Source organism: Chlorobium sp. KB01, from assembly GCF_001975465.1.
GTDB lineage: Bacteria > Bacteroidota > Chlorobiia > Chlorobiales > Chlorobiaceae > Chlorobium.
Genome location: NZ_MPJE01000023.1, coordinates 1 through 57671, shown reverse-complemented (window position 1 = coordinate 57671; position 57671 = coordinate 1). Strand labels below are relative to the sequence as shown.

Genomic DNA, 57671 nt, shown 5'->3' with positions numbered 1-57671 from the left:
AACCGCTCTTTGGCAGGAAAGGTTCCGGTACTTTTCCTCTGTCATGGTCCACAGAAAAGTTTGGGTGCCGCTCAAGAAACGCTTCAATCTGCAGGCCGTTCTCTTCGGGCTCGATGGAGCATGTGGCATAGACAAGCACGCCGTTTTCCTCAAGCAGCTCTGCGGCATGGTCGAGAAGCTCCTTTTGCAGGGTGATCAGTTCCTGAATGGTTTCAGGCGTCAGTTTCCAGCGCAGTTCAGTTCGCCTGCCAACAACGCCGCTCCCTGAGCAGGGGGCGTCAAGCAGGATTGCATCGGGGCGATTTTCCGGTTTGAAGCTCCTTGCGTCGGCGGCCACTGTTCTAATGATGGTAATGCCGAGAGCTTGAGCGTGCGTGGCGATTTTTAGGAGTTTTTGTTCATAGAGATCAAGTGAGGTGACGCTTCCGTTATTCTCCATCAATTCAGCCATAAAGGTTGATTTTCCACCCGGTGCTGCACAGAGGTCGAGAACAGCACTTCCCGGCACCGGATTCAGCAGAAGGCAGGTGAGAGCCTGTGTCGGATTCTGGACGGTGAGCCTGCCATCGCTGACCGCAGGCTCGAAGGTGCTGAACTCTTTCGAAATGAAGAGGTTTTCAATACCGCACGCTTCATACGCTGCGGAGGAAAACAGGGGATCGGAAAAAAGCTGCTCTTCTGAAGTTTTCAGCCGGTTGACTCTGAATCCGAAGAGCGGGGACCGGTTGTTATAGGTCAGAAGGGCTTCGGTTTTTTTAAGGCCATAGGCAGCTATCCATCGTTCAACCAGCCACCTCGGGTGGGAGTGTTTTATGGCCAGCTGTTCTGCGGGCTCTCTCTCCTTGAGCCACTCATCAAGGGTTATGTTTTGCGGGGTGATTTTTCTCAACACACCGTTGACCAGTTTTGACATCCGGTCCCCTTTATATTTTTTTGCGAGTTTTACACACTCATTGACTGCCGCCCAGTCGGGAACCTTGTCAAGGAAGAGAATCTGATAGAGGCCGAGTCGAAGAATATTTTTCAGTACCGGTGCGGCTTTTTCCAGTTTGTGGTGGTAGTAGCGACTGATGATAAAATCAAGCTGAAGCCGGTAGCGAAGTACTCCGTTGACCAGTCCGGTTGCAAGCGCCCGGTCAATGCGGTTCAGTGCACTCTGTTCCAGAGTCCGGTGCAGTATCCGGTCGGATCGTTTTTTTCCTGTTTCAAGGGCCTGCAGAACATTCAGTGCTGTTTCTCTTGCTGTAATCATCGGGAGCTGTGGATTTTAGAGTATTGTACCCATTCGGGTGATTTGTAAAATACTATTCCCTGTTGTAGATTAACCGAACTAAATGTTCTTTTCAAGATTTTACGCTATCATCGAGAAAGGTGGAGGGACTGGCCCTGAGAAACCTTGGCAACCGTCAATTCATAATGAAGTATGAACGGTGCCAATTCCATCCCGGTATAAAGGTCGGGAAAGATGATGGTATGCATGCCCTATGTATGCTTATACCTCATTGCAGTCATTTTCCGCACGATTTGTTCCTCTCAGGATTACCCCCTCACTCATCGGGTGTTAGCGGCATTTTCAACAGCTATACAGATGACAGAGCGATCGCATCCTCAATACAAGTTTGAAACGCTGCAGGTTCATGCCGGTCAGAGGCCTGATCCCACGACAAAGTCGAGAGCAGTGCCTATCTATCAGACCACCTCCTATGTTTTTGACAGTGCCCGTCACGGTGCTGACCTTTTTGCCCTGAAGGAGTTCGGTAATATCTATACCCGGCTCATGAATCCGACGACCGATGTTCTTGAGCAGCGAGTTGCTGCACTTGAAGGGGGCAAGGCTGCCCTGGCGGTGGCAAGCGGTCATTCGGCACAGTTTATTGCTATTGCCACTCTCTGCCAGGCAGGTGACAATATCGTCTCCTCAAGTTATCTCTACGGAGGTACCTATAATCAGTTCAAGGTCTCTTTCCGTCGGCTCGGTATCGGTGTGAAGTTTGTTGACGGGTGTAACCCGGATGCATTCCGCAGTGCAATCGACAGCAGTACCAAGGCGCTCTATCTGGAATCGATCGGCAATCCGGCTTTTCATGTGCCTGATTTTGAGGCGATTTCGGCCATTGCGGCTGAACATGGCATCCCCCTGATTGTTGATAATACATTCGGCTGTTCCGGCTATCTTTGCCGTCCGCTTGAGTACGGAGCTTCGATTGTGGTGGAGTCTGCGACCAAATGGATCGGAGGACATGGAACCTCCATGGGTGGTATAATTGTTGACGGCGGAACCTTCAACTGGGGAAACGGAAAGTTTCCTCTGATCAGTGAGCCTTCAGAGGGCTATCACGGGTTGAAATTTCATGAAACGTTCGGGGATCTTGCTTTTATCATCAAGGCCCGGGTTGAGGGGCTGCGTGATATCGGCCCGGCGATCAGCCCGTTCAACTCTTTTATGCTCCTGCAGGGTCTGGAGACGCTCTCGCTCCGTGTTCAGCGGCATGCTGACAACTCAATGGAGCTTGCCCGCTGGCTTGAGGCGCACCCGGCGGTTGAGTGGGTGAACTATCCCGGTCTTGAAGGTCATCCTACCCATGAACTGGCAAAAAAATATCTGCAAAACGGATTCGGCGGCGTGTTGACCTTCGGTATCAGGGGCGGATACGAGCAGGCGGTCGGTTTTATCGACAGTGTGCAGCTTGCAAGCCATCTGGCCAATGTGGGTGATGCCAAAACGCTGGTGATTCATCCAGCCTCAACCACCCACCAGCAGCTTTCCAGAGAGGAGCAGGAGTCTGCGGGCGTATTTGCCGATATGGTCAGGGTCTCTCCGGGAATTGAACATATTGATGATATCAAGGCTGATTTTGAACAGGCATTTGCACAATTGAGAGGTGACGTATGAGAGCATATACCGATGTTATTTCCGGAAAAACGCATTTTTTCGATTCAAGTGAACCATATATCACCGAATTTGGAGCGGTGCTGCCTTCCCTGCGTGTGGCCTACAGGACATGGGGCACCCTCAATGCAGAGAGAGATAATGTGATCCTTGTCTGCCATGCTCTTACCGGTTCGGCTGATGCTGACGGATGGTGGGAGGGGATGTTTTCAAGAGGGGGCGCGTTTGATGAAACAACCGATTTTATTATTTGCAGCAATGTGCTCGGAAGTTGTTACGGTTCGACAGGTCCTGTTTCACTGAATCCGCTGACCGGTAAAAACTACGGGCCTGATTTCCCCCTGATTACGATCAGGGATATGGTGCATGTTCAGCGCCGGCTGCTTGCTGGACTCGGCATTGACCGGGTAAAACTTGCGGTTGGGGCCTCTCTTGGCGGGATGCAGGTGCTTGAGTGGGGGGTGCTCTATCCTGATGTTGTTCAGTCGCTGATGGCAATGGGGGCTTCAGGTCGACACTCAGCATGGTGTATTGCGCAGAGTGAAGCGCAGAGGCAGGCAATACGGGCTGACGGTGACTGGAATGACGGGTGGTACTCCAGGGAGCAGCCGCCTGCGGCAGGACTTGCTGCAGCAAGAATGATGGCTATGTGCACCTACCGCAGCTTCGAAAACTTTCAGACCCGGTTTGGTCGTGAACTGCAGAAGGGCACCACTTTCAAGGCTGAAAGCTATCTGCGCCATCAGGGACGCAAACTGGTAGAGCGATTTGATGCCAATACCTATATCACGCTCACCAGGGCGATGGATATGCATGATATTGGAAGGGGCCGGGGAGTCTATGAAGAGGTGCTCGGTTCAATGCCGATGCCGGTCGAGATTCTCTCGATCAATTCCGATGTTCTCTACCCGAAAGAGGAGCAGGAAGAGCTTGCCCGGTTTATTCCGAAATCAAGCATTCTCTACCTTGACGAACCCTATGGGCATGACGCTTTTCTGATTGATGTTGAAAAGGTGAGCCGCATGGTCAGGGAGTTTCTTGACGGAAGGGCAGTGGAGGAGCACTCCGCCGCCTGAGAAGGGGCGTATCGCAATACACCCCTGTGGAATATTTACGGTGCCGTGATCTCGTCAAAGCGGGTATAGTGCCTTAAAACCTCGGGGACTCTGATATTGCCTTCCGCTGTCTGGTAGTGCTCAAGGAGTGATACCATGAGGCGGGATGTTGCCAGCCCCGAACCGTTCAGGGTGTGCACGAACTCCGGTTTTGATTTGCCATTGGGTTTGAAACGGATGTTGGCGCGTCGAGCCTGGTAATCTTCGAAGTTTGAGCAGCTTGATGCTTCAAGGTATTTCTGTTCCGCCGGTGACCAGACCTCGATGTCATAGCATTTGGCGGCATTGGCGCTGATGTCCCCGCTGCAGAGGAGGAGAACCCGGTAGGGTATTTTCAGTGCAATGAGAATGGCTTCAGCGTTTCTGCGAATCTGTTCAAGTGCTTCATAGGACTCTTCAGGCCGGGTAAACTTTACCATCTCCACCTTGTTGAACTGGTGTACTCTCAGGAAGCCACGGGTATCCTTGCCGTAGCTGCCCGCTTCACGACGGAAACAGGCGGAGTAGGCGGCATAGGAGATCGGCAGAGCTCCGTTGTCAAGCATTTCCCCCCGGTGCAGGTTGGTGACCGGCACTTCGGCGGTGGGGATGGCGTAGAGGTCGTCCTCCTGCATATGATAGACCTGATCGGCGAACTTCGGCCACTGACCGGTTCCCCTCAGTGACTCCCTGTTGACAAAAAAAGGCGGAAAGACCTCGGTATAGCCGTGATTTTCCGTGTGCATGTCGAGCATAAAGTTGATCAGTGCCCGCTCAAGGCGTGCGCCTTTGCCGATGTAGGCGGGAAATCCTGCACCGCTCACCTTTGCACCCCGCTCAAAATCAAGGATGCCGAGTGCTTTGCCGAGCTCAAGGTGATTTTTTACCGGAAAATCAAGATTGTGTTCGAACGTTACCGGTTTACCAAAAACCTGGTTGTCCGCAGCGCTTTTTCCTTCGGGAACCGACGAATCGAGTTTGTTGGGTAGTGCAAGAAGAGTACTCTCGATCTCTTCCTCGAGCTGGCCGAGCCGGTTGTCCATCAGGGCAATCTCTTCTGAAACGGATTTCATCCGCACGATCAGCTCTTCTGCAGAGCCCTGCCCGCTTTTTTTTATGTCGGCCACCTCTTTTGAAACCTTGTTGCGCAGGGCTTTCTGATCGTCCGACCGCTGAACCAGCTCCTTGCGCTCTTTGTCAAGATCAAGAAGCTCCTGGAGTCTGGGCACTTCAACAGCCAGCTGGCGCTGGTGCAGCATATTCATGACTTCCACCTGATTCAGGCGGATATAGTTGATATCAAGCATGATGGTGAAAAGAGTGGGTTATGCTGAAAGCAGTGATTTTACGATCTGCTGAACCTTGGTGCCGTCAGCCTTGCCTTTGAGCGCTTTCATCGATTCGCCCATTACCCGGCCGATATCTTTCATGGATGAGGCTCCGGTTTTTGCGACGATCTCTTTAATGATGCTTTCTATTTCATCATCCGAAACCGGTTCGGGCAGATACTCTTCGATTACCTTGAGTTCTGACTGCTCTGTTTCTGCAAGATCGGGGCGGTTTCCTGCGGTAAACTGCTCAATGGCATCCCTCCGTTTTTTTGCCAGACTTACCAGTACTTCAATCTCCTGCTCATCGGTCAGTACACCCTTTCCTCCAACGCGGATTGATACCTCTTTTTCCAGCAGGGCAGCGCGAATGGAACGGATGGCGTTGAGGCGGTCTTTTGCACCGCTTTTAAGGGACTCCTTCAGGTCCCGATCTATAGTCTCTTTCAGGCTCATGGTGGTTTTCAATGGGTTGTATTCAACAAGAAGAATCTGAAAATACAGGAAAAAATGGTGCTTTCCCACTCAATCATTGATGTCTCCGCCGACGGGACGGATTACCAGCTCTTCTACCGATGTCCTGCCGGGAAGAAAGTAGGCATTGAGCAGGGCTGACGAGATCTCATCAGGTCGCATCATGACAGATTGCATCTCCTCCGGCAGCTCGCCCCACATTGGAGTATAGACTGCACCCGGCATGACATTGGTAATTCTGACGTTACACTCCCTGGCGTAAAGACGCAGCGTCTCAATCAGCCCTTTTTGACCGAACTTCGACATGCAGTAGATCGCTGAGCTTTTGAATGCTGTTTCGGCTGCAATGGAGGTTATAAAGAAAATATGGCCCGACCTGTTTTTCTCCATCGCAGCAAAGACCTTTTGTGTCAGGAAAAAAGTTCCTTTGAGGTTCGTCGATATGGTGTAGTCAAAATCCTCTTCGTGAAGCTCACCGAGAGGCTTGAATCGTCCGACACCGGCATTATTGATCAGGCAGTCAATGGTTCCGTATCGCTTGATTGTTGTTTCAACGAGCCGGTCTGTTTGTGATTTGTCTGCAATATCTATGGTGAAGAGTTCAGCAACGGCTCCATTTGCCCGGCATTCAGTTGCAACAGATTCAAGATCTGAAGCTGTCCTTGATACAAGAACAAGAATTGGCTCAAAACCGCTCTTCTCTATTGCTGTACGTGAAAAGTCCAGTGCGATTGCTTTCCCAATCCCTTTTCCTGCTCCGGTTATCATGATGATTTTTTTCATATATGAATTGTTTTGGTGATTATATATCTGTCATGTAATTATAGTGTAATATTGATTATATATAGCGGTAACTGCGGGTTTGAAGCGGCTAAATAAGTTGCTGTATATATAAAAAACGGAATAAATATAGTTATATTAACTACTAGCTATATATCCTTATAACGCCTGGGATGGTAGCAAGGTAGTGCTTTTATTCATAAAGATTTTGAGCTTTGCCAATCATCTGGTTTTTGAAGACTTTAACAGCGGATTATGATGGTTGTAGAGTGCAACTTCGGGATTTTCTTGCCTTCAAAAATGGTTTATAAAAGAAGGGTAGTCTTTTCTTCTGTGGCAAGATGGATAGAGCAATATCATAGCCTGTTATTTAGGGAATATCCGATTCGCGATTTTGCAAAGGATCGCATTGACGCATACTTAGACAATACCTTTTAATAATTGATACATCCCGGCTACCCGGGAGTGTCGACTTGACTAAAAACAAACGCCGTGCCGAATACTACTGATCTACCAAATGCGATAATTACCGGGACGAGTACAGCCAGCCTGACTGAGACGAATGCGGTACTGAAAGCAACTGGTGATTTGAATGTCTATGATATAGATAGTTCAGAGACTTTTGTTACCCAGTATAATGTGCCGGGTGATCATGCTTATGGTACATTTACCATCCGCAGGAACGGTGGTTGGACCTATACTTTGACTATTTGAATGCGGGTGATACACTTGTAGAAAGTTTTACGGTATCCACGGTAGACGGCACAACGGAGATCGTAACGGTTACGATAACGGGTACAAATGATGCCTTGACCACGAGTCAGATTATTACGCAACTTACCACGTCATGGGGTAGCGGACTTACCGGTTATACCTTTACCTGGCCGGCTGATTTATCTTCAATTTCCTACGCAATCAATGAGGGGACACCGACCAATGTGGCCGGTTTTACCCCTTCTGAAGGAGGTTCCAGTCTGGTTCAGATGTCAGCGCTCCAGGTTGCAACCGCCCGGCTCTCTTTTCAACTGCTTGATGATATCATGGCCAAATCATCAGGAGCTGACCATCGGCTGGTTCAAATCGCAGACCCATCAGCCAATATTACACTGAACTATTCGAGTAACACCGGGGGGGGGACCTATGCCATAAGTTTTGGAACCGTGGATACGGTCACCCGAAGCTTTTCCATAACAGCAGAACAGATCTGGTTAAACTCTGCCTGGAGCTCCAATAGTGATATCGGTATGAGTCTGGGCAGTTATGGCTTGTTTACCATGATCCATGAGATCGGACATGCTCTTGGTCTCTCCCACCCTGGCGTTTACGATGCAGGAAATGGCGGTACTATTACCTATCAGAATAACGCGGTGTTCGCGGAGGATAATCGTAAATATACGGTTATGTCCTATTTCGGGGGATATCTGCCAGGGTATGGCTGGTATCCGGATGGTACCTATTCCTCGTTTATATTTCCCCAGACCCCGATGCTCTATGATATTGCTGCCATTCAGGCTCTTCATGGTGCTGATACGGTAACCCGGGCCGGGGATACCATATATGGATTCAACTGCAATCTCGCTTCAACTGATGCCGAACGGCCGATTTATGACTTCACCTCCAATGCGACGCCAATTTTTACCATCTGGGATGCAGGCGGCATGGATACCATTGATTGCTCAGGCTATACAACACAACAGATTATCAATCTTAATCCCGGCACCTACTCCTCTTTAGGCGGTATGACTGAGAATGTTGCCATTGCTTTTGACTGCACGATTGAAAGAGCGGTTGGTGGTTCCGGTAATGATGTGCTTATCGGCAGCGCAGCACTGAATTATCTGAATGGCGGAAATGCCGGGGATTTCTATATCGTCAATAGGGCAGGAGATCATTTAGCCGCCGAATTTGCAGATACCGGAACCACAGGTTCTGATGAAGTCCGCTTTGCCTCAACAATTGAACATGATACCCTGACGCTCTTTGCCGGGGATACAGGCATAGAGCGTGTTGTGATCGGTACGGGAATCGGGATTAGCGGAGTGACTACCGGTACTACCGCTCTGGATGTGGATGTATCAGCAGTTTTGAATCCGATTGTTATTACCGGAAATGCCGGAGCCAATAAATTGACCGGTACAAACTATAACGATGTTCTTTATGGAGGAAAAGGGACAGATCTGCTCAACGGCGGAAATGGCTCGGATATCTATCACATCTTCTCTTCTGACGAACATACTTCTGCCGAATTTTCCGATACGGGAACAACAGGCAATGATAATGTGTTGTTTAGCTCAACAACAGCAAATGATACCCTGACTCTCTATGCCGGTGACACGGGGATTGAACGCGTGACAGCTAACGGTACATCGGCACTGAATATTGATGCATCCGGAGTGTTGAACGGCCTTCTCATTACCGGAAATGCGGCAAACAATATGTTGACCGGGACCTTCTACAGCGATTCCTATACTGGTGGATCAGGTGCAGATACCTTTATTTTTAATTATCAGCTACAACCGGTAATCAATAAAGATACCATTTTGGATTTCCAGTCGGGTTCAGATGTTCTTGCATTCAGCAAAGGGAGTTTTTCCGCGATAACCAGCTCTGCGGGTGGTTTGCTCAGCTCTGCAGAATTCTGGTCAGAAGCCGGAGCAACGGCTGGTCATGACAGTGACGACAGAATCATTTACGATTCGACCACAGGCAACCTGTATTATGATGATGATGGTAATGGAAGCGCAAGCGCACGACTTGTTGCGCTTATCGGCACAACAGCGCATCCACCAATGCTCTATACGGATATTTCGATAATCTCCTGAGCCAGGTCTGGTTTTCTGGGCCTTGTTTATATGTTTTATGTGAAATATTTTTGTTATATAAGTATATTGATGTAATATTGTGGTGATTGCTGTGGGTTTGTGAGGGTTTGGTGTGGGATGTGTGTATATTCTCTTTGTAAAGCAAAGTGTATGGTGGACGAAAAAACGGAATGGATTTTTCCTCATAATGATAAAGCACACTATTTATCATGGCAATCAGTAAGGTGAAATGGTTTGACGGCAAAAAGGGCTATGGCTTTATTTTGAATCCGGATGGCGGTGAGGATATTTTCGTTCATTTTTCAGCCATTCTTTCAGAACAGAGTTTCAAGGTGCTGAACCAGGATGCCGAAGTGGATTTCGAGCTTGATACAACCCGGAAAGGATTACAGGCAAAGAATGTTCGCGATATTTCCGGTATCAGTCAGTCAGAGGAACAGCATCCGCAGATTCAGTCATATGGCTAACGTGCTCCTGTTTTATACAAGCAGGGAGTTCTCCCGGAAGCTGAACCAGCCTGTATTGCCAATGATGATGTGATCAAGGAGATCGATCTGGATAAGTGCGCTTGCCTCTTTGAGAAGAGAGGTGACCTGCCGGTCTGCATTGCTTGGTTCAACATCTCCTGACGGGTGGTTATGTACTACAATGATTGCATGGGCACTCTCCCTTATTGCTGCTTTAAACACCTCTCTGGGGTGAATGAGTGATGCATTCAATGTCCCGATTGAGACAAGCTCGCTTTTGATGATCTGGTTTTTGGTGTTCAGGTGTAGCACAAAGAGGTGCTCTTTTTTCTCGTCCGGAATCCTTCCTGCCATATACTCAAAGACATCCCGTGCGGCCTGAATTTTTTTGTTCTGGTTGCGGCTGTAATGCAGCCGTTTGTTCAACTCAAAGATTGCTACAATCTGCATCGCCTTTGCCTCTCCGATTCCCCTTGTTTTCTGCAGCTCACTGATGGTTAAATCGCTCAGTTTTTCAAGCCCGACCCGCGCAATCAGCTCATTACAGGTGTCGACAATGTTATGATTTTTTGTGCCTGATCGCAGGATTATCGCCAGAAGCTCAGCGGGACTGAGTGAGGCCGGCCCGGTAGTAAGAAAGCGCTCTCTTGGCCTGTTCTCCGGGTCCAGATCGTGGATTCGCATAGTTCAGGTATTATGACTGGCTTGTGGTAAATAGATGGTTTACATGTAATATAAGCGTAATGATCTGCAACGCAAAAAGGAGACCCCATTTATCATCACATGCCAAAGCACGCACATCCGGGTTTCCGTAGAAAGATCAGAATCCTGGATGTGTGCTATTGTCAGGTTGCTTCTATGTGAGAACTGTTTTTTAAGCCTCGGGGAGAGCAGCTTTGACGGTGAAGAGGTGGTAGTTCATGCTGTCCTGAAGAGCCAGAAGGCTTGCTTCAATAATGTTGGTGGAAACACCGACCGTGCCCCAGGTGTTGCGGCCATTGCTGCTTTCGATCAGCACCCTCACCTTGGCGCTGGTGCCCCGCTTCTCTTCAAGCACACGGACCTTGTAGTCGATCAGCCTGATGGCCTTTATTTCAGGATAAAAATGAATAAGTGCCTTGCGCAGCGCCTTGTCGAGAGCGTTGACCGGACCGTCACCATCAGCGGCAATATGTTCTATCTCACCGCCCACCATCACCTTGAGAACGGCCTGATCGACATTTTTGGCACCCTTGCCGGATTCAATATGCACTTTGGTTTCAACTACCTCAAAGAACGGCTGGAAGCTGCCAAGCTCTTTCTGAAGGATCAGTTCAAACGAGGCTTCAGCGCCGTCAAACTGGTACCCTTTGTGTTCGAGTTCCTTGACATGGTTGACAATGTTCTTGATAACATCGCTTTTTTCGGGAATAGCTATGCCGAGCTCCTGGGCCTTGTAGCGGATGTTGCTCTGACCGGCAAGCTCCGAAACCAGAACCCTTTGGCGGTTACCGACCAGTGCAGGGTCGATATGCTCGTAGAGCGAACTCTCCTTCATGACCGCACTGACGTGGATGCCTCCCTTATGGGCAAATGCGGACTTTCCTACAAAGGGGGCCCTTGTGTTGGAAGGCATATTGAGAATCTCGTAGACAAACTTGGAGAGCTGAGTGAGCTTGCCGAGATTGTTTACTGAAGTGGAGGTGCCCTCAAGTTTCAGCATGATGTTCGGAATGATGCTGATGAGGTTGGCATTGCCGCATCGCTCACCGATACCGTTAATGGTGCCCTGCACATGGGTTGCACCCGCCTGGAGAGCCGCGATGGTATTTGCTACGGCAAGATCTCCGTCATTGTGGCTGTGGATCCCGACAGGGATGCCGGTAACCTGGAGAACATGGCGAACCATCTCGGTTACTTCATGCGGAAGTGAGCCTCCGTTGGTGTCGCAAAGGATGATTCTTGATGCACCGCCCTGAACTGCCGAGAGCAGCATTTTCAGCGCAAACGGCGGGTTATTTTTGTAACCGTCAAAAAAGTGTTCAGCATCAAAAAAAATCTCCCGACCTTCACTCTTGAGGAAAGAGACCGAGCGATAGATCAACTCGGCATTCTCCTCGTCTGAAATACCGAGACTTTTTTCGGAGTGGGCCTGCCAGGTTTTGCCGAATATGGTGATGACCGGAGTTTCTGACTGGAGGAGCCCCAGGAGATTGGGGTCGGTTTCAACACTTTTTGCAAAACGGGCGGTCGAACCGAACGAGCAGAGCTTTGCCTGTTTGAACTCCAGCTTGCGGGCTTTGATGAAAAACTCCTCATCCTTGGGATTACTGCTTGGCCATCCGCCCTCTATGTAATCCATGCCGAACTCATCAAGCCTCTCGGCAATAAGCAGCTTGTCCTGAACCGAAAGATTGATATGCTCACCCTGCGTTCCGTCGCGCAGGGTGGTGTCGTAAAGTTCTATTTTTCTTGATTGAACACTCATAAATCAGCTTTGCGCCATTAAATTTTCCTGTCGGGCATAAGCGAAAATTCCGCCGGCCTCAATGATGCTGAATACATCACCCAGAGCACTGAGTTTGTAGGTGACCTGGCGGTTCAGGTTTTCGATGGTGTTGGCTTTTACATCGATTTTCAGCTCATCACCGGTTTTGATAAGCTGGTTGAGCTGCTCAGCCGTCTCATAGGGGATAACAAAGCCCCCGTCTACACAGTTGCGATAAAAAATCCGCGCGTACGATTCCGCGATAATGGCTTTTGCACCGGCAACCTTCAGGGCGAACGGAGCGTGCTCCCTTGATGAGCCACAGCCGAAATTCGGGCCTGCAATGATGATGGTGTAGTCGGAGCTGAACTCTCCTTCACGGATGAAGGGGATATTCCCTTCCGGCAGTCCACCCTGTTCGGGAGGAACGCCTGAAAGGGCATATTTGCCGTAGAGCTTTACCTCTTCCGGATCGGAGAGGCTGTAGACAAGATGTTCGGCCGGAATAATCTGGTCGGTATCAATATTTTTGCCTAAAATATAGGCTTTGCCCTGAATGATGGTCTCCATAGTGGTAGTTGTTTCCTTACAAGTTCATAGTTGCCTGTTCCGCCGTTCAGAGAAAATCTCTAGGATCGGTGAGTTTGCCCGTAACTGCTGATGCTGCCGCTGTGAGCGGGGATGCCAGGTAGACTTCTGCATGTTTGCTGCCCATGCGTCCGGGGAAGTTGCGGTTGGTGGTTGAGACCACAAGGTCGTTATCTACCGACCGTCCGACCGTATCGGAAGGTCCGCCAAGGCACGCGGCGCATGAAGGCAGGGCGATGCTGCATCCTGCATCCTCAAAAATCTGCTTCAGGGTCACTCCCTCAAAGCGTTCGGTTTCAAGCGCTCTGGCAACAAGAACCGTAGCAGGTACAATGTTGGTGGTTACCGAAACCTTTTTTCCCTTCAGGATCTTTGCCGCCATCACAAAGTCGGTCAGTTTTCCACCTGTACACGATCCGATATAGGACTTGGTTATTTTCGTGCCCTGGACGCTTCTGACGGTGGCGCGGTTATCAGGGCTGTGCGGCTGTGCCACAACCGGCTCCAGTTCGCGGACATTGTAGTGATACTTGCTGTGATATTTTGCATCCGGATCGCTCCGGAAGATTTCGTATGGCTTCTGGCTTCTTGCCCTGACATAGCTTTCGGCGACACTGTCGGCAGCGATAATGCCGTTCATCCCTCCGGCTTCAATTGCCATATTGGTGAGGGTCATTCTCTCCTCCATAGGCAGTGAAAAAATTGCCTCTCCATCGAACTCCATTGCCTTGTAGGTAGCTCCATCGGTAGTGATATCGCCGAGAATCTGGAGAATCAAATCCTTTGCCGTGAGATATTCGGGCATAACGCCATCGAAGGTGAATTTGATGGATTCAGGGACTTTTTCCCAGAGCTTGCCGGTGCCGAGAATGAATGCGGCATCAGTGTTGCCGATACCGGTACCGAACATGCCGAATGCTCCTGACGTACAGGTGTGCGAATCGGTTCCGAAGAGCACGGTGCCGGGAATATTGAATCCCTCTTCGGCCAGGGCAACATGGCAGACGCCCTTGTAGCGATCGGAGCCGACATCATAGTAGTGGGGAAGATGCTGTTCGGCGGCAAACTGGCGCAACAAGTCGATGTTGCGGTGTGCATGCTCGTTGGCTGTGAAAATATAGTGGTCGGGCAGCACGACAACTTTTTGCGGATCCCACACTTTGGCGTCCGGTCCGAACTCCTGCTTGAAAATATCAAAAGTCGGAGGGCCGCAGACATCATGGGTAAGCAGGATGTCGACATTCAGCCATACGCTCTCTCCCGCATCGACAAATTTACGGTTGGCTGCCCTCGAAAGGATCTTCTGGGTTATGGTTTGTTGCATGGTTTCTTAAACCCCGTTATCTATGGTTTCTGTAGAGTTGTTTTCAAAATGATGCTGGCGCAGGCCGAGAGCCTGGAGATAGGCTTTGGCACTTGCCTCAATAATATCGGTCGAAACCCCTCTCCCGTTAAAGGATACATTGCGGTCCCTGATGCGTACCAGTGCCTCTCCGAGAGCCTGGCGGCCGGCAGTGGTTGAACGGACCGAGTAGGAGGTGACCATCGATTCAATGCCCAGTGCACGCTCAATGGCCCTGAAACAGGCATCGACAGGGCCGTCACCGGTAGCTGACTCTTCAAACACCTGTTCATTGTGTTTTATTCGCACGGTTGCCGTCGGAATCGAAGCGGTACCGCTGTTGATATGCAAATAGTCCAGTTCAAAAGCGCTTCCGGGTCTGGTCAGTTCGTCACCCATCAGCACCCTGAGATCGTCATCGTAGACCTCTTTCTTTTTGTCGGCTATATCGACAAACCGCCGGTATACCGCTTCAAGTTCAGCATCCTGCAGTTTGTAACCGAGAGCAAGAAGACGTGACTGCAATCCGTGCTTTCCGGAGTGACGGCCCAGCACAATACTTGTACGGGGTACGCCAACTGATTCGGGCGTCATCACCTCATAGGTCTCACGGTTTTTAAGCATGCCGTCCTGATGAATGCCCGACTCGTGAGAGAATGCGTTGTCGCCGACAATTGCCTTGTTTGGCTGGATAATGATGCCGGTAAAGGTCGAGACCATGCGGCTGGTGTTGTAAAGCTCTTCGGTGACGACACCGGTACAGAAGTTATGCAGGTCACTGCGCACTTTCAGCGCCATGACAATCTCCTCAAGCGATGCATTTCCCGCCCGTTCGCCGATACCGTTCATGGAACACTCCACCTGACGGGCACCGTGCTGGAGGGCGCTGAGGGTGTTGGCAACGGCAAGACCGAGGTCGTTATGGCAGTGGACGCTGATGACGGCATGTCCGATGTTGGGTACACTGTTCCGGAGACGCTCGATTTTCTCTCCGAACTCCGAGGGCCAGGTGTAGCCGGTCGTATCGGGAATGTTGACGGTTGTGGCACCGGCCGTTATAACCGCTTCAATAATCTCTGCCAGGTAACCTGGATCGGTGCGTCCCGCATCTTCAGCGGAAAATTCAATATCGCCGGTAAAGGTTTTGGCAAAGGCTACGGCATCAGCCGCCATTCTGAGAATGGTTTTGCGCTTCTCCTGCAGGGTAAGACCGTAGCGTTCGCTGCCGAATTTCCCTGAAATATGGATATCGGAGGTGCCGATAAAGGTATGGATTCGGGGCTTTCGCGCCTGCTGCAGGGCCTTCCATGCAGCAGTTATGTCGCCCTCAACAGCTCTTGCAAGGGCCGCTACTACCGCTTTCGATTCTGCCCCGACACGCTGTACGGCTTCAAGCTGCAGGGGAGAGGAGGCGGGAAAACCGGCCTCTATGACGTCAACGCCAAGCTTTTCAAGCTGCCGGGCAATCTCCACCTTCTCCTGCACATTCAGCGATGCGCCGGGTGATTGCTCCCCGTCGCGCAGTGTTGTGTCAAATACCAGAATCTTCTCTTTCACCGAATTCTCTCCGCCTACAGGTTGTTCAGGCGCCAAGATGGCGGACAATTGCCTCTGTCATCGCTGTTGTCGAAACTGTTTTCTCTCCCGGAGCGGCAATATCAGCCGTCCGCAGTCCCGATGCAAGTGTTGCCTCAATAGCCGCTTCAATCTCGCGGGCAATTGCCGGTTTGTTCAGCGAATGTTCAAACATCATCGCAACGGAAGCAATGGTGGCAATCGGGTTGGCAATATTACGGCCGGCAATATCGGGTGCGCTGCCGTGAATAGGCTCGTAGAGGGCATAGGTTGTGCCGATACTTGCCGAAGGGAGCATGCCGAGACTTCCGGTAATCATGCCCGCGATGTCACTCAGAATATCTCCAAAGAGATTGCCGGTAACAATAACATCAAACTGTTTCGGGTTACGAACAATCTGCATGGCTGCGTTATCGACATACATATCGCTCAGCTCCACATCAGCGTACTCCCTGTGGATTTCATGCACGACATCTCTCCAGAACTGGGAGACTTCAAGCACATTGGCCTTGTCGATGGAGATCACTTTCCCCTTGCGTTTCCTGGCGGCTTCAAAAGAGAGTCGGGCAATACGTTCCACCTCATAGCGCTCATAGACCATGGTGTTCCAGCCCCGGTTCTCATCGAATCCGCGAGGCTGACCGAAATAGATACCGCCGGTAAGCTCTCTGAAGACAAGAAAATCTGTGCCCTGAACCACTTCAGCCTTGAGCGATGATGCGTCAATAAGTGCATCGTAGACTTTTGCCGGTCTGAGATTGGCAAAGAGCTCGAGCTCCTTGCGGATTTTAAGCAGTGCAGCTTCCGGTTTGTGCTCGTGCGGCAGCTTCTCCCATTTCGGGCCGCCGACAGCGCCGAGCAGCACGGCATCACATTTTTTACAAGCCTCAAGCGTGGCACTCGTGAGCATCTCGCCATGCAGGTCATAGGAGGCTCCGCCGAACGGATGCTCCTCTATCACTACGTCAAAGCCATGTTTTTTCGAGAGCTGCTTCAATACAGCGACAGCTCCGGCAACTACCTCCGGGCCTATACCATCACCCGGTATGGATACGATCTTGTGCATGCTTCAGTCGGATTCTGTTATTTTTTAATCAGCCAGCTCATCATTTCGCGCAGTTTGGCGCCGACCTTCTCGATCGAATGGCCGCTGTTTTCCGCTCTGAGCTTGTTGAGATTTTTGTAGCCGCCGTTGCACTCGTCAATAAACTCCCTGGCGAAACGGCCATCCTGTACCTCCTCAAGAATCTTTTTCATCTCGGCCTTGACCGCAGGGGTGATAAGGCGGGGTCCGCGGGTCATGCCGCCGTACTCGGCTGTATCGCTTACGGAGTAGTTCATTCTCGACAGGCCACCTTCATAATAGAGATCCACAATCAGTTTCAGCTCGTGCATGCACTCAAAGTAGGCAAGCTCTTCAGGGTATCCGGCTTCAACAAGGGTTTCAAATCCGGCCTTGATCAGTTCGGCTGAACCGCCGCAGAGTACTGCCTGCTCACCGAAAAGATCGGTCTCGGTTTCATTCTTGATGGAGGTTTCAATGACGCCTGCTTTCGTGCCGCCAAGAGCTTTTGCCCATGCAAGTGCCTGCTGTTTGGCCTCACCGGTATAGTCCTGATGAACCGCAATAAGACAGGGAACACCGTTACCCTGGGTAAAGGTCCGACGAACAAGATGGCCCGGGCTTTTCGGCGCAATCATGATGACGTTGATGGTCTCTGCCGGAACAATCTGTTTGTAGTGAATATTGAATCCATGAGCAAAAGCAAGGGTGTTGCCCGCTACAAGGTTTGGCAGAATCTCACTCTCATAGATCGCCTTCTGGGTCTGGTCGGGAAGCAGTACCATGACAATGTCAGCCCACTTGACCGCTTCAGCCACGGTATTGACCTGCAGGCCGGCTTCGCGTGCTTTGGCCGCCGAAGAGCTGTCGCTGCGAAGACCGACGCAGACGTTCAGTCCGCTCTCCTTGAGGTTCAGGGCATGAGCATGGCCCTGGCTGCCGTAACCGAGAATTGCAATATTTTTTCCCTGCAGATAACCGAGATCGGCATCCTGGTCATAATAAACGTTCATCTCTGAAATAGTTTTGATTGATAATTACAGTAAAAATGGTTTCACTCTCCCCGCTGGATCGCAACAGCCCCGGAACGGGCAAGTTCCCTGATGCCGTACGGCCTGAAGATATCAATAGTTGTGTTGATCTTGTCGGGAGTGCCGATGACCTCAATAGTAATTGATTTTTGTTTTATATCCACGACTTTTCCCTTAAAAACATTGATCAGCTCAAAAATCTCATGCTGCACGCTTTTGCCGAGTTTCAGGGTCATCAGAAGCAGCTCCCGTTCAACATGAGGCTGTTTTGTCAGATCGGTAACCTTGATCGTATCAATCAGCCGGTTGAGCTGTTTGACTACCTGGCTGATGATCTGGTCGTCACCCCGTGTTACAATGGTCATGCGTGAGATTTCGCTGTCCTCGGTCTCTCCGATGGATATACTTTCGAGGTTGAAGCCGCGTGCGCTGAACATGGCGGCAACCCTGTTGAGGGTGCCGAACTTGTTTTCAACCAGTACAGAAATAAGATGTTTCATAGTCCGATTCAAACCATTGTTTTTGGATTTAACCTTGCCAGGAGCATATCTGAAATGGAGCCTCCTGCAGGGACCATAGGGAAGACCATATCTTTTTTGACAACCCTGAACTCAACAAGCACCGGCCCGTCATTCCATGCAAGGGCTTCACTGACTGCGGCCCTGGCGGCAGCAGGGGTTTCAGCAAGGAGTGCTTTGCAACCGAATGCCTCGGCAACCTTGACAAAGTCGGGGTTGCTGTCACCCAGATCGGTAAAAGAGTATTTCTCCTTATGGAACAGCTCCTGCCACTGGCGTACCATTCCGAGATAGCTGTTGTTGATAAGGAAGATCTTGACCGGAAGTTTATGGTGAACAGCGGTCACAAGCTCCTGCACATTCATCATGAATCCTCCGTCTCCGCAGAAGAGCACAACGGGCCGGTCCTTGATGCCGAAAGCTGCACCGATGGCCGCCGGCAGGCCGTAACCCATCGTGCCGAGTCCTCCGCTGGTGATGATGGATCGCGGATTGATGAATTTGAAATACTGCGATGTCCACATCTGATGCTGGCCGACATCGGTAACAACAACCGCATTGCCGGCGGTCTGTTTTGAGACCTCTTCAATAACAAACTCGGTTCTGAGTGTCTGCTCATCGTAACTGTAGCTTAACGGGCAGCTCTCCCTCCATGAGTTGATCTGCTCAAGCCAGGGTTCGCGGTTCGCCGACTTCTCCGGCATAACCTCACGCAGTGAAGCGAGAAAGTGTCTGGCATCGCCGACAATCGGCAGATCAACCTTGACATTTTTATCGACATTGGTAGGATCAATGTCATTATGAATCTTGTAAGCCTGGGGCGCGAACGTCTCGATTTTTCCGGTTACCCGGTCATCAAAGCGGGCGCCGACGGCAATCAGAAGATCGCAGTTGTTGACAGCCTGATTGGCCCAGTAGGTACCGTGCATACCGAGCATCCCCATGCTGAGCGGATGGTTTGCAGGGAATGCGCCCAGTCCCTGAAGGGTCATGGTGACCGGTATGTTCTGTTCTATAGCAAAAGCCCGAAGCTCTTCCGATGCCTCTGCGCTGATCACTCCGCCACCGATATAGAGAAGCGGACGTTTTGCCTGCGCGATTTTCTGGGCAGCTTTCTCGACCTGGTTCAAATGACAAATGAGCGTTGGCTTGAAGCCCCGGATATCAACGGTTTCAGGCCAGTGGAACGGGCATGAGGCATTCAGCACATCTTTCGGCATATCGATAAGAACCGGACCCGGTCTGCCGGTAGTAGCAAGGAAAAACGCCTTGCGGATGGTCAGGGCAAGCTCCCTGACATCCTTTACAAGGAAGTTGTGTTTCGTTATCGAACGGGTAATGCCGACAATATCGGCCTCCTGAAAGGCATCGTTGCCGATCAGTGAGCTTGGGACCTGCCCGGTAAAGACCACCATCGGAGATGAGTCCATATAGGCATTGGCAATACCGGTAACGGTGTTTGTTGCGCCGGGTCCGGAGGTGACAAGTACAACACCCGGTTTGCCGGTGGCACGGGCATAACCCTCAGCCATGTGGGTAGCACCCTGTTCATGGCGTACAAGGATGTGCTCTATATCTTTAACGTCATGGAGCGTTTCATAGACTTTCAGCAGCGATCCGCCTGGATAGCCGAAAATATATTCAACGTGTTCGCGCCGCAGACATTCAAAAAATATCTCTGAACCATTAAGTGTTTGGTCTGAAGAGTGCATAGCTCGATTATTTTGATTCACAAGGTTCACAGGATCCCGGGTTTTTCAGTATGGCGCCGGTATTGGCTGATGTGACCATCTGGGAGTAGCGCGCCAGATACCCTTTTTTTATTTTCGGTTCAAACGGCTTCAGTTTTGCCAGCCGTTCTTTGATAACGTCATCGGTCAGCTCCATCGAGATGGTTCTTTCCGCAATATCTATGGTGATCAGGTCACCGTTTTCCAGCGCGGCAATAGGCCCTTTTTCTGCTGCTTCAGGCGATACGTGACCGATGCAGGCTCCCCGTGATCCACCGGAGAATCGCCCATCGGTTATGAGTGCCACCGACTCTCCGAGTCCGCGTCCCATGATGGCGCTGGTGGGGGAGAGCATCTCCGGCATTCCAGGGCCTCCTTTCGGTCCCTCATAGCGGATAACAACGACATCGCCCGGTTTGATATCGTCTCCCATAATACCTTTGATCGCATCATCCTGGGAGTCATAGACCTTTGCCGGACCGGTATGTTTCAGCATGGACGGGCTCACCGCTCCGGTTTTCACTACAGCACCCTGCGGGGCAAGATTTCCGTATAGTACTGCCAGGCCGCCGGTTGCGGAGTAGGGATCCTGAACACTTCTTATGACGGTTCTCTCCTTTACTTCCGAATGAGCAATATTCTCTCCAAGAGTTTTTCCTGTTACCGTCAACGCCGAGAGGTCAAGAAGCCCATCAATCCGGCTGAGCTCATGCAGGATTGCCGATACACCACCAGCCCGGTCTACATCCTCGATATGGACCTCCATGGTAGCAGGGCTGACTTTGCAGATATAGGGTGTTTTTGCCGAAAGAGTGTTCAGCTCCGAAAAGTCAAAATCAAGCTCTGCTTCATTGGCAATGGCCAGGGTGTGCAGAATGGTGTTGGTGCTCCCTCCCATTGCAAAATCAAGGGCAAATGCGTTTAAAAGCGCACGTCTTGTAAGAATATCCCTCGGTCTGATATTGCGGTTTACCAGATCAATGATGCGGCGTGAGGCCTCTTTAACCAGCTCATTTCGCCGTGGATCAACGGCCAGAATCGTTCCGTTTCCCGGCAGGGCAAAACCGAGAGCCTCACTCAGGCAGTTCATTGAGTTTGCCGTGAACATTCCGGAGCAGGATCCGCATCCGGGGCACGCGCTATCCTCTATGGTCTCCAGTTCACCTTCACTGATTTTACCGCTGCTGAACTGGCCGACAGCTTCAAAAACCGAAATCAGGTCAACCGTTTTACCGGCAGGAGTATGGCCTGCTTTCATGGGCCCGCCGGAAACAAAAATAACGGGAATGTTGATGCGCAGAGCGGCCATCATCATGCCGGGGGTGATCTTGTCGCAGTTCGGAATGCAGACAAGCCCGTCGAGACGATGGGCTTCGGCAACAGTCTCTACACTGTCGGCAATGAGTTCACGGCTTGCAAGCGAGTAGCGCATACCGATATGGCCCATGGCGATACCGTCACATACACCGATGGTATTGAACTCAAAAGGGACTCCGCCGGCTTTTCGCACCTCTTCCTTTGCTATTCTGCCCAGCTCCTGCAGGTGTGCATGACCGGGTATCAGTTCATTAAAGGAGTTACAGATCCCTATAAATGGCTTTTTAAAGTCACTGTTGGATGTTATTGAGCCTGTGGCTTTCAGCAGGCTGCGGTGCGGTGCTTTTTCAAATCCGCTCTTTATCGTATCAGATCTCATGGCAGGGAAAGATTGGTTTTTTTGCCAATTATAAAAAAATCTCCTGGACTGCCGTTCCCGAAGCCACTGAAAGTAAAAGGTCTGAAAAGAGAGTGATGGACTTGGGACCGGTTGCTGGTTTAGAGCACAACAGTGCTCACCTGCGGAATCACCACAGTGGACACTATTTCGATCCTGGAATGGAAGGAGTTCAGCAAAATCGCGACCATACTACCGCCAGCAGCATTATTTCCGGAGGCCGGTTTTTCGTATCCGTTGCTTGTGCGGAATAGATGTCGATTACATGCGGACATTGATGGGTACAGGTTTCTTCGAAAGAAAACGAAAACTGGAGTTAATTTACGTTTAATGTTCTACTAATACAAACAATAAAAATATTAAACGAGAGTGAATATTTGCTGTTTAATCTGTAGAGTTAAAATGATATTTTTTAAGCAGTCGCATTCTTTTTTCAGTGCTGATATTTGCGCAATAAACAACAAACAACAGAATCATGCTGAACCTTCAGTCTCCGTTGTCTCAGGACATCCCGGTCTTTTTTCTGACTCTTTGTCTTGTGCTCCTTTTTGTTCTTCTTGCGGAACTGCTTACAAGAAAATTTGGAATCTCTCCTCTGGTGGTCAGAAAAGTCATTCACCTCTCTATGGGTGTTGTGCTGTTTTTTATACCAACCTATTTTCAATCAAACTTTTATCCCGTGCTTGCAGCTCTTTTGCTGCTGTTGCTTAATGCACTGAACATGCGATTTAGCTGGTTCCGGGCCTTGCTTGCCGAGAGCGGTGATCTTCAGCCGACCGCGACCGTTACAAGCTATGGTTCGCTTCTTTTTCCTCTGGTCTTTCTCTTTCTTGCTCTTTTTCTCTGGGAATCGCATAAATGGATACTCCAGATCTCCGTGCTGGTCATGGGGGTTGGTGACTCGCTTGCGGCTCTTGTAGGGAGTTCCGTCGGCAAAAAACATATCGAGCATCTGACCAAAAACCCTAAAACAGTCGAGGGATCGCTCACGATGTTTTTCAGCAGCCTGCTCTTGCTCGGTACAACCATGATGCTTTTCCGTCATGAATTCAGCGGAGGCCTTGCGGGCACATCAACCATCTCTCTTTTTGCTCTTGTGCTGCTTCTCGCGCTTGTTGCCACGGCGGTTGAAGCGCTGCTCTCCTATGGTCTGGATAACTTTTTTATACCGGTTTCCATTGCCTATATCCTCTATGTGCTTGAGATGAATCATACTATTCTTCTTGAGAATTTTCTCCTCGGAGGATTTTTTGCTTTTCTCCTTGCGTTATTCTCGATCAAGGTTAAATTCCTCAATAACAGCGGAGCGACAGCCACATTTCTTCTGGGAACAACGATATTCGGCATAGGCGGGATGGCCTGGACTGTTCCTCTCCTGACCTTTTATCTTCTCTCATCGGTATTGTCCAAACTTGGCAAGAAACGGAAGGCGAAATTTGATCTGGTCTTTGAAAAAGGTTCACAGCGTGATGCCGGACAGGTGTACGCCAACGGGGGAATTGCCTGGATGATGATGGTGGTGTTTTCCCTGACCAACGATCCGGCAATCTTTTTTGCCTATCTTGGTACGCTTGCGGCCGTACAGGCCGATACCTGGGCAACAGAGATAGGAACCATGTGGCCAAACCCGAAGGCGAGACTGATCACTACCTTCAGGGAGGTTCCTGTAGGTACTTCCGGTGGTGTTTCTGTTCCCGGTACATCAGGGGCATTTCTCGGTTCCCTTTTTATCTGTGCAAGTGCAATGATCGTTGACGTGCAGTGGCTGGCCGATTTTGGCGTTCTCCAGTCCTTTCTTCTCATCGGCTTTTCCGGACTTCTGGCAAGTCTTGTTGACAGCTTTTTCGGAGCAACAGTGCAGGCCCAGTATTTTGATCCGATCCGGGAAAAGGTTACAGAACGGACCCACAGCCTCGCTCCTGACGGGTTGATGGTTGAAAACAGGCTGCTCAAGGGTGTTCCGTTTGTCAATAATGATCTGGTCAACACACTCTGTGCGCTTTCCGGTTCAGCGCTGGCATACATGGTGATTGAGAATATGAATTTGTTTTAATGAACCTTTAATTAGTTACCCTTCTGATGCTTGATTCTAAACTCGGGATTTTCGGACTGGTTTCGGATGCCGGACCTGTCGTCTTGTTTGTTCTTTTTGTACTCCTCTCTTTCTCTGTGGTATCCTGGGCAATCATTGCCTACAAGTTCGGATATGTCCGTAAATCACTCGGCGAGTCGAAAGTGTTCCTTGACTTTTTTTTCGATGTCTATAATGTCGACAAGGCTTTCACCGAGAGTGAACAGTACCGGCATGGCTCCCTGCCCAGGGTGTTTCGTGCAGGCTATATCGAGTATCGGGCACTTGGAGACAAAAGCGATATCCGCCAGGCGCGTGCCCGGATTGCCAGAGCAATCAAACGTGAGGCAAATCTTGAGGGCAAAAGACTTTCGTCACTCATCTCTTTTCTTGCAACTGTCGGTAATACCGCACCCTTCATCGGGCTTTTCGGCACCGTTTGGGGTATTATGACCTCTTTTCAGAATATAGGCCAGTCTCAGTCAGCCTCTCTTGCTATTGTCGCTCCGGGTATTTCTGAAGCCCTGATTGCAACTGCCGCCGGTCTTGCTGCGGCAATTCCGGCAGTTATCGGCTATAACTATTTTTCGCAGCAGATCGGTAGTATCGAACATGACCTCGAGGAGTTTTCTCCGGAATTTGCTGCGGCATTCTTTATTGAACCCTCTTCTCAGCAGGGGATATGATGACTTCCGGAAAAGGTCGTTTGATGAGCGACATCAATGTGACGCCATTTGTTGATGTCATGCTTGTGCTTCTTATCATTTTTATGGTAACCGCACCCATGATGACGCATGGTGTCAAAGTCGAGACCCCGCAAACAACCCACGAAAAGATGGACGTCTCGGAGAAAGCGCTGGTGATCAGCATTGACGCTTCAAGGCGGGTCTATATCAATGAATATCAGTTGAACGCCAGTGAAGTTCGCCAGAAACTGCCGACGATCCTCGATGTCAAGCGGACAGGGGAGGTCTACCTGAAAGCCGATAAATCACTCCCGTACGGATTGGTAATGGATGTTATGGCACAGATCAGGGATGCCGGAATTGAAAAGATCGGAATGGTGACGGAACCGGTGGCTGTTATCGGTAAAGAGGGGAGATAAGTGGGGAGTATGAAAACAGCTCAGAAGAGAGTTCCTGCTGAAAAAAAGTTTTTTTTCTGGCTTGCCGCTGCAGCAGCCATGCATCTCCTGCTCTTTATATTCGCGTTGTATCTCCAGATCCTGGATGCAAAGCGGCATGCCAAACCACCCAGGCTGATAAGCGTCACGCTTGTATCGCTCTCCGGTCCCGGAGGCCCTGCCGGTTTTTCAGAAGCACCGGGCGAAGGATCCTCACTTCCGGCAGCTCAAACCGTGTCAGAACCGCCAGCTCCGGTCGAATCAAAAGCCCCGCAGCCGGCCGCACAGCCCGTGCCGACCCCTGTACAACCAAAGGTAAAGACTATTTCCGATGTTGTAGCCAAGCCGGTCAGCAAGCAGGATCAGATCAACAAGGCCCTTGAGCGCCTCAAGCAGGTCGTTGCAAAGAGTTCGCCAGCGCCGCCCAAACCATCTCCGGCAGGGAGTATGGGTAATCTGAATAAAGCGCTGGCGCAGCTTCAGCAGAGAGTGAATGCTGAAGGAAATCCTGGAGGACGGGGAGGCTCTGCAGGGGGTGGAAACGGAACCGGCGGCAGCGGCAGAGGGGGTGGTCCCTATAAAGCCGTCATAGCCTCAATTATTCAGAAAAACTGGGAGTTTTCGGGGAAGATGATCAGTAGCAGTATGGAGGTCTATGTTCGTATCCACATCCTTGCCGATGGAACAATCAATCAGATTGTTTTCGACAGGAGGGCTCCAAGTGAATACCTGAACAACTCGGTGAAACGGGCACTTGAGAAATCCTCCCCACTGCCTGTTATTCCGAAAGAGGAACTTGCGAGTGAGCGTGAGCTTTGGGTCGGTTTTGTATTTACTCCTCAAGGTATTCAAAAGTAGAGAAGGCCGGTTTTTGACGGATAGAGAGTGCGGGAAAAATACTTTCCGTATATAGGCTGGTTGATGTATATTTGTTGAGCAATACCGAATAGATGTTTTGTGTACATTTGCGATGAAAGAGCCTGGAGTGATGCTCTGTGCTATGGTAAATACATAAGGGCATGGCCGGTTTTCCGGCGATCTTTTACAAATTATAACGGTGACTATATATGCTAAAAATCCGATCATTTTTTTCCGGTACTCTTGTTCTCTTCTCCTGCCTCTTTGCTTCTCCTCACCATCTCACAGCTGCTGAGTCAGGTGAGTACATCGCCATCCGCAAGGAGGGTGCCAGTAAAATTGCACTTGTTCTCGACAGGCCGGATGCAAAGGGCAGAAAAGAGAGTGAGTGGGCAGGAAATATTGACGCCGTTATTCATGAAGGGCTCGATTTTACCAATTATTTCTCGGTGATTGCTCCTCCCCTTAATGTCAAAGAGATCGTTGATAAAGAGACGGTGCGTGTTAATTTCAGTGCCCTGAATTCAGTTGGAGCGGAAGTCTATGCCGGTGGCAGGGTTTTCGAAAAATCCGGGAAGGTCACGCTTGATATGGAGGTCTTTGAGAGCGCAGGAGGAAAGTCGCTGCTCAAAAAATCCTATACAGGCCGAAAAGATGAGCTTCGTTCCATCGGTCATGCATTCTGTGCCGATCTTGTTGAACTTCTGACCGGAAAAAAGTCGGTTTTCGGCAGCAAGATTGTTTTTGTCAGCAATAAAACCGGTTTCAAGGAGATCTATGAGTGCGATTTTGACGGGTATGGTCTTGAGCAGCTCACCAACTCCAAATCCATCACCCTTACCCCTGCGCTCTCTCCGGATGGGAAATACCTTGCCTATACTGATTTCACAGCAGGTCGCCCCTCCCTCTATATCAGGAACCTCTCCGACAGAAAAACCAGTTTTGTGAGCAAAAACGGTATCAGCATTGATCCCGGATGGAGAGGCGGCAGTGAAGTTGCGACAACCCTCTCCTATGAAGGTGATCAGGAGATCTATCTTGTCAGACCTGATGGCACCGTCTCCCGGCGTGTTACCAACAGCAAGGGAATAGACGTCTCACCGACATTTTCTCCCGATGGAAGTAAAATGGCCTTTGTCTCTTCGCGAAACGGTTTGCCCCAGATTTTTATCCAGGATATTCAATCCGGAGAGGTCAAGAGACTCACTTTCAGCGGTCGCTATAACACGCAGCCTTCATGGTCTCCATCGGGGGATAAAATTGCCTACACGACATGGGAAAAGAATGGCGAAATCAATATATTTGTGATAAATGCAGACGGTTCAAGCTTACGACAGCTGACAAGAAATGCCCAGGAAAACGAAGCGCCTTCATGGTCTCCTGATGGAGAGATGATTGTTTTTTCATCCAATCGCCAGGGGGCAAAAAAATTGTACGTCATGAGTGCATCCGGAGAAAACCAGAGGCGTTTATTGCAGGTTGATGGCGAGCAGATGCAGCCATTCTGGTCAGTATTTCGATAGTGTACCGCAGTTGAAAAAACAATAAAAAGGAGGATTGACCCATGCTAAACCAGAAAATTTTATTTCGAAACCTGCTGATTCCTTCAATGCTCTTTCTCGGAGCATGCTGCTGCGAAAAGGATGTCGTTGTCGCTCCGGAACCGCCGCCACCGCCCCCGGTAGCACCACCGGTAGTTCAGGGGCCTCTCCTTGGTGATGTCTTTTATGATTTCGACAAATCACTTGTACGTGCTGATGCTGTTGAACAGCTTAAAACCAATGCCTCATGGCTGCAGGCGAATGGAACACGGAGTGTTGTTATTGAGGGCCATTGCGACGAACGCGGGACCAACGAATACAATCTTGCTCTTGGTGAGCGTCGTGCGGTCAGTGCCAGGGACAATCTCGTGAACCTCGGTATTTCGGCCAATCGCCTGAAAACGGTCAGTTATGGTGAAGAGCGGCCATTTGCTGTCGGTCATGATGAGGAGTCATGGGCCCAGAACAGAAGAGCACACTTTGTAGCCGAGTAGTATTGCCTTTTCAGGTTGTGATCTATCAGGGGGCAGGCTGAATCGGGCGTGCCCCCGTTTTTTTTATTCATGCTAAAATGATGATTGAACGATGAGAAAAACAGTAAACGGCATCTTTATTCTTGCCTTGATGACGACGGCGGGATGTTCATCAAAAAGTGCAGTGACCTCAACAGAGAGCACTGGCGGCAGCACCTCTTCAGAGAGTTCTGCACTCTCATCTCCGGCACTGCCCTCTACACCGACAGGATATGGATTTGACAAGTATCAGACAGGACCGCTCGGTGATGTGTTTTTTGATTTTGACAGCTCCACACTCGGTACCGAAGCTCAGGGCCAGTTGAAACAGAATTCCGAGTGGCTTGGAAGCAATACAGCCAAAGGTGTTCTGATTGAAGGTCATTGTGATTCGAGAGGTACTGCGGAGTATAATCTTGCACTTGGAGAACGCAGAGCAGCAACAGCGAAGGAGTATCTGGTAAAACTCGGAGTTGCAACCTCCCGCCTTGAATCTGTCAGTTATGGTGAAGAGCGCCCTTTCGATTCTGCCCGGAATGATGAGGCATGGGCAAAAAACAGGCGTGCGCATTTTGTGATAAAATAACAGGGGCGTTCACGCCGTACCCTGGAATAGCTCTGGAGCTGACAAACGGAAACAGGTATTAGTGCAAGTTTTGAATCAATCAATGTTGTCGATATCCATGAATACAAAGATTAAACCGTTTCTACTCTTTCCCTTTTTTCTGCTTTCGGCATGTGCTTCAAAGCAGGAGCTTGTTGTTGTCAAAGACGATCTCCTGAAACTGAAAACAGATTCTGAGACCATTAAAACACAAACGGCAGTCTCCTATTCGGATGTACAGCAGATTCGTGATGAGGTTGCACGCCTGCAGGGCAGTATTGAAGAGGCCAGGTACAATAACAGCAAAACATTCGGGCGTCTTGGTATGGAGGACTCTCTGCTTGTGCACAAGTTTGATGATCTCGATTCACGGCTACAGAAAATCGAGAGTTATCTTGGACTTGAAAAAGAGCAGCGTCTCGCTCCGGCAGTGTCAAAGCCAAAGAGCAGTGCAGTAACTGACACGCTGAAAACGACGGAGATTTCTCCTGAAAAGAAACTGCTGGATGAAGGGGTTGTGCTGTTCGGAAAAAAGAGCTATAGCGCAGCACGGGAAAGTTTTGGCAAACTTATACAGGGCTATCCGAAATCACCCCTTCTCTCTGATGCGCAGTTTTATCTTGCGGAGAGCTATTTTCTGGAGAAATGGTATGAAAAGGCCATTCTGGAATATCAGGTGGTTATTGCCAAATATACCAAAAGCAGCAAGCGTCCGGCAGCGCTCTTCAAGCAGGCAATCTGTTTCGAGAAGATTGGCGATACAGCGAGTGCCAGGGCACGATACAGCAGTCTTGTGAGTGTCTATCCTGCCTCTCCGGAAGCAAAGCTGGCAAAAAAGAAACTCCTGTAGTGATGAGAAAAAAAATGCCATGCAGGAGTGATGCATGGCATTGAAAAGGGGATGTGACCGGCTTGGATAACAAGAGGCATTACCTCTTGTTACTTGAAAAACTTGTCCAGGGTATAGAACTGGCGGTCAATTTCAACGGCGAGCTGTTGGTGCAGTGAGTCATAAAAGACCGGAATATCCCTCATGGTCCACTTGATTCCCCGCTTGTCAAAGTCGATGACATACCGGTTCTCATTGTCAAGAACCTTCTGTTTCAGGTCAATTCCGATATCGGGCTGTGTGGTCAAAACAAACAACTCTATCTCACCTGAAATGATTTTACTGATTATCTCAGGTGTCGGCGACAACTTTCTGCGTCCGGATACAGGGCAGATCTGGATCTGAAGTTTCCCGTAGTTGTCCCGTTTTGCCGTGGTGATATAATATTTCCTGGTTTTATGCGCCGCATTTCCCGACCATGGTCCTGCAGTACTGACCCTGACCTGGTTTGTAGCGGTATTCGGACGGCTGAGCTGAGATCGCATCGTTTGCACGGTTAAAATTTGCAAATAGAACACCTTTTGGTGTTCCGCGTTCAACATTGGTTAAATTAGCAAATCAAGGTTAAATAACAAAGGGATTCATGACGAATCCCTTTGTTACTGATGAGCTTGTGTTGACAAGCTTACTTCTCTTTGTCATCAATCACTTCATACTCGGCATTTTCAACTTCACCATCTCCGCCGCTTTTTCTCTTTTCGCCTTCCGACTGAGGAGCCTGCTCGGAATGAGCAGCTTCAGACTGAGGTGACTGGTAGAGCTGTGAAGCAATCTCGCTCCACTCCTTGTTGACCTCTTCCATAGCGCTCTTGATGGATTCAATAGTGCCGTTTTTGTAGGCCTCCCGGAGTTTATCAAGGGATCCTTCAAGTGCCGGACGTTTCTCTGCCGGTATTTTATCACCCAGCTCCTTCAGCTGTTTTTCCGTGCTGAAAATGAGCGAGTCAGCCACGTTTCTTGTGTCAATCTCCTCCTTGCGTTTCTGGTCCTCGGAAGCATGATCTTTGGCATCCTGCTTCATTTTTTCAATTTCCACATCGCTCAGCTTGCTGCTCGACTCAATTTTAATGCTCTGCTCTTTGCCTGTCGCCTTGTCTTTTGCCGACACGCTCAGAATACCGTTTGAATCGATATCGAAGGTTACTTCAATCTGCGGAACTCCTCTTGGAGATGGAGGAATATCACCAAGATGGAACCGTCCGAGTGTTTTGTTGTCAGTGGCCATCGGGCGCTCTCCCTGAAGGACATGGACCTCAACTGAAGTCTGGTTGTCCCCTGCAGTTGAGAATACCTCCTGCTTTCTGGTCGGAATGGTGGTGTTTGCATCAATGAGCCTGGTCATGACACCGCCAAGGGTCTCTATACCCAGAGAGAGCGGAGTGACATCAAGCAGAAGCACATCGGTTACATCACCTTTAAGCACACCTCCCTGAATGGCTGCGCCGATTGCAACAACCTCATCAGGATTGACGCTTCTGTTCGGCTCTTTTCCGAAGAACTCCTTGACAAGAGCCTGAACCTTTGGTATGCGGGTTGAACCACCGACAAGCACAACTTCATCAATATCCTTCATGTCAACCTTGGAGTTCTTGATTGCACGATGACAGGGATCAAGAATCTTGTCGAACAGCTCAGCGCTCAAAGCCTCAAATTTTGCCCTGGTCAGATTGATGACAAGGTGTTTCGGGCCCTCCTGGGTTGCGGTAATAAAGGGGAGGTTGATCTCTGTATCCGTTCTTGATGAGAGCTCTATTTTTGCTTTTTCAGCAGCCTCTTTCAGACGCTGGAGAGCAATGGCATCATTGCGAAGATCAATACCTTCCTGTTTCTTGAACTCATCTGCCAGATAATCAATAATTTTCTGGTCAAAGTCATCGCCGCCGAGATGGGTGTCGCCATCGGTTGATTTGACTTCAAAAACGCCATCTCCAAGCTCAAGAATGGAGATATCAAATGTTCCGCCACCAAGATCGAAGACGGCAACCTTTTCATTCTCCTTTTTTCGGTCAAGCCCGTAGGCCAGAGCTGCGGCTGTCGGTTCGTTGATAATGCGCTTGACATCAAGGCCGGCAATGCGTCCTGCATCTTTGGTCGCCTGTCGCTGAGCATCGTTGAAATAAGCAGGAACGGTAATGACCGCTTCGGTTACCTTCTCTCCGAGGAAATCTTCGGCTGTCTGCTTCATTTTCTGCAGAATCATTGCAGAAACCTCCTGTGGAGAGTAGATTTTGTCGTTGATTTTTACCCTTGCTTCACCACTTTCGTTGATGATTTCATACGGGGCCATTTTTTTCTCGTTCGGGACCTCATCATATTTGCGCCCCATAAAACGCTTGATTGAGAAAATGGTGTTTTTTGGATTGGTGATAGCCTGTCTTTTTGCAGCCTGCCCTACAAGACGGTCACCTGTTTTGGTCAGGGCAATAATTGATGGTGTAGTACGGTTGCCTTCTGAATTTTCAATAACCGTAGGCTGAGTTCCCTGCATGACCGCTACACAGGAGTTCGTGGTGCCAAGGTCGATGCCGATAATTTTTCCCATGATTTCTTTTCCTTTTCTTTGATAGTGTATGAACATGATGAGTTTTGGAGGGATGCCCGCAAAACCCGAATAGTGCTAAAGCGTTAATTGATTGCAATCTCTTTTGTTCTTCCTGCAGGACGTGCTTTTGGCAGTGTTATGCAAAGCATTCCCTCCTCAAAGTCAGCCTGGATGTTATCCTGATCGATTATTTCGCCAAGATTGAAGCTTCTTGAAAACGTGCCATAAGTCCGCTCAATACGGTGGTAGTCTTTTTGAGAATCTTCAGATGCCTGTTTTCTCTCAGCCTTTATGGTCAGTACGTCATCCTCGATATTGAGTCCTATCTGCTCCTTTGCTATTCCCGGAAGCTCTGCCTCTATATGAAATGCAGTTTCGTCTTCAGCAATATCAACCTTGAACGCAGGTGCCGTGGGCAACTGTGATCCTGACCAGATATCGTCAAACAGTCTCATCGGGTCTTTCGATAGTTTTACCAGCATAGTGTTCTCCTTGTATGAGTAGTGTGATTATTGGCAGCTCTGTCATGCAGCTGCTTGACTATTAACAATCAATTACCGTGCCAGTGCTGAAAAATGGTTGTTGCCCGTTTTTCCGGAGCAGAAAATGTCATACTTGCGATCATTATGTCGGGCTGGAGTGTGCGTGTGCTGACAAAATGTCAGTAAGCGGGTGAGTGGAGCTGGCCGGTTTCAAGCGGTTTGAGGAGAGCGTGCCGGGGCCTTAAACCGGGAGGTATACAGGGGTTGAGAACGACGCGGTAAAACCGGCAAGCTCAAAGGGAACGGAGCGCTACCGGTTTTGAAATCCTGCTGATCACTTGTGTTGATCGTACGGGGTCATGTTTCGGCCAGGAAGAGAGTCACTTCCGGCAGGGTTCATTCAAAGAGGAGGGTGTCTTCATGCTCCGTGGCAGGAATAGCGGTGAGCTGCATAATGGAATTAACAAGCGATTGCGGCGCTTTAAACTGAACAATCCGATCCTTGATGATCATCTTTGTTTTCTTTGCCTCTCCGAACTCCTCATGGCACTCCTTGCATTCGGAGAGATGCGCCAGAAAATCCTGCTCCTCCTTAAGATTAAGCTCGGAGTCTACTGCAGCACTCATAAGTACGCGGGCTTTTTTGCAGTTCATAATAAAAAAATTATACGTATTGATTTTACTGATCAGCATTCGTATTGAACCCGTATTTCTTTGCATAGCTTTCAAGCTGTACCCGAAGCAGTTTTCTTCCTCTGTACAATCTTGAACGCACTGTACCTATAGGGCTTTCTACCATGTTGGCAATCTCTTCATAGGTAAACCCCTCAATATCGCACAACTGAATAACCTCTCTGAACTCTTCGGGCAGAGAGTGCAATGCCTGATAAACCTCTTCATGGAGCAAAGAGTGGAAATAATCGCTCTCCGCTTCAGTGGTATCACTCCGGGTATCCTTGATTGAGTGATAAAAATCCTTTATCAGATCGTAATCAACCTTTCCCGGTTCTCTTGAGTTTTTACGAAAACGGTTGATATAGTTGTTTTTCAGGATTTTAAACAGCCATGCCTTGCAGTTTGTTCCCCGCTCAAAGGAATTAAAAAAACGATAGGCCTTGAGGTAGGTCTCCTGCACAAGATCCTCTGCATCGTCAGGATTCATGGTCATGTGCAGAGCGTAATTGTATAAGGAGTTGAGATGCACAACAGCCTCTATTTGAAACTCAAGCTGTTTTTGCTGTTCTTCCCGGGAGAGAGAGCCCTTTTTTGTTTTTATCTGACGAACCGGTTCATTTTTTTTCATATGATCACATCATCCTTGTTCTGTCATTGCATAACGTGCTTGTCGCTGACTTCGCAAAATAATTATAAAAAATATATTTTAGGTCAATTAAAGGCACCCTTTATAAATTGTTATGAGCGCTTTGAGCAGGCGGCGGATGGAGTCCTGACTGGTCGGGATAATCAATTTACAGAGAGCTCTCCTGAAAAGGGTATTCAAGAACTTCCGGTCTAAATCCTTATACATGACTTCATCACATGATTCTGCCGATGTCATCATTATCGGCGCCGGTATCGGAGGACTGACAGCCGCTGTGCTGCTTCAGGAACGTGGTATTTCAACACTTCTCTTTGAAAAGAACCGTTATCCGGGAGGAAGCTGTTCCGCCTTTCAGAGAGAAGGGTACTCTTTTGATGCCGGAGCTTCAGTTTTTTATGGCTTTGGTGAAAACGGCAGCAGCGGAACACTTAATCTGCATACAAGAATTTTCAGGAAACTTGGCATCCAGGTAGAGACGATTCACGATCCTGTTCAGATTCATTATCATCTGCCCAATGATTTTGCTGTTTCAGCATCCTATGATCGCAAGACCTTTCTCGATGCACTGATTGATCGTTTTCCCTCTGAAGCCGACGGGATCAGAGCGTTTTACCGCGAACTTGATGATGTCCATGCTATTCTCAGTTCACTACCTGCCGGTTCTCTTGAGGATGTGAACCACCTCCTCACTGTCGTCGCCGGTTATCCCCTCAAAACCATCTCGCTTGCCCTGAAAACCTTTCGCTCAATGGGTAAAACCGCACGACGCTATATCCGGGATGAGGAGCTGCTCCGCTTTATTGATATTGAAGCATACTCCTGGGCGGTTCAGGACGCAGTTTCAACACCGCTTGTCAATGCCGGTATCTGCCTTGCAGATCGTCATTATGGCGGCATAAACTATCCGGTCGGCGGTTCAGGGGCAATTCCGAAGGCGCTTTGCCTTGGAATTGAGAAGTTCGGCGGCCAGATACGATTTCAGTCAGCGGTGAGTGCAATTCTTGTTGAAAATGGAGAGGCCCGGGGAGTCAGACTTGCTGACGGTTCCGAGTATTTCGCAAAGGCGGTTATCAGTAACGCCACCGTCTGGGATACCTTCAACAGGCTCATTTCGGACTCTCGATACCGGATTGAAAAAGAGCGGTTTCAGCAGGCACCAAGCTGGTTTCAGCTTTTTCTTGGTGTTGACAGCTCGGTTATTCCTGCGGGTTTCTCTGTTCATCATATTCTTGTTGATGACTGGAAATGCTATAACCAGCCGGGCGGGACAATCTATTTTTCTGCGCCCACCCTGCTTGACCCGTCACTTGCCCCTGCGGGCAAGCACATTGTGCATGCTTTTGTTACTGCCGAGATGGAAGCATGGCAGCAGTACGACAGGGGAGGGAGTGAATACCGCGAAGCGAAGGAGCGGTTTGCCGACCGGATTATTGCCAGAACGGAGCGGATCCTTCCAGGGCTTGCACATGCGGTTGAGCTGAAGGTGCTTGCCACTCCGCTTACCCATGAACGCTATCTTAACCGGTTTAACGGATCATATGGCCCCTTGCTTAAACCGGGTCAGAATATTCTGCAGAAACCCCAGAATACAACTCCGGTGAAAAATCTGTTTGCGGTTGGTGACAGCACCTTTCCGGGTCAGGGAGTTATTGCCGTGACCTATTCGGGGGTCTCCTGTGCATCCTATGTGGCCAGAAAATTCGGAACTCCTCTTGAAGAGCTTGTTTAGCCGGCGGCAAGCAGCATATCAATCTCACGGTAGGGGAAATCGGTAAGCTCGGAAAGGATTTTTTTGGTGACGTAGCCCCTGAAAATATAGGTTCCTTTTCTCAGGCTGTGGCTTTTCCAGAGGATATCCGAGATGGTTTCGTGATCGGTCAGTTTGAGTATAAAGGGGAGCAGGGTGTTGGTAAGGGCGAATGATGCTGTTTTGGCTACGGCGGAAGGAATATTCGGGACGCAATAATGGGTAACGCCATGCTTTACATAGATCGGATTGGTATGTGAGGTATGGCGGCTGGTGGCAAAGCATGCGCCCTGGTCAATGGAGACATCAATAATAACCGATCCGGGCTTCATTGACTTGACTACCTGTTCACTGACCAGTGGTTTGATGATCTTCTTTTTCGGGCTTAACGCACTGATCATGACATCCGAGGTTTTGGCAAGCTCTGCAATGTAGTGATCGTTGGCTATAGCCGTAACAAGATGGCGATTGAAAAAAGCCTCAAACCGTCGCAACCGGTTGATCTCCTTGTCGATAACGGTAACCTGTGCCCCAAGCCCGAGAGCATCCTGAGCAGCAAACAGTCCTACGGTCCCGGCTCCGATAATGGTCACATGCGCCGGTGGGACACCGGCAATTCCTCCAAGCAGAATACCGCTTCCTCCATAGCCGGTTTCAAGGTATTTGGCTGCTGTCTGAATAGCCAGTGAGCCGGCTATTTCACTCAGCGTTCTGACAATCGGCAGTTCACCATCTCTTGTCTCTATAAATTCAAATCCCAGAGCGGTGATATTTTTTTCGAGAAGCGTTTTCAGTAACTGCGGGCTGACCGTTCCAAGATGGAGTGCGGAGATAAGCATCTGGCCGGGCATAAAGAGCGAAAGTTCCTCAGGCTGAGGGGGTGAGACCTTGACAATGACGTTTGATTGTTCAAACAAAGCCTCGGGTGTTTCTGCGATAATTGCACCCGCTTCTGCGTAATCGAAATCAGTGAAGTTGCAGAAGTTTCCGGCTGATTTTTCTATCATAACCTTGATACCGTGCTCAACCAGTATCTGAACACCGGGCGGTGAAATAGCTACCCGGCGTTCATCCTGAGCCCGTTCTCTGGGAATTCCGAGAACAATGCTCATGGTCTTTTCGGGTTTGATAAGCCAGCGTTCAAGCGTTTTTGCGCCAAGTTCAAACTCAATGCTTTCGATATCGGATGAGTAGCCCATCAGGAGTTCACGGTTTGGTCCCTCTCTTACATTTTATTCCGACAATGTCGGGACTTGCGCACTTACTAAAGCGTTTCCTCTTTGTCATCCGGTCTGTTTCGGGAACAGGAGAAACACTACTTTACTGATATTTTTACCGACTCAATCGCCTTTGTTTCACTGGAGCTGCAGCACGAACAGGTTGTTCCCGGCAGATGCAGGTGTCCGCCTGAAACCGAGCATACAGCATCTGCTGCTCCTTTCACTGCGCCTTTGACTCCGTCGGCAAGCAGGGAGCCGGGGTACTGCAGAAAAGGAAATGTCTCCATAAAGGTGTTTGACAGAAGCAGTGATGCCTGAACGAGTCCGTTGCCGATTTTTGAGAGGGAGTCACCGGGGTTCATCTGCCCTTTTTTGACTCTCTCAAAAAGGTTTCCGGCACCTTCAGGCAGTTTGTTCGTCACATTATCACCGATGGTACGGGCATAGGTTACAAAGCCCGGAATGTTGAGCCCGAGCACAATGCGCCGCAGATGCTCAGCGCGTGAAAGCACACTGAGTGCTCCCTCTTTGACGATAACACTTTGACAGGCAAGTCGTCCGCCCTCCTGAAAAAGTTTCTCTGAAATGAAGGCTTTTTCAATGTTGTTCGGTGCCGAAAGCGTCTCCATGCCCTCCCTGACATAGACAAAACAGCTCTGGCAGATGCCGTTGCCACCGCAAATATAGCCAATATGGCACTTGTTATGCTGAGCTGCATCCAACAGACGCTCACCAATCCGGGCTTCGCACGGCCGGTCGTTGATAGTGATGATCATGGGTATCGGAGTTAGGTGTGAGTGATAAAACCATCCTTGATCCCTCTATTATGGAATATAAGCAATTTCAGTGCTGCACCCGTCAAACCTTCCCTTTCCCTGTGGAAGAAAAATAGTTGACGGGTGCGCATATTTTCTCAGGCTTGAGCACCCTGTTTAGCTATAGGTTCAGTCGCTTCAATGAGCTGGCTATCTGTGTTGGCCGAGTCAATATGGCCTATTATTTTACACTCCGCTTTCGCCGGGCAAGCTGGCTGAAGGGCATCCACCACAAGCTGCAGTGCACTTCCGATTCCACCGATAATATCCGACAGCAACTGCCACAGATCAAAACTTCTTGTCGACTGCAACTGCATGGTATCCGGGAATTTCACCAGTGCCGCCCATCCCATTTTTCCGGCATATCCCGGCAGTTGCAGCGGGTTTTTTTCAAACATCTCCTTAACCTGTTCAACCGTCGAAACGATCTCAATGGTTCCCGGTTTTTCAACCGTGGTCAGGCATGCCATTCTTGTTCCCTCTTTTATCAGTGTATCAGAGAGTAATGCTTTTTCGGAGTCACTGATGGGTGAAAGCAGTTCACTCCCTTTTTTTACGGTAACATAACAGGTCTGGCATATTCCGTTGCCGCCACAGAAGTATCCGATATGAGCATGGTTTATGCGTGCAACATCAATGAGCCGTTCTCCCGATTCAGCTTCATAACTTTTACCATTTATAATGATAGTCATGTTGTGTATGGTTTTAATTTAAAAGTGTACTAAAACAATCCTAATTCCTAACAACATCGTTGCACCAAAAGTTGCTCTTCACAGTATGATTATTCTATCAGGTCAATAATGTGCCGGAAACCAATACTCCCGGCGCTCATCGGGGAGTTTGAGGGAGTGTGTGAGGTTTTCACGCCGGCAGCTCTTTTGATGCCCGATCAAGTTTTTTCAGCAGATCACTATAACGCTCGAGCAGCATACAGGGAGATGTGTCGGCCGAAACGGGGTGGTGCAGCACCAGCTTTATTTTTTTCTCCATTTTAAATCCCGGCCGGTACTCCTGCATCCAGGGCTCCTGGACAGACAGAAAGAGATACTGGAAAAACTCACGGTTTGCAAGGTGTTCATTGTCATGACCCGGGAGCAGAAGGGTAAAGCTCTTCGGCTGGATGTCGATTTTTTCAAGCCCGAGGGATGATGCCGTAAGTTTGAGTTTTGTCAGGAGCAGCAGGGTTGCCACCTCTTCGGGCAGAGCACCGAAACGGTCCCTGAGCTCCCCGGAAAGGGCTTCAACTGCCTCTTCTGATGGAGCTTTGGAGATTTTTTCATAAAAGGCAAACCGCTCATGGGTTGCATGAATAAAGTAATCGGGAATGAGTGCATCAAAAAAGAAGAGCAGGTCACAGCTTTTTGATGGTTTCGGTGCCGGTTTGCCATCAGTTAAGAAGAGATGACTGAAGGTGGTAGACTTCAGCTCGGCAACGGTCTCTTCAAGCATTTTCTGATAGAGATCAAATCCGAGTTCATGAATATACCCGGACTGCTCGGCGCCGAGCAGATTGCCCGCACCACGGATATCGAGATCGCGCAGGGCAATATTGAAGCCTGATCCGAGCTCGGTGAAGCTTTCGATCACCGCAAGCCGTTGTACAGCATCCCGTTTCAGGGTGTGGAGCGGCGGGGTGATCAGGTAGCAGTAAGCTTTCCGGTCGCTTCTGCCGACCCTGCCGCGCAACTGGTAGAGGTCGGAAAGTCCGAACATGTCAGCCCGGTTGATGATAATGGTGTTGGCATTGGAGATATCCAGACCCGAGCCGATGATGGTGGTGGAGATCAGGACATCAACCTCCTTCTGCATAAAGTCCATCATAACCTTTTCAAGCTCTTTCGGCGCCATCTGACCATGAGCAAAGACGATGCGTGCAGAGGGGACAAGCTCCCGCAGGGTTAGCTGTACCTCTTCAAGGCCGGAAATCCGGTTATGCAGAAAGAAAACCTGGCCTTCACGCCTGATCTCCCGCTGGATCGCCGATTGAATCAGGGCAGTGTCATAATCGGTTATGAGTGTTTCAACCGGCTGACGGTTTTTCGGAGGTGTCGAAACAATGGAAAGGTCACGCGCTCCCAGCATTGAGAATTGGAGGGTTCTCGGTATCGGTGTTGCCGACATGGTAAGGGTGTCAACTCCGGGGAACTGCTCCCGGAGTTTCTCTTTGACCTCAACGCCGAAGTGCTGCTCTTCGTCAATAACAAGCAGACCGAGATCCTGGAAGAGCACATCTTTCGATACAAGACGGTGGGTGCCGATGACGATATCAATCAGGCCCGCTTTTATTTTTTTAAGCAGCTCAATCTGATCCTTGCGCGGAACAAAACGGCTCAGAACCGCTATGGCAATCGGAAAATTTTCAAACCGCCTGGTAAAGGATTCGGCATGCTGGTGTGCGAGAATAGTCGTCGGAGTCAGAACCGCAACCTGTTTTTTTGACTCTACCGCCTTGAATGCCGCCCGCATGGCGATCTCGGTTTTTCCGAATCCTGCATCCCCGCAAATCAGCCGGTCCATCGGATGAGGCGCCTCCATATCCTTTTTAACCTCAACAATTGCCCGATGCTGATCGGGTGTCTCATCAAAAATAAAAGAGGCTTCAAATTCCCGCATGAAAATGGAGTCCGCAGCAAAGGCAAAACCGGACTGCATTTTTCTCTGGGCGTAAATTTTGATCAGGTTTATGGCCGTATCGCGGAGCTTTCCGCGGACTTTTTCCTTTTTTGCGGCCCATTTCGAACTTCCGAGTTTTGAGAGCGAGGGAAGTGAGCCTTCGGATGCGGTATACTTTGAGAGCAGGTTAATGTTCTGCACATTGACGAAGAGCTGATCGCCGCCCTCATACTCCACCAGTACCGACTCCTGCTCGGAATTACCGACGGTTATGGTCTCAAGGGATTTGAAAATACCGATGCCGTAATCTTCATGAACAACATAATCGCCCACTTTGAGCTTCTGGAGATCCTTGAGTGATATCCCCCGGATTTTTCGCTTGCGATGGGCTTTGTGGGTATGCAGCTTGCCGAAGATGTCGGATTCGGTATAGAGGTCAAGAGAGCCGAAGGTAAACCCGGTGTGCAGGTTGAGCGGAAGCCAGCTTGCGTCATGCAGGGCTGATCCTCCCGATTCTGTCATCGCTTCGGCGAGGAAGTCGGTCAGTTCTCCTATTTCGCGTCGTGAACTGGTTGCAAAGAGCGGTTTTCTTTTTTTACCCGACTCCTGCTGCAGGAGTGAGGCAAGTACGCGGAAGTTTGCATTGAGTTTTTTCTGCGGGCCGGAACCGAACTCAATACCGGAAGGCGCCGAGTGCATGATCCATATACACCGGAACCGGGAGAGTGCAGCCGAAAGCGCTTCATGGTTATCCAGTGCAGCAAAATCGATGGTGTCATCAATGATGATAACGGTGGAGGGGTCAAGATAATCGAGAATTGTTGTTCCGGTTCCGGACGCATCGCTCTCTGTTACCATAAAACTGGCGGTAATATCCGCCTCGGCTACCGTTTTTCCTGAGAGCTGGCTGTTGATGTCGAACAGTCGCAGGGAGGTGACGGTGTCGCCGAAAAACTCAATACGCAGCGGCTCTCTTGCGCCGAAAGGGAAGACGTCGATGATGGAGCCGCGAATGGAGAACTCTCCCTCATCCTCAACAAACTCCCGTTGTTCAAAGCTGTTACACTCAAGAAACTGTTTCAGGTTTGTATAGCCTGCGGCTTCATCGGTTTTCAGGTGCAGAATCCGGTTTTTTGCTTCAGCCGGTTTGCAAAGTGCAACATCGAGATCATCAAAAAAGGAGAGCAGGGCCGATTTTTTGCCTCGCGCCAGTGCTCCTACGGAGAGGGAGAGCTCGTCGGAGGTGTTGCAGATGCTCTCTTTTGACAGGAGGGCATCAAAATCATTTTCATAGAGTTCGAAGCTCTGCTGGCTGCAAAGCACCATGAGAGAGTCGGGGTGATCAGTAAAAAGGAGAGCTGCGAGCACTGCCGGAAGCGATCCCTGCAGTCCTGAAATATTGACAGGGGGGAAAATCCCCTTTACAGCAGGTTTTTCCTGTAAAGCCTTTTTAAGCAGAACATAAGGGCTTGACTGCCTGATGATTTCAAGCAGAAATCCTGGATTTCTCTTGGTAACAGAGGCGCTTTGGAGGTCAGAATCTGATAACGTTTTCATATGAAGCTTACAAAACATATTTTCATGCTTGATCCCGGCAAAACGTGTAACCATGAAACAAGCACTGGCGGGCAAGCTGCTATATATGGAAAAAATTCTTGAACTGAAAAATCTCAGTACCTGGTACTCTACTGACAACGGTATTGCCAAAGCGGTAGACGGAGTAAGCTTTTCGCTGGGAAGGAACAGAACACTCGGTGTTGTCGGAGAGTCCGGATGCGGAAAATCGGTGACAGCACTCTCAATTATGCGGCTGATCCCTATGCCGCCAGGCTATTTTGCGGGCGGGGAGATTCTCTGGAAAGGGCGCGATCTCCTGAAGCTTTCTGAAGAGGAGATGCGCAAACTCAGAGGCAACGACATAGCCATGATCTTTCAGGAACCGATGAGCTCGCTCAATCCGGTCTTTACCTGCGGCAGCCAGATTATGGAACAACTTCTCATTCACCGCGACATCAGTAAAGCCGAAGCAAAAAACCGATCGGTCGAACTGCTCAATCTGGTCGGGATTCCAAACCCTCTCGAACGCTTCTCCTCCTATCCTCACGAGCTCTCGGGCGGAATGCGACAGCGGGTCATGATTGCCATGGCGCTCTCCTGTAATCCGGCGCTACTGATCGCTGATGAACCGACTACAGCCCTTGACGTAACCGTTCAGGCGCAGATACTTGACCTTATCGGCAAACTTCAGGGCGAAACAGGGATGAGTGTGATGCTTGTCACCCATGATTTCGGAGTGGTTGCCGAGCTTTGTCAGGATGTTATAGTCATGTATGCATCAAGGATTGTCGAAAAAGGCACCGTTGAACAGCTCTTCACCAATCCGCTTCATCCCTACACCAGGGGCCTTCTGAAATCCATTCCCCGGCTGGGCTCATCAAAAGAGAGGCTTCATGTCATCGAAGGCAACGTTCCCAGTGCGGTCAATCTGCCCGGGGGGTGCCGGTTTGCCGGAAGATGCACGCTTGCCGATGCACACTGCCGCAAGGAGCAGCCGGAACTCCTCTCCTTTGAGTCCGGTCATGAAGCTGCCTGCTGGAAAGCGGGGGAGTGAAAAAGAGGAAAATGGATGAAGTGGACGAAGAAATAGTGGACAGCAATGGACTCAGTAGACAAGATTAAAGAGATTTTTGAGTTGGTGCATTGTAGCGTATGAGATAGCTTTCAAGCGAAACATTGCCGAATACCATCTGGAAGAGGCAATAAAAAAAGAAAAATAGTTTTGTCCATGGAGTCCACAACGTCCATGATCTTCCTGTCCACTGCGTCCACTTGAGTGTCTTGTGTGTTAATGAATTAAACTCTTTCTCCCATGTCGGATCCGATGCTGCTGGTTGTTGAGGATGATCCGCATCTTACCCAACTGCTTGGCTATAATCTTGAACGGGCCGGCTTTAAATGTCATGTTTCCTCAACAGGCGAAGAGGCTCTTCAGCAACTTGTCCGAAAAAGTTTTGATCTCGTACTGCTTGATGTCATGCTTCCCGGAATTGACGGTTTTGAAGTGTGCCGGCAGATCAGGCAGAATCAGCTTTTCAGGGATCTTCCCATTATCATGCTGACGGCAAAAGGTGAGGAGATTGACCGGATTCTCGGTTTTGAACTGGGTATCGACGACTATGTTGTCAAGCCGTTCAGCCCCAGGGAGCTGATACTCAGGATCAGGGCCATTCTCAAGCGTGATCGGCGTCACGGGGGCAGGGTGCCGGAGCAGCTCAGAGCAGGTACGCTTGATGTCGATCTTGTCCGTCACCTGGTTACCCTCGAAGGCAGGGAGCTTCTGCTTACCCTGATGGAGTTCAAGCTGCTTGCTGCGCTGCTCAAAAGAAAAGGGGAGGCGCAGTCACGCGAAAAGCTGCTCAGCGATGTCTGGGATGTTGACCGCTCCATCAACACCCGCACCATCGATACCCATATTACCCGGCTTCGTGAAAAGCTCGGCGAAACCGGACGGATGATAAAAACCGTACGCGGATTCGGTTACAAGTTTGATGAAGAGGCTTAAAATGATGCAGGCCAAAGTTTCATTCAGGCTCGGGGCTGTTATCGGCACCATTATTTTTGTAACCGTGCTCGTCAGCTATCTCTCGCTTGGCGGTCAGTTGACGGAGCTGCTCAGAGAGGCATCCCGCAGGGAGTTGCACCGGGATCTTCTGCTGAACCGTCAGCTGCTTGAAGAGAAACCCGCCGGATGGCTTGACGCCGACAGTGCCGATGCCTGGGCCGACCGGGTAGGGAGTGCGCTTGAACTCAGGGTTACACTTATTGATCTTCAGGGGAGGGTAATCGGCGACTCCTATATTCCTGCAAAAAAACTCGCTGTTTTGCAGAACCACCGCAACCGCCCTGAAGTAGATGCGGCACTGCAGAAAGGGTACGGAGAGGAGTCCCGCTACAGTCAAACGGTGAAGGAGCAGATGCTCTATATGGCGGTTCCTGTCGGACGGCCAAAACCCCGGGCCCTTTTGCGTTTCGCCAAACCCCTTTACGATATCGGCATCTTTGAGAAAGGAATCCGCAAAAGCATCGAGCAGGGGCTCTTTTTTGCGCTCTTCTTCTCTTTTGTTGCGGGTCTTCTCGGGGCATTTTTTCTGGCCAGGCCGCTTCGCAATCTGGCGGAAATCGCCCGGAAACGGCTCCGGGATGACCTCTCAGGCACCATTCCCGTTGACCGGCAGGATGAGATCGGTATGCTGGCCCGTGCATTCAACACCATGTCCGATGAGATAAAAAAAATGAGGCGCAGTGAAGAGTGGTTTCGCGCTGTTTTTTCGGGAATCAGGGAGGCAATCATTGTTACGGATGCTGCCGGCGATATTATACTCGTCAACCCTGCGGCATCACGAATTTTCCGGATTGAAGGGGCCATGTTCAAATCCAGGCCCCTCCGTCACCTCTCCGACAGCCGGCTTGAAGAGCTGTTCAGCAGGGTAAACAAGAGCCGTCTGGCGCTCATCAAGGAGGAGATGGCCTTTGAAACAACCAAGGGACGTAGAATCATGCAGATCAGTTCCATGCCGGTTTTGCAGGGGGAGCGGTTTGACGGAACGGTTTTTGTGTTGAATGATATCACCAAACTTCGCAATCTTGAACGGGTACGTCGCGACTTTGTATCCAGCGTATCGCACGAACTGCGTACCCCCCTGACGAGCATCAAGGGATATACTGAAACGTTGCTCGAAGGGGCGATGCATGAGCCGGAACATGCCTCTGCGTTTCTGAAGATTATCCTTCAGGAGAGTGAACAGCTTACCGCACTGGTAAACGACGTGCTTGATCTCTCCAGAATCGAGTCGGGCCGCATTGAGTACCACTTCAGTGCGGTGGATCTCAGGACGGTTATTGCAAAATCGGTTGATCAGCTTCGTCTTGCGCTTGAAAAGAAAGCGATACGGCTTGATGTCAACATAGCCGGTGATCTGCCGCAACTCCATGCGGACTGCGGATATCTGGAAATTGTGGTTCGAAACCTGCTTGACAATGCCATTAAATATGTCGACAGAGAGCACGGCAAAATCAGGATATCAGCATTCAGAAACGGTGACTTTGTGCAGCTTGATGTGGAAGATAACGGCATCGGTATCTCGAAGCAGGATCTGGGAAGGATTTTTGAGCGCTTTTACCGGGTTGACAAGGCCCGTTCCAGGGAGCTTGGCGGAACCGGACTCGGGCTTGCCATTGTCAAACACATTGTTCTGGCCCACAAAGGCCACGTAGAGGTACGTTCAAGAGTCAGCCAGGGTTCGGTCTTCTCCGTTCTTTTTCCGGTTGCAGCGGATAGTACCGTAAACAGGAACTGATCTCTTCTCCATTCGACGGATAAAGAGATCAGTTTGAATTTATCGATACTGCCTGAAGATGCTCAGGGTAGATAGAAGCGGATGCCTGCAGCTCCGTTGAGTCCGAGCCGGACCGTTGGTGCTACATCAAGTACCGGAGCTATTTCTGCAAAGAGGTCGATGGGGGTATCGGCGAAGAGATAGGTGATACCTACCGGAACGCGAACACCGACCTCGGTCTCATGACTGTTTTTAATTCTTCCGCCTATGCCGTAGTACCAGGGGAAACGGCCTTTCAATTCGGAAGGAGTTATTGACCTTTTGCTGTGCACCAGATAGTCGGCATGAAACTGAAACGGGTTATTATTGTCCGAAAGTGATACGGCAAGAGCCGCATCTATGGCCGTGGAGTTGTCGAGCCAGTATTTCATGCTCACGCCGGTCGGTTCACCGACGATAAGCCCGACGCCTACCCCCTCTTTGGCAAAAACATCACTGCCGCTGCATGCAGCGAGAAGTGAGGCGATACAGGCAATTTTTTTCAGTTTTCCACTGATTTTCATCTTTTTCATCATGCTCTCCCTGTCGTTATCGATTGTAAAAGTATGTACGGTAAGATGTTGCAGTCAGATCTCGTGTAATCATTCCTTTCAGTAAAGAAAAAGCATCACTTATCAGCGATCTCTTCATCAGCCAGTATAGCAGAAGGCGGGAATCAATAGCAAGGAGTTAACTTATTTTTAAGCAAACTTTTACATATGCCCCTTGCAAGCGGCCCCGGGCGCGGGTCCCCTTGTTTGAGGTTTTGAGTAATAGGTGCGTATCTCGCTTTCGGGGCAGCTCTTAAAGGAGGGACTCACTTTCTCTGGCGTCAGAAATAACCTTTATATGCAGGGGAATACGCACTTCCGGGATCAAATGGTGCGGGTAAAAACCGGCATCGAACAGTTCGTTGTTGATTGCAATGGTGTCATCATCAACGATCACCCTGTAGGCGACCACAAGCAGCGATCCATACATCTCCACCTCACGGTGATAGATGCCGATAAGCCGATCAATTTTGCCGTTCAATGCCGTCTCCTCCATCAGTTCCCGCAGGCACCCTTCGTGAGGCTCTTCGCCGGCTTCAATAAAACCACCGGGCAGAGCCCATTCGTTGAGTGCAGGTTCCTGGGCGCGGCGTACCACAAGCAGTTCATTTTGTCTGTTGACTGTATATGCCAGTGCAACGGGGAGGGGATTTATATAGTGCACCCAGGCGCAGACGGGGCAGAACATTCTCTGACGACCATCAATCCTGGCGCCTTCGAGCCTGTTTGAGCATATCGGGCAGTAGGTATACGATCTCATTATGGTTTGGAAGAAACTTTTTGCTGTGTCAGGAGATTTAGATGCTAAAACCTTTTACTAACCAGAATAAGTTTCATTTATGGCAATATCAATACTTGAAGAAGGAACTTCTGCTCCTGCAATTTCGGCGCTCGATCAGGACGGAAAGCCGGTAACCCTTGAAGAGTACCGTGGCCGGAAGGTTATACTCTATTTTTATCCCAAGGATGATACTCCCGGATGCACAAAGGAGGCTTGTGCTTTTCGTGATAATTTCCCTAACTTTAAGGCATTAGGGGTTGAGGTTCTTGGTGTGAGCGTTGACAGTGAGAAGAAGCACAAGAAGTTTGAGGAGAAGTATCAGCTGCCATTCCGCCTGGTCGCCGATCCTGAAAAGAGCATTGTTGAAGCATACGGCGTCTGGGGGCAGAAAAAATTTATGGGACGCGAATATATGGGAACCAGTCGGGTAACCTACCTGATTAATGAAGAGGGCAAGATTGAAAAAGTGTGGCCGAAAGTCAATCCTTCGGAACATGCGGAGGAGTTGCTTAACTATCTGCAGAAAAAAACCTGACAGTACAGCATGGTAAACGAATTTGAAAACCTTAAAGCAGGCAAACTTCTGCTCGCATCAGCCAATCTGCTTGAGTCGAGTTTCAAGCGGACGGTGCTGCTAATGTGCGAGCATAATGAGAAAGGCTCTCTTGGTTTTATCCTGAACCGCCCGATGGAGTTCAAGGTATGTGAGGCTATTGCCGGTTTTGAGGATATAGAGGAGCTGCTGCACATGGGCGGGCCGGTACAGGTTGATACCGTTCATTTTCTCCATTCAAGGGGTGACCTGATAGAGGATTCACTTGAGATTCTGCCCGGGCTCTTCTGGGGGGGCGACAAAAACGAACTGAGTTATCTGCTCAACACCGGTATCATGATGCCGTCTGAAATCAGGTTTTTTCTCGGCTATGCCGGATGGACTGCCGGGCAGCTTGAAGCTGAGTTTGATGAAGGGTCATGGTACACGGCTGACGCATCGAAGGAGCTGATATTCAGTGATGCCTACGAGCGGATGTGGAGCCGTTCGGTCCGCTCCAAGGGCGGAGAGTACCAGATCGTTGCCAACGCGCCTGAACTGCCGGGACTGAACTGAGCGGTGCCCTTGAGCGGAACAGCTTCGTTATACAGCGAGCACTCTCTTCCTGCATGGTGGCTTGTTACGCTATTTCGAGTGCCGGGGAATTAAACGATCCTGATTTTTGTTGTTCATAAGAGTCAAAAAGCATATATACCACTGCGTTTGATTACGGCACGCTACTTTGTCGAGCATGGGGATGACAGGCTTTCGACAGGGCAGGTGCAAGATGGAGTTGCACTCCGAGTTTCAGCATGGATGGACTCGTTAAAGAAGTCTATGCAAACAATAGATGCAGACGATTATTCGTATGCAATGGCTGCCTGATTAGCACAAGTTAATTAATCAGCCATCGTCCGGTGGGGGAGGCGCTTATTCTGAAGCCACCGGATGGCATAACCCGCGCTTGAGCTTCGGTTCGCGCAAGTAAGCTCCGACTGTTTTTGCCCGAAAAGGCAGGCGGGTGACACAAAGAGGGATAGTGAACCGAACTTTACAGGTGTAGCACCGGTTCATGAAACACTGAACACCTGGGATGAGTGTGGTAGCTTTATTGAGCAATGTTCTGGACGCGGGTTCGACTCCCGCCATCTCCACAATAAGCCCGTTCCGGTACTCCGGTTCGGGCTTTTTTGTTTTGCGTCAGGCGTAATCCAGTTGTATTATGATTGGTTTCTCCATAAAAAACAAGCCGAACTAAACAATTATGGTGCAGGAGCAGTGTATTGTCCGGGAATGTAGTGTCCCAGTCCGGGAACGCCGAGCTCCAGCTCGGCCATGTAGAAAAGCATGATAGACAGGGATAGGGGAAACTCTCTCTCATGGGAACGATCTTCCTTGGAGTGGTACTCTCGCGGCTACCTTCCTCATTGCGATCGTATAGGTTTGCTTCAGTCAATCACCTTTCGTTTGGCTGATAGTCTTCCACAAGAGGTGTTAAAGCAGTTTGAACTCGAGATAGCTTCTGTAGCGGAAGATCGGCGAGAGCTGTGCCGCCGGAAATTGATAGAAAAATATATGGATTCGGGCATGGGTTGTTGTGCGTTACAACATCCTGTGGTAGCAGATATTGTACAGAACTCCTTTTTTGCATTTGATGGTGTGAAATATCGTTTAATTGCCTGGTGTATCATGCCGAACCATGTGCATATTCTTATTGAGCCTTTGATTGAGTTGGGAAAGATTGTGCAGTCATGGAAATCCTTTACAGGGCGCTGGGTGATGAAACATAATGCCGAGCTGGAGCTCGGCGTTCCCGGCAAAAGTCTTTGGATGCGTGAATATTGGGATCGTTATATCCGCAATGAAGGACATCTGCAAACAGTGATTGAGTATATTCACCAAAACCCGGTGAAGGCACATTTGTGTCAATTCCCCGAAACATGGAGATGGAGCAGTGCCTATCCGGGAGCGCCGAGCTTCATCTCGGTACAGTAGGACATTGCCCATCAGCCCGGTTTTTTTCTGTAACGGGGATGTGGTACATTTCAGGGAAAAGAGAGGGCAATGGAAGAGTATGATCAATTTGCCAAAGAGGATGCTTCGAAAACGGACATACCCTGATGGACTATCTCGATCCGACGGTACTGCAATCAGCCTCGCTTGAGCTGCTTGAAGAGAGAACCGATTTTCCTGCCAGCGACCAGGTTGTTCCCGGCCTGACCTACCCAACCTGCATGATGCTGAAATACCGGAAGCTCGGATGAGAAAGCGGCGTTGTCTGCTGATGGCATTATGAACGATCGGTTTGTATTTTTGTTGCTGAAATCTTACCTTAACGATTGTTACAGTGTTCTTCACACCATTGCTGGTCATCAAGAAAGGCTGAGGGAATAGACCCTGCGAAGCCTTGACAACCGATCCCGTTCACAGCGGGACACGGTGCCACATTCTACTTCTGCGCTCTATGCACTCCGACGCAATCGGAATGAAGCGGAAGAACGATGCGTGAAAAAGATGCTTTACGGAGCGGTTTTTCAAAACAGGTACCCCAAGGGTACCAACAGGCGCCTCCATAACGTTGTCAAGAACGGTTTTTCTTCAGCTCCGGAGGAGCGACATATTGGTAGTACAGGGGAGAACCCCGGAAAATAAATCACCTCTTCCATCATCAGGGAAGGGGTTTTTTTGTTTTATCATTACTTTCAAGTTCACATCAACCATTAATTTACGAGCGAGTTTATCAATGAGTTTTCAGACTGACACGATCCATGCAGGAGTTGGGCCTGACAAGGCATACGGCGCTATTATGACTCCGATCTACCAGAGTTCAACCTTTGTGTTTGAGGATATCGGCAAACACCGGGGATTCGATTACACCCGGAGTGGCAACCCGACACGCAAGGCGCTCGAAGATAATCTCTGTGCGCTTGAAGGGTGCTCATCGGCTGTTGCGGTAACAACCGGTATGGCCGCCATTACCTCAACCCTAAGCATCTTCAAATCCGGCGACGAGATCATCTGTACCGATGACTGCTATGGCGGTACCTCCCGTCTCATGACCACGGTAGAAGAGCATTTCGGCATCAAGGTACACTTTGTGAATTTGCAGGAGGCGGCCAATCTTGAGCACTACGTCAACAAAAATACGAAGGCTGTCTGGGTCGAGACCCCTTCAAATCCGCTGCTGAATCTGGTCGATATCCATGCGGTTGCCCTGCTGGCAAAGACCCACGGGCTGCTCACCATTGTTGATAACACCTTTCTCTCGCCATACGGTCAGAAACCCTTCGAGCTTGGAGCCGATATTGTGGTGCACTCCACCACCAAGTACCTGAACGGCCACTCCGATGTGGTTGGCGGTGCAGTGCTCTCCAACAGTGAAGATCTTGATGCCAGGCTGAAGTTTACGGTCAATGCACTTGGTACCTGTGCCCAGCCGTTCGACTGCTGGCTGGTGCTTCGCGGTATCAAGACCCTCGTGGTTCGCATGAGGGAGCATGAGAAGAACGCCCTTGCCGTGGCGGAATTTCTTGAGAAGCACCCGAAGGTCAAGAGGGTCTTCTATCCAGGTCTTCCGGCCCATCCGCAGCACGAGCTTGCCCGGCTTCAGCAGCAGAGTTTCGGAGGTATGGTCTCCTTTGAGCTTGAGGGCGGTATTGAGGATGTCAACCGGGTGCTGACGGGTACAAAACTTTTTTCACTTGCTGAAAGCCTCGGAGGTGTTGAGTCACTGATTGAACACCCGGCAAGCATGAGCCACGCATCCATGGATCGTGAACACCGTGAGGTCGCAGGGATTACGGAGAATATTATCCGCCTCTCGATCGGCATTGAAGATTGCGATGATCTGATTGTCGATCTTGCCTCTGCCCTTGGATGAAGGTGAGGGTGATTTTTTTGCCGCTCTTTGCTACATTAAGGCATGAATGTTCATTCCGTCAGATGAAGTGATGCTTCATCTGACGGAAATTTATTACCGGAAACACATATGCCCCTCCCGTTTTTTACCCATAACACCCCTTCTGCAGCCGACGCACCCTTTCCCTATACCCTGAAGGTGAGCCCGAGAGCAAAGAGCGCACGACTGAAGATGACACCTCATGGAGGCCTTGTGGTGGTTGTGCCTCCTCGATTCGATAAAAAACAGATCGCTTCGCTGCTTCAGCATCATGAGGCATGGATAAAAAAAGTCCAGGCAAAGTTTGAAGCCCATCGCCAGCCTTCGCTTGCTCTTGCAGAAAACGGGTTGCCCTCCTCTGTCACTTTTCCCGATTTTGCTGAATCCTGGTCGGTCAGCTACGCCCAAACCGGAAGCGGAGAGGTTGAGCTGAAAGAGCAGCAGGATAACACGCTTTTTGTTTTCGGTGATGTTGCCGACACAGCGCTTACACAAAAGCTGCTCTGCTCCTGGCTGAAGCATCGGGCTCAGGTGCACCTGCTTCCTGAGCTTGAAAAACTTGCCGCTGCTCATGGATTCAGCTACACTTCTGCCAGTGTTCGTCTGCAGCACTCACGGTGGGGAAGCTGCTCATCACGCCGCTCGATAACCCTGAACAGCAAGCTGCTCTTTCTGCCCGACTATCTTGTCCGCTACATTATGGTGCATGAGCTTTGTCACACGGTGCAGATGAATCACTCCAGGGCATTCTGGTCGCTGGTTCATCAGCATGACCCGCTGTGCCAGAGCAACAACAGGGAGATGAAGCATGCATGGAAGTATGTCCCCGCCTGGGTAGGGAGCGGGGCTCATCACAATTAATAGCAGGCCAGGAATGCCCTTCTGGATCGGGGTTTAAATTTGTAGATTGCTTCTCATAGAGCGCTGCCTCCTTATCATTTACCTGTAAACCGCCAAGCCATGAATATCGGAATTCCTGTTGAACGAAAATCCGGAGAGAACAGGGTCGCCTGCACCCCTTCCGGAGTTCGTAATCTTGTTTCTGCCGGTCACCGTGTTGTGGTTGAAGCCGGTGCAGGGATCGGAAGCGGATTTAGTGACGATAAGTACCGTCGGGCCGGAGCACAGCTCACCGCTTCGGCCGAAAAGGTCTGGAAGAGTGATATGGTGGTGAAGGTCAAGGAGCCCCTTGAAGAGGAGTGCCGCTTTTTCCGGGAGGATCTCACGCTTTTTACCTTTCTGCATCTGGCAGGGGTGCCGGATCTGGCGGAGAAGCTGCTTGATTCCGGCGTGACCGCACTTGCCTATGAGACGGTTGAGGATAATGGACGCCGTCCACTGCTTGCACCCATGAGTGAAATTGCAGGAAAGATGAGTGTTCTTATGGGAGCCTACTATCTCAGTCGTCATCATGGCGGGAACGGGAAGCTGATCGGCGGAGTTCCGGGTGTTCTGCCCGGCAGGGTTGCCATACTCGGCGGGGGGCTGGCCGGAATGCATGCCGCAAAGGTCGCGGCGGCACTTGGCGCAGATGTCACCGTGCTTGAAGTCGATCAGGAGCGCATGCGCTATCTTGAAACGTCACTTCCTTCTCAGGTGCATACGCTTTACTCAACCGAGCAGCATATTGAAGAGCAGCTTGAAATGGTTGATCTTCTGATTGGCGCGGTTCTTGTTCCCGGAGCGGTAGCACCGAAACTCGTCAGCCGCTCAATGCTGAAGAAGATGAAGCCGGGAGCGGTGCTTGTCGATATAGCTGTTGATCAGGGCGGATGTATTGAAACCACCAGACCGACAACCCATGAATCACCAGTTTTTGTGGATGAGGGGGTTGTTCATTACTGTGTGGCCAATATGCCTGCTGCCTACCCGCAAACATCAACGGAGGCACTCACCGGAGCCACCCTTCCCTATGTCAGAAGAATTGCTGATCTCGGCCTGGAGAGTGCCATGGTCATGATGCCGGGCCTCTCATCGGGATTGAATATCTGGAATGGCAAGGTGACCCATGAGGCGCTTGCCCGATCACTGGGAAAGCCCTTTCATGAGAATCCGTTTGCCTGACAGGGTACGTTTTTTTCGGGTCAGGGAACAAGCAGCTTGAATCCGGAGTGCGGATCGTACTGACGCAGAGCACTGTTTTCAAGCAGTTCAGTCAGAATGATCTCCATGACCAGCCACACCTTCACCCCCTTGCGAATACAGCCGGTAACGGTATTCTCCTCACGACCGCACGCCATATGCATATGGTGTACCGGATTGCCCTCGTCATCGGGAAAGATGGTTCCTGTTCCGGTAATTTCATGAGCATCATAGAGTTCATGAGTCATCGGAGTGACCGGATGTGAGCGGCTCTCATCAGGGCCGACCACAAGCAGACTTCCCTTGTCGGCTCCTCCGATTGCAATAAGCGATGCCCTCGCGATAGCGTGATCTCTTACAAACTGCTCAAGTTTCTCATGTACGATTTCACCATCCTCAAGTCTTATGATAAATGTCCTGCCCTCCCGGGCCTCTGAATATTTCATGTCCTCAAGGTTTTATGTTAAGGCTTCCCCGTTTAACGTTTCGTATGCTGCATGGCTACAGTCAATTTACCAAAACCCGATAATGCATACCAGAGCTTTTTAGCTTCAGGAGCGTGTTCAAGTAAGCGATCAATACCGATGGAGCTGGAAGAGGCGTTCTACCGGTTAAGCCTGTAGATGTGCCAGTTCAGCCAGGTTGCAAAGAGCCCCCAGCCGAGGTAGGGGAGCAGGAGAAGAGCTGCTGGCGTGCTTGCCTGCAGAAAAAGCAGAATGATTGCAACAAGGGTGCTGTCGATGAAGAGGAGGTCAAACAACGCAAGCAGTATTTTTTTTCGGGAGAAAAAAATTCCCGTCCAGTTAAATGCGGCGGTAAAATGGATGATGAGCAGTGCGATCGTGGTGTAGAGATGAGGGTGCGAAGGAGCAATAAAGTAGAGTAAAAAGGCTCCGAAAATAAGGATGTATATCGCAATCCAGACCGGCCAGAAAAACTTGTTCGGCGGGGTCAGGTGAGGCTTTTTCAACTCTTCATACCATGTACTCATGATTGTTCTCTTCTCCGTTCAATGCATACATTGCCACTGTTTTGCACCTGCACACAGAAGAGAAAACAATATCTCCCGGCCAAATGGTTCCCGACCGTAAGGGCGTATTGCGATACGCCCCTGCTGGCCTGCAACGTCATGAATGGATTCGGGATGGCACAAATTGGTTGTTTGCGTCCAGGTAGTTCAGTTATCGAAAAACTCGATCTGCACGTTTTCATTATCCTGCTCGGTCAGATTGTACAGCCCTTTTTTGTTGATTGCCAGACCCAGTTTGTCAGCCGCAGGAATAATGCTCTGTTCAATGGTGTCGGCCTCACTTTTCGGAAAATTCCGGTTAAAGAAGAGGTTCAGTGTCGGACCGGCATTTTCGAACTGAAGCAGGAACCCGTTGTGATTGACAAATACCAGATCTTCGTAGGCGTAGGTTACCTCATGGCCGAGCTCTTCAAGTAGCTGCATGACGGTTCCAAGCGGTCGCAGTGATGATTCCATAGTTCGGTACTCCCTGGTTATTTCTTGATTGTGCATGAATAGTTGTTGTTGTGAGGGCATGAGTTCATGTCGCTCAAATTTTCTGATTGTTTTTCCTGCTCCACCAGGTTTATCAGCTTTTTCAGGCCGGCAATGTCGAAGCCCTGAAAATAGTGGTTTCCGATTTTCATCAGAGGCCGTTTTATGAGGAGCGGCTCCCTGATCATGAGCGCAATTGCCTCCTCTCTGCTATACAGATGAGGGTTTACCTCTCCTGACTTTACCTTGGGCGCCGCCATGTTGAACCATTCGGCTACAGGCTTCTCTCCGAGATATCGAGCAAGCTCCTCCTTTGACCATGAATGCTCAAGCAGATTAACCGCTTCTACCTGATGTCCCGAATCTTCCAGCAGGGCCTTCTGCCGGGTATTGTTCTGGCACCCCGGCTTTTCGAAAAAGAGTATGGTTGCCATGATCCCGGTTTTATTGGCTCCTTTGGTTGTTCGTCACTACTTAATTAAGGGAAAAATAATAAAAAAACTAAATAAATAACATAAAATGCTTATAATTGATATATAAGTAAGGATCTGTTGTGTTATTTCAATAATTAATTAAAAAAGGAGTAGGGTTATGGCTGAAAGTAACCTGCAGGCATGGGAAAAAGTTCTGGAATACTCATCGGTACCGTTGCATGGCACCATGTCAAGAAAAATCCGGAAAGGGGTCAGGCTGCAGATCAATGAAGGGGCAATCTATGAAGATGCCGTGCTCTTTATCAGTGATCTTTTTCTTCGTATTACCGGTGAGGAGGGAGGTGTGAGTGTGAACACCTATTATGATATGAAAGCGGTTTCAAGCATCCGTACCTACAGCAGCAAGGAGGGGTAGGGGCGTATTGCAATACGCCCCTACGGCGGGGTCATCTCCCGCTGCACCGAGGGGACAAAGTTCAGTTGGCGACCCAGTTTCGGAAGACCGAGAATCTCCCGTGCATGGTCGAGGGCATCGTCGATGTTGCCGAAAATGTTCTCTTCACCGATCTCGTCGTAGAGTCCGTACTGCTGAAGGGCAAAGAGCGGCTGGGCATGCACTCCGGAGAGTATAAGCCTGGTTGCGCTATGGTTGCTGTCCTTGAGCAGCTCCCGCATCATGTTCAAGCCGGTGGCGTCAATCGAGAGCACCTTGCGCATTCTGATGATGCGGATTTTCGGCGCCTTCTCAACGATATGCATGGCATCCCGGAATTTGGTTGCAGCACCGAAGAAGAAGGGGCCGCTGATTTCAAAAACCTCCACCCCTTCGGGCACCTTTCGTGTCACAATGGCATTGGGATCCTCCTCTTCATCACGGTCTTTCAGCTCTCCGGTCATCAGTCCAACATTTGAGAGTTCGGCCATGCGCTGCATAAAGAGGATAACCGAGAGCAGCATGCCGATCTCGATTGCCACTGTCAGATCAAAAACAACAGTCAGGCCGAAGGTTGTCATGAGAACAATGACATCGCTTTTCGGGCTTTTCAGCAGTTGACGGAATACCTTGATTTCGCTCATATTCCATGCAACAATGATCAGAATTGCTGCAAGAGCGGGCATCGGGATGAGCTTTGCCCATCTGCCGAAGAGTATCATGATCAAGAGAAGTGTTATTGCATGAACAATACCGGAAAGCGGGGTTCTGCCCCCGTTCTTGACGTTTGTTGCCGTTCTTGCAATTGCTCCGGTTACCGGGAGGCCGCCGAAGAGGGGGGTAATGATATTGGCTGCACCCTGGGCAATAAGCTCCATATTCGACTTGTGTCTCGATCCGATCATGCCGTCAGCCACAACAGCCGCGAGCAGCGCTTCGATTGCTCCAAGCAGGGCAATGGTGGTTGCCGGCATGAGGAGACTGCGGATAGTTGCAAAATCAAAGATGGGGAGAACCGGTGCGGGAATCATGGAGGGAATCTCGCCGAAACGGGTCTCAATGGTGGCTACTCCGAGATGAAACTGCTGCACAATAGCCGTGGTGACAACTATAGCAACAAGAGAGCCCGGAACCTTGTGCGAGAGTTTCGGCCAGAAGATAATGATCAGGAGTGCCAGGAGGCCGATCAACAGGCTTGGCAGGTCAATGGTCTCTATGTTGAGTGCAAAGGCGCTCCACTTGCCGATAAAGTCAGGGGGAACAGTGTCGATTGAAAGGCCGAGAAACTCCTTGACCTGGCTGGAAAAAATAATGACAGCAATGCCGCTGGTAAAACCGACAATCACCGGATAGGGGATGAATTTGATGAGCGAACCGAACTGGGCAAAACCCATGATCATCAGGATAACACCGGCCATCATGGTTGCAAGCAGAAGGCCGTTAAGGTCGTACTCCTGAACAATTCCGAAAAGAATGACAATAAAAGCACCGGTCGGTCCTCCAATCTGTACCCGGCTTCCCCCGAGAAAGGAGACAAGAAATCCGCCGATAACGGCACTGATGAGACCTTTTTCCGGTGAAACTCCTGAGGCAATGGCAAAGGCGATTGCAAGCGGGAGAGCAACAATACCCACAAGTACACCGGAAATAATATCCTTTCCTATCCGCTCAGGGGTGAGCTCATGTAAAACGGTGAAAAGTTTTGGTTTGAACATGGTGGGCTTCAGACATAATGAACCGGGCAGTAGTTACTTGGTATTCATGCTATATAAGATTTTTGGATTGGTTTATCAATACACTTTTAACCTGAATTATTCACGAGGGCAATAAAAAAAGGGAGGGCAAGTCCCGCTAATTTGT

Annotated in this window: 54 protein-coding genes, 1 other RNA gene, 1 pseudogene and 2 riboswitches (1 of these 58 running past the window's edge); of the genes and pseudogenes, 26 read left to right on the top strand and 30 right to left on the bottom strand. The window is 49.8% G+C overall.

What is annotated here, in order from left to right:
• A protein-coding gene (rsmB, locus tag BOO20_RS02110) for a 16S rRNA (cytosine(967)-C(5))-methyltransferase RsmB (RefSeq protein WP_076790040.1) crosses the window boundary here: on the bottom strand, positions 1-1252 show its 5' portion. Its footprint begins 92 nt before the window's first position; the window shows 1252 of its 1344 coding nt (coding positions 1-1252); its start codon is at positions 1250-1252; the stop codon falls past the left edge of the window.
• 104 nt (positions 1253-1356) lie between these two features.
• Positions 1357-1472, top strand: a riboswitch (SAM riboswitch).
• A gap of 116 nt (positions 1473-1588) precedes the next feature.
• Between rsmB and BOO20_RS02105 the strand changes: the two genes are divergently transcribed.
• Complete coding sequence (locus BOO20_RS02105) at positions 1589-2893, top strand: O-acetylhomoserine aminocarboxypropyltransferase/cysteine synthase family protein (RefSeq protein ID WP_076790037.1); 1305 nt, start codon at positions 1589-1591, stop codon at positions 2891-2893.
• Positions 2890-3966 carry a homoserine O-acetyltransferase gene (gene metX / locus BOO20_RS02100; protein WP_076790034.1) on the top strand — a complete coding sequence of 359 codons (1077 nt, stop codon included), beginning with the start codon at positions 2890-2892 and terminating at the stop codon, positions 3964-3966. The genes BOO20_RS02105 and metX overlap by 4 nt, the downstream gene beginning before the upstream one ends.
• 35 nt (positions 3967-4001) lie before the next feature.
• On the opposite strand, the gene serS is transcribed toward metX, so the two are convergent.
• The 3 genes from serS to BOO20_RS02085 form a co-directional block, all read right to left on the bottom strand.
• A complete protein-coding gene (gene serS, locus BOO20_RS02095; RefSeq protein ID WP_076790031.1) occupies positions 4002-5291 on the bottom strand; it encodes a serine--tRNA ligase in 1290 nt (429 codons plus the stop codon).
• Positions 5292-5309: 18 nt separating this feature from the next.
• On the bottom strand, positions 5310-5768 hold the full coding sequence (locus tag BOO20_RS02090; RefSeq protein ID WP_076790101.1) for a GatB/YqeY domain-containing protein: 459 nt from the start codon (positions 5766-5768) through the stop codon (positions 5310-5312).
• A gap of 69 nt (positions 5769-5837) precedes the next feature.
• Positions 5838-6569: an SDR family oxidoreductase gene (locus tag BOO20_RS02085; protein ID WP_076790028.1), complete on the bottom strand. Its 732-nt coding sequence runs from the start codon at positions 6567-6569 to the stop codon at positions 5838-5840.
• Between the two features lie 489 nt (positions 6570-7058).
• Between BOO20_RS02085 and BOO20_RS13300 the strand changes: the two are divergent.
• The 3 genes and pseudogenes from BOO20_RS13300 to BOO20_RS02070 form a co-directional block, all read left to right on the top strand.
• Positions 7059-7336: pseudogene (locus BOO20_RS13300) on the top strand (VCBS domain-containing protein); the annotation flags it as partial.
• Positions 7337-7549: 213 nt separating this feature from the next.
• The gene (locus BOO20_RS02075; protein WP_368665415.1) at positions 7550-9388 is read left to right on the top strand and encodes a M10 family metallopeptidase C-terminal domain-containing protein; all 1839 of its coding nucleotides are present in this window, start codon (positions 7550-7552) and stop codon (positions 9386-9388) included.
• Positions 9389-9597: 209 nt separating this feature from the next.
• Complete coding sequence (locus BOO20_RS02070) at positions 9598-9855, top strand: cold-shock protein (RefSeq protein ID WP_076790019.1); 258 nt, start codon at positions 9598-9600, stop codon at positions 9853-9855.
• Positions 9856-9867: 12 nt separating this feature from the next.
• Here BOO20_RS02070 and radC read toward each other — a convergent pair whose 3' ends face one another.
• The 10 genes from radC to ilvD all read right to left on the bottom strand — a co-directional run bounded on the left by radC (position 9868) and on the right by ilvD (position 21865).
• Entirely contained in the window at positions 9868-10539 is a 672-nt protein-coding gene (gene radC / locus BOO20_RS02065) for a DNA repair protein RadC (protein WP_076790017.1), read from the bottom strand.
• A gap of 190 nt (positions 10540-10729) precedes the next feature.
• Positions 10730-12322, bottom strand: a complete 1593-nt coding sequence (cimA, locus tag BOO20_RS02060) for a citramalate synthase (RefSeq protein WP_076790013.1) — start codon at positions 12320-12322, stop codon at positions 10730-10732.
• A gap of 3 nt (positions 12323-12325) precedes the next feature.
• Positions 12326-12892 (bottom strand): 3-isopropylmalate dehydratase, encoded by a 567-nt coding sequence (locus BOO20_RS02055; RefSeq protein WP_076790010.1) that lies wholly within the window; start codon positions 12890-12892, stop codon positions 12326-12328.
• A 46-nt stretch (positions 12893-12938) separates the two neighbouring features.
• Entirely contained in the window at positions 12939-14234 is a 1296-nt protein-coding gene (locus tag BOO20_RS02050) for a 3-isopropylmalate dehydratase large subunit (RefSeq protein WP_076790007.1), read from the bottom strand.
• A 6-nt stretch (positions 14235-14240) separates the two neighbouring features.
• Positions 14241-15809, bottom strand: a complete 1569-nt coding sequence (locus BOO20_RS02045) for a 2-isopropylmalate synthase (RefSeq protein ID WP_076790098.1) — start codon at positions 15807-15809, stop codon at positions 14241-14243.
• A gap of 25 nt (positions 15810-15834) precedes the next feature.
• The gene (gene leuB / locus BOO20_RS02040; protein ID WP_076790004.1) at positions 15835-16893 is read right to left on the bottom strand and encodes a 3-isopropylmalate dehydrogenase; all 1059 of its coding nucleotides are present in this window, start codon (positions 16891-16893) and stop codon (positions 15835-15837) included.
• A 17-nt stretch (positions 16894-16910) separates the two neighbouring features.
• Positions 16911-17903, bottom strand: coding sequence for a ketol-acid reductoisomerase (gene ilvC, locus BOO20_RS02035; protein WP_076790001.1), 993 nt, complete (start codon positions 17901-17903; stop codon positions 16911-16913).
• A gap of 41 nt (positions 17904-17944) precedes the next feature.
• Positions 17945-18421, bottom strand: coding sequence for an acetolactate synthase small subunit (gene ilvN / locus BOO20_RS02030; RefSeq protein ID WP_076789999.1), 477 nt, complete (start codon positions 18419-18421; stop codon positions 17945-17947).
• Between the two features lie 8 nt (positions 18422-18429).
• Complete coding sequence (ilvB, locus tag BOO20_RS02025; protein ID WP_076789996.1) at positions 18430-20151, bottom strand: biosynthetic-type acetolactate synthase large subunit; 1722 nt, start codon at positions 20149-20151, stop codon at positions 18430-18432.
• Positions 20152-20158: 7 nt separating this feature from the next.
• Positions 20159-21865 carry a dihydroxy-acid dehydratase gene (gene ilvD / locus BOO20_RS02020; protein WP_076789994.1) on the bottom strand — a complete coding sequence of 569 codons (1707 nt, stop codon included), beginning with the start codon at positions 21863-21865 and terminating at the stop codon, positions 20159-20161.
• A gap of 493 nt (positions 21866-22358) precedes the next feature.
• On the opposite strand from ilvD, the gene BOO20_RS02015 reads away from it, so the two are divergent.
• The 8 genes from BOO20_RS02015 (at position 22359) to ybgF (ending at position 29442) form a co-directional block, all read left to right on the top strand.
• The gene (locus BOO20_RS02015) at positions 22359-23936 is read left to right on the top strand and encodes a DUF92 domain-containing protein (RefSeq protein ID WP_076789991.1); all 1578 of its coding nucleotides are present in this window, start codon (positions 22359-22361) and stop codon (positions 23934-23936) included.
• A 26-nt stretch (positions 23937-23962) separates the two neighbouring features.
• Positions 23963-24640 carry a protein TolQ gene (gene tolQ / locus BOO20_RS02010; RefSeq protein ID WP_076789989.1) on the top strand — a complete coding sequence of 226 codons (678 nt, stop codon included), beginning with the start codon at positions 23963-23965 and terminating at the stop codon, positions 24638-24640.
• Positions 24637-25059, top strand: a complete 423-nt coding sequence (tolR, locus tag BOO20_RS02005; RefSeq protein ID WP_076789986.1) for a protein TolR — start codon at positions 24637-24639, stop codon at positions 25057-25059. Before tolQ ends, tolR begins: the two co-directional genes overlap by 4 nt.
• Positions 25060-25068: 9 nt before the next feature.
• The gene (locus BOO20_RS02000) at positions 25069-25935 is read left to right on the top strand and encodes a TonB C-terminal domain-containing protein (protein WP_076789984.1); all 867 of its coding nucleotides are present in this window, start codon (positions 25069-25071) and stop codon (positions 25933-25935) included.
• Positions 25936-26144: 209 nt separating this feature from the next.
• The gene (gene tolB, locus BOO20_RS01995; RefSeq protein ID WP_076789981.1) at positions 26145-27458 is read left to right on the top strand and encodes a Tol-Pal system beta propeller repeat protein TolB; all 1314 of its coding nucleotides are present in this window, start codon (positions 26145-26147) and stop codon (positions 27456-27458) included.
• A gap of 41 nt (positions 27459-27499) precedes the next feature.
• A complete protein-coding gene (gene pal / locus BOO20_RS01990) occupies positions 27500-27970 on the top strand; it encodes a peptidoglycan-associated lipoprotein Pal (protein WP_076789978.1) in 471 nt (156 codons plus the stop codon).
• A 91-nt stretch (positions 27971-28061) separates the two neighbouring features.
• Positions 28062-28574 carry a peptidoglycan-associated lipoprotein Pal gene (gene pal, locus BOO20_RS01985; protein WP_076789973.1) on the top strand — a complete coding sequence of 171 codons (513 nt, stop codon included), beginning with the start codon at positions 28062-28064 and terminating at the stop codon, positions 28572-28574.
• Positions 28575-28671: 97 nt separating this feature from the next.
• On the top strand, positions 28672-29442 hold the full coding sequence (gene ybgF / locus BOO20_RS01980; protein ID WP_076789970.1) for a tol-pal system protein YbgF: 771 nt from the start codon (positions 28672-28674) through the stop codon (positions 29440-29442).
• 89 nt (positions 29443-29531) lie between these two features.
• On the opposite strand, the gene pscD is transcribed toward ybgF, so the two are convergent.
• From pscD to BOO20_RS01955, 5 genes are all read right to left on the bottom strand, one after another.
• A complete protein-coding gene (pscD, locus tag BOO20_RS01975; RefSeq protein ID WP_076789967.1) occupies positions 29532-29966 on the bottom strand; it encodes a photosystem P840 reaction center protein PscD in 435 nt (144 codons plus the stop codon).
• A 140-nt stretch (positions 29967-30106) separates the two neighbouring features.
• A complete protein-coding gene (gene dnaK / locus BOO20_RS01970) occupies positions 30107-32023 on the bottom strand; it encodes a molecular chaperone DnaK (protein WP_076789965.1) in 1917 nt (638 codons plus the stop codon).
• An 83-nt stretch (positions 32024-32106) separates the two neighbouring features.
• A complete protein-coding gene (locus BOO20_RS01965) occupies positions 32107-32505 on the bottom strand; it encodes an Hsp20/alpha crystallin family protein (RefSeq protein WP_076789962.1) in 399 nt (132 codons plus the stop codon).
• Between the two features lie 396 nt (positions 32506-32901).
• Positions 32902-33159 carry an anti-sigma factor gene (locus tag BOO20_RS01960; protein WP_076790095.1) on the bottom strand — a complete coding sequence of 86 codons (258 nt, stop codon included), beginning with the start codon at positions 33157-33159 and terminating at the stop codon, positions 32902-32904.
• A gap of 25 nt (positions 33160-33184) precedes the next feature.
• Positions 33185-33808: a sigma-70 family RNA polymerase sigma factor gene (locus tag BOO20_RS01955; RefSeq protein ID WP_076789960.1), complete on the bottom strand. Its 624-nt coding sequence runs from the start codon at positions 33806-33808 to the stop codon at positions 33185-33187.
• Positions 33809-34031: 223 nt separating this feature from the next.
• Between BOO20_RS01955 and BOO20_RS01950 the strand changes: the two genes are divergently transcribed.
• Positions 34032-35555 (top strand): NAD(P)/FAD-dependent oxidoreductase, encoded by a 1524-nt coding sequence (locus tag BOO20_RS01950; protein WP_076789957.1) that lies wholly within the window; start codon positions 34032-34034, stop codon positions 35553-35555.
• Here BOO20_RS01950 and BOO20_RS01945 read toward each other — a convergent pair.
• The 4 genes from BOO20_RS01945 to mfd all read right to left on the bottom strand — a co-directional run bounded on the left by BOO20_RS01945 (position 35552) and on the right by mfd (position 41778).
• The gene (locus tag BOO20_RS01945; RefSeq protein ID WP_076789954.1) at positions 35552-36772 is read right to left on the bottom strand and encodes an alanine dehydrogenase; all 1221 of its coding nucleotides are present in this window, start codon (positions 36770-36772) and stop codon (positions 35552-35554) included. The two genes, BOO20_RS01950 and BOO20_RS01945, sit on opposite strands and share 4 nt — an antisense overlap.
• 116 nt (positions 36773-36888) lie before the next feature.
• Positions 36889-37569, bottom strand: coding sequence for a 2Fe-2S iron-sulfur cluster-binding protein (locus BOO20_RS01940; RefSeq protein ID WP_076789951.1), 681 nt, complete (start codon positions 37567-37569; stop codon positions 36889-36891).
• Positions 37570-37706: 137 nt separating this feature from the next.
• Positions 37707-38300 carry a 2Fe-2S iron-sulfur cluster-binding protein gene (locus tag BOO20_RS01935; protein WP_076789948.1) on the bottom strand — a complete coding sequence of 198 codons (594 nt, stop codon included), beginning with the start codon at positions 38298-38300 and terminating at the stop codon, positions 37707-37709.
• Between the two features lie 169 nt (positions 38301-38469).
• Positions 38470-41778: a transcription-repair coupling factor gene (gene mfd / locus BOO20_RS01930; RefSeq protein ID WP_233120851.1), complete on the bottom strand. Its 3309-nt coding sequence runs from the start codon at positions 41776-41778 to the stop codon at positions 38470-38472.
• Positions 41779-41863: 85 nt separating this feature from the next.
• On the opposite strand from mfd, the gene BOO20_RS01925 reads away from it, so the two are divergent.
• The 3 genes from BOO20_RS01925 to BOO20_RS01915 all read left to right on the top strand — a co-directional run bounded on the left by BOO20_RS01925 (position 41864) and on the right by BOO20_RS01915 (position 45578).
• Complete coding sequence (locus BOO20_RS01925; RefSeq protein WP_076790090.1) at positions 41864-42832, top strand: ABC transporter ATP-binding protein; 969 nt, start codon at positions 41864-41866, stop codon at positions 42830-42832.
• A gap of 258 nt (positions 42833-43090) precedes the next feature.
• Positions 43091-43783: a response regulator transcription factor gene (locus BOO20_RS01920; protein ID WP_076789945.1), complete on the top strand. Its 693-nt coding sequence runs from the start codon at positions 43091-43093 to the stop codon at positions 43781-43783.
• A 4-nt stretch (positions 43784-43787) separates the two neighbouring features.
• A complete protein-coding gene (locus BOO20_RS01915) occupies positions 43788-45578 on the top strand; it encodes an ATP-binding protein (RefSeq protein WP_076790088.1) in 1791 nt (596 codons plus the stop codon).
• A gap of 62 nt (positions 45579-45640) precedes the next feature.
• Here the strand turns inward: BOO20_RS01915 and BOO20_RS01910 are convergent, their stop codons facing one another.
• Positions 45641-46129 (bottom strand): hypothetical protein, encoded by a 489-nt coding sequence (locus BOO20_RS01910; RefSeq protein WP_076790085.1) that lies wholly within the window; start codon positions 46127-46129, stop codon positions 45641-45643.
• A 271-nt stretch (positions 46130-46400) separates the two neighbouring features.
• The gene (locus tag BOO20_RS01905) at positions 46401-46907 is read right to left on the bottom strand and encodes an NUDIX hydrolase (RefSeq protein WP_076789942.1); all 507 of its coding nucleotides are present in this window, start codon (positions 46905-46907) and stop codon (positions 46401-46403) included.
• Between the two features lie 85 nt (positions 46908-46992).
• On the opposite strand from BOO20_RS01905, the gene bcp reads away from it, so the two are divergent.
• The 8 genes from bcp to ald all read left to right on the top strand — a co-directional run bounded on the left by bcp (position 46993) and on the right by ald (position 53422).
• Complete coding sequence (gene bcp / locus BOO20_RS01900; protein WP_040433653.1) at positions 46993-47463, top strand: thioredoxin-dependent thiol peroxidase; 471 nt, start codon at positions 46993-46995, stop codon at positions 47461-47463.
• A 9-nt stretch (positions 47464-47472) separates the two neighbouring features.
• On the top strand, positions 47473-48036 hold the full coding sequence (locus BOO20_RS01895) for a YqgE/AlgH family protein (RefSeq protein WP_076789939.1): 564 nt from the start codon (positions 47473-47475) through the stop codon (positions 48034-48036).
• A 177-nt stretch (positions 48037-48213) separates the two neighbouring features.
• Positions 48214-48617: a transfer-messenger RNA gene (gene ssrA / locus BOO20_RS01890) on the top strand.
• A gap of 310 nt (positions 48618-48927) precedes the next feature.
• Positions 48928-49455: a transposase gene (locus tag BOO20_RS01885; protein WP_198935398.1), complete on the top strand. Its 528-nt coding sequence runs from the start codon at positions 48928-48930 to the stop codon at positions 49453-49455.
• A 125-nt stretch (positions 49456-49580) separates the two neighbouring features.
• Entirely contained in the window at positions 49581-49724 is a 144-nt protein-coding gene (locus tag BOO20_RS12825) for a hypothetical protein (protein ID WP_158068722.1), read from the top strand.
• 102 nt (positions 49725-49826) lie between these two features.
• Positions 49827-49968: riboswitch (SAM riboswitch) on the top strand.
• Between the two features lie 235 nt (positions 49969-50203).
• Positions 50204-51340 carry a PLP-dependent aspartate aminotransferase family protein gene (locus BOO20_RS01880; RefSeq protein ID WP_076789934.1) on the top strand — a complete coding sequence of 379 codons (1137 nt, stop codon included), beginning with the start codon at positions 50204-50206 and terminating at the stop codon, positions 51338-51340.
• 108 nt (positions 51341-51448) lie between these two features.
• Entirely contained in the window at positions 51449-52219 is a 771-nt protein-coding gene (locus tag BOO20_RS01875) for a M48 family metallopeptidase (RefSeq protein ID WP_076789933.1), read from the top strand.
• A gap of 99 nt (positions 52220-52318) precedes the next feature.
• Positions 52319-53422 (top strand): alanine dehydrogenase, encoded by a 1104-nt coding sequence (ald, locus tag BOO20_RS01870; RefSeq protein ID WP_076789930.1) that lies wholly within the window; start codon positions 52319-52321, stop codon positions 53420-53422.
• A 20-nt stretch (positions 53423-53442) separates the two neighbouring features.
• Here the strand turns inward: ald and BOO20_RS01865 are convergent, their stop codons facing one another.
• The 4 genes from BOO20_RS01865 to BOO20_RS01850 all read right to left on the bottom strand — a co-directional run bounded on the left by BOO20_RS01865 (position 53443) and on the right by BOO20_RS01850 (position 55378).
• A complete protein-coding gene (locus tag BOO20_RS01865; protein ID WP_076789928.1) occupies positions 53443-53886 on the bottom strand; it encodes a PPC domain-containing DNA-binding protein in 444 nt (147 codons plus the stop codon).
• A 158-nt stretch (positions 53887-54044) separates the two neighbouring features.
• Entirely contained in the window at positions 54045-54431 is a 387-nt protein-coding gene (locus BOO20_RS01860) for a TspO/MBR family protein (protein WP_076789925.1), read from the bottom strand.
• 186 nt (positions 54432-54617) lie between these two features.
• Positions 54618-54926, bottom strand: a complete 309-nt coding sequence (locus BOO20_RS01855; RefSeq protein WP_076789923.1) for a hypothetical protein — start codon at positions 54924-54926, stop codon at positions 54618-54620.
• 17 nt (positions 54927-54943) lie between these two features.
• The gene (locus tag BOO20_RS01850) at positions 54944-55378 is read right to left on the bottom strand and encodes an arsenate reductase family protein (protein WP_076789919.1); all 435 of its coding nucleotides are present in this window, start codon (positions 55376-55378) and stop codon (positions 54944-54946) included.
• A 157-nt stretch (positions 55379-55535) separates the two neighbouring features.
• Between BOO20_RS01850 and BOO20_RS01845 the strand changes: the two genes are divergently transcribed.
• Entirely contained in the window at positions 55536-55793 is a 258-nt protein-coding gene (locus BOO20_RS01845; protein ID WP_076789916.1) for a hypothetical protein, read from the top strand.
• 20 nt (positions 55794-55813) lie between these two features.
• On the opposite strand, the gene BOO20_RS01840 is transcribed toward BOO20_RS01845, so the two are convergent.
• Complete coding sequence (locus BOO20_RS01840) at positions 55814-57526, bottom strand: SulP family inorganic anion transporter (RefSeq protein WP_076789913.1); 1713 nt, start codon at positions 57524-57526, stop codon at positions 55814-55816.
• Positions 57527-57671 lie beyond the last annotated feature (145 nt).

Bases quoted from the DNA above. Each gene is read 5' to 3' on its own strand.
- BOO20_RS02105 (WP_076790037.1), top strand. From the start codon at position 1,589: ATGACAGAGCGATCGCATCCTCAATACAAGTTTGAAACGCTGCAGGTT.
- metX (WP_076790034.1), top strand. From the start codon at position 2,890: ATGAGAGCATATACCGATGTTATTTCCGGAAAAACGCATTTTTTCGAT.
- serS (WP_076790031.1), bottom strand. From the start codon at position 5,291: ATGCTTGATATCAACTATATCCGCCTGAATCAGGTGGAAGTCATGAAT.
- BOO20_RS02090 (WP_076790101.1), bottom strand. From the start codon at position 5,768: ATGAGCCTGAAAGAGACTATAGATCGGGACCTGAAGGAGTCCCTTAAA.
- BOO20_RS02085 (WP_076790028.1), bottom strand. From the start codon at position 6,569: ATGAAAAAAATCATCATGATAACCGGAGCAGGAAAAGGGATTGGGAAA.
- BOO20_RS02075 (WP_368665415.1), top strand. From the start codon at position 7,550: ATGTCAGCGCTCCAGGTTGCAACCGCCCGGCTCTCTTTTCAACTGCTT.
- BOO20_RS02070 (WP_076790019.1), top strand. From the start codon at position 9,598: ATGGCAATCAGTAAGGTGAAATGGTTTGACGGCAAAAAGGGCTATGGC.
- radC (WP_076790017.1), bottom strand. From the start codon at position 10,539: ATGCGAATCCACGATCTGGACCCGGAGAACAGGCCAAGAGAGCGCTTT.
- cimA (WP_076790013.1), bottom strand. From the start codon at position 12,322: ATGAGTGTTCAATCAAGAAAAATAGAACTTTACGACACCACCCTGCGC.
- BOO20_RS02055 (WP_076790010.1), bottom strand. From the start codon at position 12,892: ATGGAGACCATCATTCAGGGCAAAGCCTATATTTTAGGCAAAAATATT.
- BOO20_RS02050 (WP_076790007.1), bottom strand. From the start codon at position 14,234: ATGCAACAAACCATAACCCAGAAGATCCTTTCGAGGGCAGCCAACCGT.
- leuB (WP_076790004.1), bottom strand. From the start codon at position 16,893: ATGCACAAGATCGTATCCATACCGGGTGATGGTATAGGCCCGGAGGTA.
- ilvC (WP_076790001.1), bottom strand. From the start codon at position 17,903: ATGAACGTTTATTATGACCAGGATGCCGATCTCGGTTATCTGCAGGGA.
- ilvN (WP_076789999.1), bottom strand. From the start codon at position 18,421: ATGAAACATCTTATTTCTGTACTGGTTGAAAACAAGTTCGGCACCCTC.
- ilvB (WP_076789996.1), bottom strand. From the start codon at position 20,151: ATGCACTCTTCAGACCAAACACTTAATGGTTCAGAGATATTTTTTGAA.
- ilvD (WP_076789994.1), bottom strand. From the start codon at position 21,865: ATGAGATCTGATACGATAAAGAGCGGATTTGAAAAAGCACCGCACCGC.
- BOO20_RS02015 (WP_076789991.1), top strand. From the start codon at position 22,359: ATGCTGAACCTTCAGTCTCCGTTGTCTCAGGACATCCCGGTCTTTTTT.
- tolQ (WP_076789989.1), top strand. From the start codon at position 23,963: ATGCTTGATTCTAAACTCGGGATTTTCGGACTGGTTTCGGATGCCGGA.
- tolR (WP_076789986.1), top strand. From the start codon at position 24,637: ATGATGACTTCCGGAAAAGGTCGTTTGATGAGCGACATCAATGTGACG.
- BOO20_RS02000 (WP_076789984.1), top strand. From the start codon at position 25,069: ATGAAAACAGCTCAGAAGAGAGTTCCTGCTGAAAAAAAGTTTTTTTTC.
- tolB (WP_076789981.1), top strand. From the start codon at position 26,145: ATGCTAAAAATCCGATCATTTTTTTCCGGTACTCTTGTTCTCTTCTCC.
- pal (WP_076789978.1), top strand. From the start codon at position 27,500: ATGCTAAACCAGAAAATTTTATTTCGAAACCTGCTGATTCCTTCAATG.
- pal (WP_076789973.1), top strand. From the start codon at position 28,062: ATGAGAAAAACAGTAAACGGCATCTTTATTCTTGCCTTGATGACGACG.
- ybgF (WP_076789970.1), top strand. From the start codon at position 28,672: ATGAATACAAAGATTAAACCGTTTCTACTCTTTCCCTTTTTTCTGCTT.
- pscD (WP_076789967.1), bottom strand. From the start codon at position 29,966: ATGCGATCTCAGCTCAGCCGTCCGAATACCGCTACAAACCAGGTCAGG.
- dnaK (WP_076789965.1), bottom strand. From the start codon at position 32,023: ATGGGAAAAATTATCGGCATCGACCTTGGCACCACGAACTCCTGTGTA.
- BOO20_RS01965 (WP_076789962.1), bottom strand. From the start codon at position 32,505: ATGCTGGTAAAACTATCGAAAGACCCGATGAGACTGTTTGACGATATC.
- BOO20_RS01960 (WP_076790095.1), bottom strand. From the start codon at position 33,159: ATGAACTGCAAAAAAGCCCGCGTACTTATGAGTGCTGCAGTAGACTCC.
- BOO20_RS01955 (WP_076789960.1), bottom strand. From the start codon at position 33,808: ATGAAAAAAAATGAACCGGTTCGTCAGATAAAAACAAAAAAGGGCTCT.
- BOO20_RS01950 (WP_076789957.1), top strand. From the start codon at position 34,032: ATGACTTCATCACATGATTCTGCCGATGTCATCATTATCGGCGCCGGT.
- BOO20_RS01945 (WP_076789954.1), bottom strand. From the start codon at position 36,772: ATGGGCTACTCATCCGATATCGAAAGCATTGAGTTTGAACTTGGCGCA.
- BOO20_RS01940 (WP_076789951.1), bottom strand. From the start codon at position 37,569: ATGATCATCACTATCAACGACCGGCCGTGCGAAGCCCGGATTGGTGAG.
- BOO20_RS01935 (WP_076789948.1), bottom strand. From the start codon at position 38,300: ATGACTATCATTATAAATGGTAAAAGTTATGAAGCTGAATCGGGAGAA.
- mfd (WP_233120851.1), bottom strand. From the start codon at position 41,778: ATGAAAACGTTATCAGATTCTGACCTCCAAAGCGCCTCTGTTACCAAG.
- BOO20_RS01925 (WP_076790090.1), top strand. From the start codon at position 41,864: ATGGAAAAAATTCTTGAACTGAAAAATCTCAGTACCTGGTACTCTACT.
- BOO20_RS01920 (WP_076789945.1), top strand. From the start codon at position 43,091: ATGTCGGATCCGATGCTGCTGGTTGTTGAGGATGATCCGCATCTTACC.
- BOO20_RS01915 (WP_076790088.1), top strand. From the start codon at position 43,788: ATGCAGGCCAAAGTTTCATTCAGGCTCGGGGCTGTTATCGGCACCATT.
- BOO20_RS01910 (WP_076790085.1), bottom strand. From the start codon at position 46,129: ATGAAAAAGATGAAAATCAGTGGAAAACTGAAAAAAATTGCCTGTATC.
- BOO20_RS01905 (WP_076789942.1), bottom strand. From the start codon at position 46,907: ATGAGATCGTATACCTACTGCCCGATATGCTCAAACAGGCTCGAAGGC.
- BOO20_RS01895 (WP_076789939.1), top strand. From the start codon at position 47,473: ATGGTAAACGAATTTGAAAACCTTAAAGCAGGCAAACTTCTGCTCGCA.
- BOO20_RS12825 (WP_158068722.1), top strand. From the start codon at position 49,581: ATGGACTATCTCGATCCGACGGTACTGCAATCAGCCTCGCTTGAGCTG.
- BOO20_RS01880 (WP_076789934.1), top strand. From the start codon at position 50,204: ATGAGTTTTCAGACTGACACGATCCATGCAGGAGTTGGGCCTGACAAG.
- BOO20_RS01875 (WP_076789933.1), top strand. From the start codon at position 51,449: ATGCCCCTCCCGTTTTTTACCCATAACACCCCTTCTGCAGCCGACGCA.
- ald (WP_076789930.1), top strand. From the start codon at position 52,319: ATGAATATCGGAATTCCTGTTGAACGAAAATCCGGAGAGAACAGGGTC.
- BOO20_RS01865 (WP_076789928.1), bottom strand. From the start codon at position 53,886: ATGAAATATTCAGAGGCCCGGGAGGGCAGGACATTTATCATAAGACTT.
- BOO20_RS01860 (WP_076789925.1), bottom strand. From the start codon at position 54,431: ATGAGTACATGGTATGAAGAGTTGAAAAAGCCTCACCTGACCCCGCCG.
- BOO20_RS01855 (WP_076789923.1), bottom strand. From the start codon at position 54,926: ATGGAATCATCACTGCGACCGCTTGGAACCGTCATGCAGCTACTTGAA.
- BOO20_RS01850 (WP_076789919.1), bottom strand. From the start codon at position 55,378: ATGGCAACCATACTCTTTTTCGAAAAGCCGGGGTGCCAGAACAATACC.
- BOO20_RS01845 (WP_076789916.1), top strand. From the start codon at position 55,536: ATGGCTGAAAGTAACCTGCAGGCATGGGAAAAAGTTCTGGAATACTCA.
- BOO20_RS01840 (WP_076789913.1), bottom strand. From the start codon at position 57,526: ATGTTCAAACCAAAACTTTTCACCGTTTTACATGAGCTCACCCCTGAG.